Genomic DNA, 55,586 nt, shown 5'->3' on the forward strand with positions numbered 1-55,586 from the left:
ACACGGAAGTTAAGCTCTCTAGCGCCGATGGTAGTTGGGACCTTGTCCCTGTGAGAGTAGGACGTCGCCAAGCAACTAAAAACACGAGTCATTTGATTCGTGTTTTTTTGTGTTTTCTTTTATAATCTATAGTAATAAAAAAAATGTGTTTAAATAATTATTATTTTGATTAAATACAAGGGACTGTGGCTAGGATAGTGAATAAGCAAAAGAGTTGCAAATTTTATTAATACGTATATAATTAAAGTCAAAGATAGTCAAAGTCAATAAAGGTGGCGGATAAATGAGAAATATATCTGATATCATTGAGCAATATCTAAAGCAAGTTATTGACTTAAGTAATAATAATGTGATTGAAATCAAAAGAAATGAGATTGCGGATCGATTCGAGTGCGTACCATCTCAAATCAATTATGTAATCAATACCCGCTTTACGTTAGAAAGAGGATTTGTAGTAGAAAGTAAACGTGGTGGGGGAGGTTACATTCGCATTATAAAAGTCAAACTGCATGACGATATAGACATTATTGATCAAATGCTTCATATGATTGATCATAGTGTTGCGCAAGGGAATGCAGAGAGTATGATTATACGTTTAATAGAAGAGGGAATCATAACAAATCGTGAAGCTAAACTTATGTTAAGTGTACTAGATCGTTCTGTGTTATCAATGGATGTTCCTTCTCGAGATGAACTTAGGGCTCGAATATTATGCGCAATGTTAAGAACACTGAAATATAAATAAATACGGCTTTTGTAAAAAAATAACTAAGAGATAATGCAGTTAAATATTGTAGAGGTTTTGAAAAAAGAACACGCACTTTTATTTAAACGAATAAAGGAAAGTGAACAATCTAGTAATGTATGAAAGTACTATGAGATAGATCGTTCCTGTTGTAAAGGTGGGATAGTGATGACTTGTCAAAACTGTAATATAAGACCAGCAACTTTACATTATACAAAAGTAATCAATGAAAAGAAGACGGAAGTTCATCTTTGTGAGCAATGTGCAGAACAAAGTGGCTATACGTCTTTCTTTCAATCAACGCAGTCTAACTTTTCATTCCATGATTTATTTGCTGGATTATTACACGGTGAATCAACAATGTTTGAAGAAGGACAAAAGGGGCTTTCGAATACAAGTATATTAAGGTGTCCAGATTGTAAGATGACATATGAGCAATTTACAAAGGTGGGACGCTTTGGATGTGCTTCTTGTTACGATACATTTAAGGAACATTTAAAGCCGTTATTAAAACGTCTTCACGGCGGACATACAGATCATTGTGGAAAAATTCCGGAACGTATAGAAGGAAATATTCACTTAAAGAAAGAATTAGATGAACTAAAACTCATTCTGAAACAATACGTACAGAAAGAGGAGTTTGAGAAAGCTGCTGAAGTAAGGGATAAAGTTCGAGGTCTTGAAAATCAGCTTAGTGAGCATAGAGAGGGGGAATAGTTCTATGTCACTGGACAAAATTATGAATGAAGCGATTAGTCCATGGATGAAGGGGGATGGCCCTGATTCTGATATTGTTTTAAGTAGTCGAATACGTTTGGCTCGTAATTTTAAAAAATATCAATTCTCTACTATGCAAAACGAAGAAGAAGCTAAACAGATTCATGAATTATTTAAAAAGGAATTTATAAATAAAACGGTAGAACCTTTTGGAGAGTTTGAACTATTAAAAATGAATGAATTAACGCCTCTTCAAAGGAGAGTATTAGTTGAAAAGCATTTAATTAGTCCTAACCTTGCAGGAACAGAATATGGAGCATGCCTATTGTCAGAAAGCGAACATATTAGTGTTATGCTTAATGAGGAAGACCATATTAGGATTCAGTGCTTATTTTCAGGGTTGCAGTTATCAGAGGCCCTTCAAAGTGCCAATCAAATAGATAATTGGATAGAGGAAGAGGTTGAATATGCTTTTGATGAATCACTTGGATATATAACGAGCTGCCCTACTAACGTTGGTACCGGATTGAGGGCGTCTGTAATGATTCACTTACCGGGACTCGTTTTAACGAAAAGAATTAGCCGTATTATACAAGTAATTCAAAAATTAGGGTTAGTAGTAAGAGGAATATACGGTGAAGGTAGCGAAGCGTTAGGTAATATATTTCAAGTGTCAAATCAAATGACGTTAGGAAAATCTGAAGGAGATATTATTGCAGATTTAAAGAGTGTCATTCAACAGATCATACAGCAAGAAAAAATGGCTAGAGAATTAATTGTACAAAATTCAAGTATTGAGCTTGAAGATAAAGTTTATCGCTCTTATGGCATACTAGCAAACAGTCGGTTAATTCAATCTGCAGAAGCTGCTACTTGCTTATCAGATGTACGACTGGGTATTGATTTAGGATATATAAAAGGTGTATCGAGAAATATTTTGACTGAGCTAATGGTTCTTACACAACCAGGCATTTTACAACAATATGCAGGAGGACCTTTAGGACCAGAAGAAAGAGATTATCGAAGAGCAACCTTAATCCGTGAGCGATTACGTATTGAAAAAAACTAAGCGCAAGTAGGAGGCGATTTCTATGATGTTTGGAAGATTTACAGAAAGAGCACAGAAAGTATTAGCTTTATCTCAAGAGGAAGCAATTCGTATCGGGCATAATAATATTGGAACAGAACATATTTTACTTGGGCTTGTACGCGAAGGGGAAGGAATTGCAGCAAAAGCGTTAATTGCTCTTGGATTAAGTCCAGAGAAAGTTCAAAAAGAGGTAGAAGCGTTAATTGGACGCGGAACAGAAGCTTCTCAAACTGTACATTATACACCGCGTGCTAAAAAGGTTATTGAATTGTCCATGGATGAAGCTCGTAAATTAGGTCATTCTTACGTTGGAACAGAACATATCTTACTTGGTTTAATCCGTGAAGGTGAAGGTGTAGCAGCACGTGTTTTAAATAACTTAGGTGTTAGTCTAAATAAGGCAAGACAACAAGTATTGCAACTTCTTGGAAGTAATGAAGCAAGTTCAGGTCACCAAGGTGGTTCTTCAACAAATGCAAATACACCGACACTGGATAGCTTAGCGCGTGATTTAACAGTTGTTGCACGTGAAAATCGTCTGGATCCTGTTATCGGGCGTGGTAAAGAAATTCAACGTGTAATTGAAGTTTTAAGCCGTAGAACAAAAAACAATCCTGTATTAATTGGAGAGCCTGGTGTGGGTAAAACGGCAATTGCAGAAGGATTAGCACAACAAATTGTAAATAATGAAGTTCCTGAAACATTAAGAGATAAGCGTGTTATGACACTAGATATGGGTACAGTTGTAGCTGGAACGAAATATCGTGGTGAATTTGAAGATCGTTTAAAGAAAGTTATGGATGAAATCCGTCAAGCTGGAAACATTATTCTATTTATTGATGAACTTCATACATTAATTGGTGCAGGTGGAGCAGAAGGTGCAATTGATGCATCGAACATTTTAAAACCATCTTTAGCACGCGGAGAGTTACAATGTATTGGGGCGACAACTTTAGATGAATATCGTAAATATATTGAAAAAGACGCGGCTTTAGAGAGACGTTTCCAACCAATTCACGTTGATGAGCCAAGTCTAGACGAATCAATTCAAATCTTGAAAGGTTTACGTGATCGTTACGAGGCACATCACCGTGTATCTATTACAGATGATGCGATTGATGCAGCTGTAAAGCTTTCAGACCGTTATATTACAGATCGTTTCTTACCAGATAAAGCAATTGATTTAATTGATGAAGCTGCTTCAAAGGTTCGCTTGCGCTCTTATACAACACCACCAAATTTAAAAGAGCTTGAAGTAAAGCTTGAGGAAATTAGAAAAGAAAAAGATGCAGCTGTACAAAGCCAAGAATTTGAAAAAGCTGCTTCCTTACGTGATATGGAACAACGTTTACGTGAAAAGTTAGAAGATACAAAGCGTCAGTGGAAAGAGAAACAAGGACAAGAAAATTCAGAAGTAACAGTAGAAGATATTGCAAATGTCGTTTCCACATGGACGCGTATTCCGGTTTCTAAACTTGCACAAACAGAGACAGATAAATTATTAAACTTGGAATCAATTTTACATGATCGTTTAATTGGGCAGGATGAAGCAGTTGTAGCTGTAGCGAAAGCTGTTCGTCGTGCTAGAGCGGGATTGAAAGATCCGAAACGTCCGATTGGTTCATTTATTTTCTTAGGACCAACAGGTGTAGGTAAAACGGAGCTAGCAAGAGCATTAGCAGAATCTATGTTCGGTGACGAGGATGCAATGATTCGCATCGACATGTCTGAGTACATGGAGAAGCATTCTACCTCTCGCTTAGTTGGATCTCCTCCAGGATATGTTGGATATGAAGAAGGTGGACAATTAACAGAAAAGGTTCGCCGTAAGCCATATTCAGTTGTTCTATTAGATGAAGTAGAGAAAGCTCATCCTGATGTGTTTAACATTTTACTACAAGTATTAGAAGATGGTCGCTTAACGGATTCTAAAGGGCGTACAGTTGATTTCCGTAATACAATTGTTATTATGACATCTAACGTTGGTGCCGATGCGTTAAAACGTAATAAACATCTTGGATTTAACGTACAAGATGAGAGCCGCGATTATTCAGATATGAAAGGTAAAGTAATGGATGAACTGAAAAAGGCATTTCGTCCAGAATTCTTAAACCGTATTGATGAAATTATCGTGTTCCATATGCTTGAGAAAAAACATATTCAAGAGATTGTAACACTTATGGTGAATCAGTTAGTGAAGCGCTTAAAAGAGCAAGAAATTGAATTGCAATTAACAGAAGGAGCGATTTCAGCCATTGCTGATAAGGGATTTGACCGAGAATACGGTGCTCGTCCGCTTCGTAGAGCAATTCAGAAACATGTAGAAGATAGACTATCGGAAGAACTTTTAAAAGGTGCTATTGAGAAAGGACAAAAAGTTATCTTTGATGTTGAAGGGGAATCATTTGTCATTCATAGTGCTGAAAAGGTAAAATAAGTATAGACAAACTAAGAGGGCTACGAGATAGCCCTCTTTCTTATACGAGAAGGATAAACTGTTTATAGATGAAAGTGAAGTGAAATATAAAACGATATGGCTAAAAAGAAAACAAAATTCACATGTCAAGAGTGTGGTTATCAGTCACCAAAATATATGGGGAAATGCCCTGGTTGTGGTCAATGGAATACGCTTGTTGAAGAGATGGAACCGGTTGTATCATCAAGACGCCTTAATTATGCCAATGCAATTCAATCGGAAGTAACAAAACCAAGACGCCTAACAGAAGTAGAAACAAAATCTGAGGCACGTATTGAAACGAAATTCCAAGAGTTTAACCGTGTACTTGGTGGTGGGATTGTAGATGGATCCTTAGTACTGATTGGTGGAGACCCTGGGATTGGGAAATCAACATTGTTATTACAAATTTCATCGCAATTAGCAGATTCTTCATATGATGTACTATACATATCAGGTGAGGAGTCAGCAAAGCAGATTAAACTTCGTGCAGATCGTTTGCATGTAAAGGGTAGTAATCTATTTGTTGTAGCAGAAACTGATCTACAGCGAATTGCAGCGCACATTGAAGAGATGAATCCAGCTTTTGTTGTTATTGACTCTATTCAAACGATACATTTACCTGAAGTGACGTCAGCACCAGGAAGTGTAGCGCAAGTACGTGAATGTACAGCGGAATTAATGAAACTTGCAAAAACGAAAGGAATTCCTATTTTTATCGTCGGACATGTGACAAAAGAAGGGGCAATTGCAGGGCCTCGTATGTTAGAACATATGGTCGATGCAGTTCTTTACTTTGAAGGAGATCGTCATCATACATATCGTATCTTGCGAGCTGTGAAGAATCGTTTTGGTTCCACGAATGAAATGGGTATTTTTGAAATGAAAGAGCTTGGTCTTGCGGAAGTCTTAAATCCTTCTGAAATTTTTCTTGAGGAAAGACCCGTTGGAGTCGCAGGATCAACAGTAGTTGCCTCAATGGAAGGAACAAGACCGGTTTTAGTAGAAATACAAGCATTAATCTCCCCTACTAGTTTTGGAAACCCTCGAAGGATGGCGACGGGAATTGATCATAACCGTGTATCGCTTATTATGGCAGTGCTAGAAAAAAGAACAGGTTTATTATTGCAAAACCAAGACGCATATTTAAAAGTAGCAGGTGGTTTGAAATTAGATGAACCAGCAATTGATTTAGCTGTGGCTTTAAGTATTGCTTCAAGTTTTAGAGATAAACCTACGACACCAACTGATGCAGTAATAGGAGAAGTAGGATTAACTGGAGAAATAAGAAGAGTATCAAGAATTGAACAACGTGTACAAGAAGCAGCTAAATTAGGATTTCAACGTGCTATTATTCCTAGAAAAAATTTGGGGGGATGGACAATTCCGGATGGGATTGAGGTAGTAGGTGTATCTAATTTAGGGGAAGCGCTTCGTTTGACATTAGGAGGCTAGGCTATGGAAGAAAACAAGCAACGTGTCAAAAGTATGATTAATATTTTACAGCTCGTGGCCCCAGGAACACCACTGCGCGAAGGGATAGATAATGTGCTTCGCGCACAAACAGGGGGACTAATTGTTCTTGGATATAATGAACAAATTAAAAGTATTGTTGATGGGGGATTTCACATTAATTGTGCATTCTCTCCTGCTAGTTTATACGAATTAGCAAAAATGGATGGGGCACTTATTTTAAATGAAACTGGAAGTAAAATTTTAATTGCAAATGCACAGTTAGTTCCAGAGGCATCTATTGATTCTATTGAAACAGGTATGCGCCACCGGACGGCAGAGCGTGTAGCAAAGCAGACAGGTAGTCTTGTTGTGGCTATTTCACAAAGACGTAACGTAATTACACTATATCAAGGAAATTTACGTTATACACTAAAGGATATAGGTGTTATTTTAACAAAGGCAAACCAAGCTATTCAAACGTTAGAAAAATATAAGGCTGTATGGAATGATGGCATTACGAATTTGGGCATTCTAGAATTTGAAGAAGTCGTTACAATGTCCGAGGTGGTTCATGTGTTACATAGTGTTGAAATGGTACTGCGGATTAAAAATGAAATATTGAGCTATATTCATGAGCTAGGAACAGAAGGTAGGTTAATCCGTTTACAACTTACAGAACTACTAGCTGATTTAGAGGCAGAGGCAGCGTTATTAATTAAAGATTATTATCAAGAAAAAACACAAGACCATCATCAAATTTTGAAAAAGTTACAAGATCTTGCGAATACACAACTTCTAGAGGATAGCGATTTAGTTAAATTGCTTGGCTATCCAGGACAAATGAGTTTAGAAGAAAGTGTGACGCCGAGAGGATACCGAATCACAAGCAAAATTTCGCGCGTTCCGCCACTTATCATTGAAAATTTAATTAATCGATTTAAGACTTTGCAAGGTGTTTGTCGAGCAACTATTAATGAATTGGATGATGTGGAAGGAATTGGAGAAGTCAGGGCGAAGAAAATACGAGAAGGCCTAAAAAGAATCCAAGAGCATCTCTATATGAGTAGACACAATTAAGAATATTACATTGATTCTATAATATAACGACACTAGAACATTTTTGGTATATGATATGGTATATTGGTAAATAAAACTATTTATAAAAAAACACGTCCGCTTTTGCATTCGGCGTTTTGATTAGCGAAACAATGGTTAATAATGAGTAGGAGGTGGTTGGATGTTAAAACGAATTGTACAGCTCTTCTTTCTAGTAATTGGCGGAGCGTTAGGGATTTACTTAATCCCAAAAGTTATTAATGTATTGGACATGGGTGCTGTTCCTTTATTGGAAGGATCATATGTTCGAGCAATTATTGGTGCAATTATTTTATTTTTAACAACATTTTGGCTTGTAGATTATATTGTTCAACTTATTAAGCATATTGAAGAGGCTCTTGTAAAGGCGCCTGTAGCGGATGTTTTATTTGGTACATTAGGGTTAATCTCGGGTCTTATTGTTGCATATTTAATTTTAATACCAATTCGTGAATTTACAATTCCAGTTATTAGTACAGTATTGCAAGTGTTCTTTACTCTTTTGCTTGGATATTTAGGATTCCAAGTAGGGTTTAAAAAGAGGAATGAATTGCTAGGATTATTTACATTACCACAACGTGGGAAGAAGAAAAATAATAATAGTGAGAATGAAGAAACTGAGGTAGAAGAATCTACAGCTCATTGGAAAATTCTCGATACGAGTGTAATTATCGATGGGCGTATTGCTGATATTTGCCAAACAAAGTTTTTAGAAGGAACAATTGTGATTCCACAATTCGTGTTAGAAGAACTTCAGCACATTGCCGATTCTTCTGATGCTTTAAAGCGTAATCGTGGTCGCAGAGGATTAGATATTTTAAATCGTATTCAAAAAGAGATGCCGATTCCGGTAGAAATTTATGAAGGCGATTTCGATGATATTCAAGAAGTGGATAGCAAACTTGTAAAGTTGGCGAAAATCACTGGTGGAACCGTAGTAACGAATGATTTCAACTTAAACAAAGTTTCTGAATTACAAGGGGTAACGGTGTTAAATATTAACGATTTAGCTAATGCAATTAAACCTGTTGTACTCCCAGGTGAAGAACTGAGTGTTTATGTTGTCAAAGATGGAAAAGAACAAAATCAAGGTGTTGCATATTTAGATGATGGCACGATGATTGTAGTAGAAGATGGTAGAGAGTATGTAGGTTCACAACTCAATGTGCTTGTTACTAGTGTATTACAAACATCGGCTGGGCGTATGATTTTCGCTAAACGTAAATTATTAGAAAAAGCATTATAAGTAGAGGATTATTAATATGTATACATTAATTATTCCAGCAGCTGGTCAAGGTAAGCGGATGGGTGCAGGTAAAAACAAGTTGTTCTTACTTATTAATGAAGTACCGATTATTGTGCATACGTTACGTGCTTTTGAAAAGGATAAAGCGTGCAAAAGTATTATTATGGCAATTAACGAAGAAGAACGTCCGTATTTTGAAGAATTAATGCAGAAGTATCCAATTGAAAAGCCAGTACAATTTATTCAGGGCGGGGCCGAAAGACAAGATAGTGTATATAACGCCATTCAGCATACTAGTGATGTTGAGTATGTTCTTGTACATGACGGCGCGCGTCCATTTGTAACGAATAAAGTGATTCAAGATGTATTAACTGCAACGGAAAAATATGGAGCGTCCATTTGTGCGGTACCAGTGAAAGATACAGTTAAGAAAGTAGAGCAGGGTATCGTTGTCGAAACGGTAGAAAGATCTCAGCTCAAAGCTGTACAAACACCACAAGGGTTCGCTGTTTCTCTTTTGTTAGAAGCTCATAGAAGTGCAAAACAGGGTTGTTTCCTTGGTACAGATGATGCAAGCCTCGTAGAACGTATCGGGAAGCAAGTAGGTGTAGTAGAGGGGAGTTACTATAATATTAAAGTGACGACTCCAGAGGATTTATTAATTGCTGAAAGTTTCCTTCATGTTCAAAAGAAATGACAGTGATGATTATAGCGAAGAAAAGCTCGGCAACAGCCGGGCTTTTCTTTATAAGGATAGCGATATAATATAGAATCATAAAGCTCTGTAGTTTAGCTTGAGGAGGATGTAAAAAATGTTTCGAATTGGACAAGGTTTTGATGTGCATGAGTTTGCGGAAGGTAGACCGTTAATTATTGGTGGAATTACAATTCCTCATGAGAAAGGATTAATTGGTCATTCAGATGCAGACGTATTGTTACATACGATTGCGGATGCATGTTTAGGTGCAATTGCAGCTGGGGATATTGGAAAGCATTTCCCTGATACAGATCCTGCTTTTAAAGATGCTGATTCAGCTGTATTGCTGCAAAAGGTTTGGGAATTTGTACGTGAACAAGGTTACGAGTTAGGGAATCTAGATTGTACAATTATTGCTCAAAAGCCAAAAATGGCACCACATATTGAAAGTATGCGTAAACGTATTAGTGAACTATTAGAAACGTCTATTGACAATATCAATGTAAAAGCAACAACAACAGAAAAATTAGGATTTACAGGTAGAGAAGAAGGAATTGCTTCTCAAGCAGTTGTTTTATTACAGAAAAAATAATGGTTTTTAATTCGTAAGATGGATAATCACATTTTTTTGGTGTACAATTATAGAATGTGTTGACATTAAGAATGGAAGGTGTACCAATTATGGAAAAGCAAGTGAGAGTGCGCTATGCGCCAAGTCCAACAGGACACTTACATATCGGAAATGCGCGTACGGCATTATTTAATTATTTATTTGCTCGTCATCAAGATGGTAAGTTTATTATTCGTATTGAAGATACTGATGTGAAACGTAATGTTGCTGGTGGAGAAGAAAGCCAATTAAAATACTTGAAATGGCTCGGTATGGACTGGGATGAAGGTGTTGATGTTGGTGGTGAATTTGGACCATATCGTCAAACAGAGCGTTTAGATATTTATAAAAAATTATATGAAGATTTATTAGAGCGTGGTTTAGCTTACAAATGTTATATGACAGAAGAAGAGCTAGAAGCAGAGCGTGAAGGTCAAATCGCTCGTGGTGAAACACCGCGTTATGCTGGAAACCACCGTGATTTAACTGAGGAGCAAATGAAAGGATTTGAGGCTGAAGGCCGCATTCCGAGTATTCGTTTCCGTGTACCAGTTGATCGCGATTACACGTTTAAAGATATCGTAAAAGATGAAGTTGCATTTCATTCAAATGATTTCGGTGATTTCGTTATCGTGAAAAAAGATGGAATTCCAACTTATAACTTTGCGGTAGCAGTGGATGATCACTTAATGGAGATTACACATGTACTTCGTGGTGATGATCATATTTCAAATACGCCAAAACAAATGATGATTTACGAAGCTTTCGGTTGGGATATTCCGCAATTTGGTCATATGACTTTAATTGTAAACGAAAGCCGTAAAAAGTTAAGTAAGCGTGATGAATCTATTATTCAATTTATTGAGCAATATAAAGAGCTTGGATATCTTCCAGAAGCAATTTTCAACTTTATTGCACTATTAGGTTGGTCGCCAGTAGGAGAAGAGGAAATCTTCTCTCAAGATGAGTTTATCAAAATGTTCGATGCAGCTCGTTTATCAAAATCGCCTGCATTATTTGATTCTCAAAAACTAAAATGGATGAACAACCAATATATGAAAAAGCAAGACTTAGATACGGTGGTAGAGTTAAGTTTACCGCATCTAGTGAAAGCTGGACGTATAGGTGAAACTTTAAGTGAACAAGAACAAGCTTGGATTCGTGATGTAATTGCGTTATATCATGAACAAATGAGTTTTGGAGCTGAAATTGTAGAGCTTTCTGAAATGTTCTTCAAAGATCATGTTGATTATGAAGAAGAAGGACAAGAAGTATTAAAAGGTGAACAAGTACCAGAAGTACTTCGTGCATTTGCTGGTCAAGTAGAAGCACTAGAAGCGATGGAACCTGCAGCAATTAAGGCGGCTATTAAAGCAGTCCAAAAGGAAACGGGTCATAAAGGTAAAAACTTATTTATGCCAATCCGTGTTGCAACTACTGGTCAAACACATGGCCCAGAGCTTCCTAATGCTATTGCACTTCTTGGAAAAGAAAAAGTTTTAAATCGTCTTCAAAAAGTAATTGGTTAACATTTTCTAGGTTTAGAAATATAATAAGTATACTTAAAACCTAATAAGGAAAAGCGACGAGAAGGAGAAGTAGAAAATCAGGCTTTTTACAGAGAGAACCACCTTTAGGCTGGAAGTGGTTTATAAGCGGATTTTTGAAATGCCCCTTCGAGTCTTCTGCTGAACGGCGAATTATTTTGTGAAACGTCTTAGGGCGTTAAAGTAAGCAGAAGCGGTGTACACCGTTATCAGAGATGAGTTTGAGGCTTTTTTAGCCTAAACAGAGTGGAACCGCGCTTAAAAGGCGTCTCTGTCAATATGACAGAGGCGTCTTTTTTTATACCGTAAAACTGGGTGTGAGTATAAGTTTTATCTACGTGTATAAAGATTTAGGGAGATAAGTAGGGAGTTAGTTCGCTCGAAAAAGCAGCCCATAAAGGGGAGGGAACATCGATGTTTAAGAGGCTTCGGGAAGATATTGAAGTCGTTTTTGAACAGGATCCAGCGGCAAGAAGTTATTTCGAAGTCATTTTGACTTACTCTGGATTACATGCAGTTTGGGCCCATCGGATTGCACATGCTTTTTATAAAAAGAATTTCTTCTTTATTGCACGTTGGATCTCACAAGTTAGTCGTTTCTTTACTGGCATCGAGATTCATCCAGGAGCAACAATTGGTCGTCGTTTTTTCATAGACCATGGAATGGGGGTTGTAATTGGAGAAACGTGCGAAATTGGTGATAATGTAACGATCTATCAAGGGGTTACATTAGGTGGTACGGGTAAAGAAAAGGGAAAGAGGCATCCTACAATTCAGGATAATGTATTAATTGCAACAGGTGCTAAAGTACTAGGTTCTATTACAGTTGGAGAGAATTCTAAAATTGGAGCAGGTTCTGTCGTATTAAAAGAAGTCCCTGCACATTCTACAGTTGTAGGTATACCTGGCCGAGTAGTTATTCAAAATGGAGTAAAGATCGGTCAAGAATTAAATCATTCTGATCTTCCAGACCCGATTTTTGATAAATTAAAGGTTATGGAAGTAGAACTTGATAAATTGAAAAAACAACTTGAAGTAAAGGTAGAAAGGAAGGATAAAAATGACTATTCACATTTATAATACGTTAACGCGTCAAAAGGAAGAGTTTACTCCATTAGAAGAAAATAAGGTAAAGATGTATGTATGTGGACCTACAGTTTATAACTACATCCACATTGGGAATGCAAGACCACCTATGGTATTTGATACGGTACGCCGTTATTTAGAATATAAAGGGTATGATGTGCAGTATGTATCCAACTTTACTGACGTAGATGATAAATTAATTAAAGCAGCAAATGAATTAGGTGAAGATGTGCCGACAATTGCGGACCGTTTCGTTGAAGCGTACTTTGAGGATGTAACGGCACTAGGTTGCAAACATGCAACAGTACATCCGCGTGTAACGGAAAATATGGATATCATTATTGAATTTATTCAAGAACTTGTGAATAAAGGATATGCATATGAATCAGAAGGTGATGTGTACTTTAGAACGAAGGAATTCGAAGGGTACGGTAAATTATCGCATCAACCAATCGCAGACTTACGTCACGGTGCGCGTATTGAAGTAGGAGAAAAGAAACAAGACCTGCTTGATTTTGCTTTATGGAAAGCTGCGAAAGAAGGAGAAATCTTCTGGGAAAGCCCTTGGGGGAAAGGTCGTCCAGGCTGGCATATTGAATGCTCGGCAATGGCGCGTAAATACTTAGGAGATACAATCGATATTCATGCTGGTGGTCAAGACTTGGCATTTCCTCATCATGAGAATGAAATTGCGCAGTCTGAGGCGTTAACAGGAAAAACATTTGCACGTTATTGGATGCACAATGGATATATTAATATTAATAATGAGAAGATGTCTAAGTCACTGGGGAACTTTATTTTAGTTCACGATATCATTAAGCAATATGATCCACAGTTAATCAGATTCTTTATGCTATCGGTGCATTACCGTCACCCAATTAATTTCAGTGAAGAGTTATTACAAAGTACAAATAACGGACTGGAAAGAATTAAAACGGCTTACGGTAACTTAAAACACCGTATGGAAAGCAGTACCGATTTAACAGATCATAATGAAAATTGGTTAGCAGAACTGGAAAAATTCCAGACTGCATTTGAAGAAGCGATGAATGATGACTTCAACACGGCTAATGCAATCACTGAGTTATATAATGTAGCGAATCATGCGAATCAATATTTACTGGAAGAACATACGTCTAAAGTGGTTATTGAAGCATACGTAAAACAACTTGAAACGTTATTTGATATTTTGGGGTTAGAATTAGCGCAAGACGAGTTACTTGATGAAGAAATTGAGGCACTTATTCAAAAACGTATTGAAGCTCGTAAAAATCGTGATTTTGCATTGTCAGATCAAATTCGCGATGATTTAAAAGACCGTAACATTATTTTAGAAGATACCGCTCAAGGTACAAGATGGAAAAGAGGATAAGAATGATTGATGCAAAGCAATTGAACAGCTTAGCGTTAGCATACATGGGTGATGCGGTATATGAACAATATATCCGCTATCACCTACTCCAAAAAGGGAAAGTTCGTCCTAACCAATTACATCGATTAGGGACAAGCTTTGTTTCGGCAAAAGCACAGGCGAAAGTTGTTTATCATTTATTAGAGACAGCATTTTTAACTGAAGAAGAAGAAGCGGTACTAAGAAGAGGGCGTAATGCAAATTCAGGTACTGTTCCGAAAAATACGGATGTACAAACATATCGACATAGCACAGCTTTTGAAGCGCTAATTGGCTATCATCACTTATTAAATAATCGCGAAAGATTAGACGAAATTGTATATAAGGCAATTGCTGTTTTAGAAGAAAAGGAAGGGGGCACATCATCATGAGTAGTGAATATATTATCGGACGTAACCCTGTAATTGAAGCGTTACGATCAGGAAGAGATATTAATAAAATTTGGATCGCAGAAGGTGCTGCCAAAGGACAAGTACAAATTGTACTAGCACTAGCGAAAGAAAATAAGGTTATTTTACAACATGCACCAAAGAAGAAGTTAGATCAATTAGTTGAGGGGAACCATCAAGGTGTAATTGCTCAAGTGGCTGCGTATCAATATGCTGAGCTAGAAGATCTATTTAAAGTAGCAGAGAAGCGTAATGAAGATCCGTTCTTCTTAATTTTAGATGAAATTGAAGACCCGCATAACCTAGGTTCTATTATGCGTACTGCGGATGCAACAGGAGCTCATGGAATTATTATTCCTAAGAGAAGAGCTGTGGGACTTACAGCGTCAGTTGCAAAAGCGTCTACTGGAGCAATTGAATACATTCCTGTTGCGCGCGTAACGAATTTATCTCGTACAATCGATGAATTAAAAGAACGTGGGCTTTGGATTGCTGGTACAGATGCAAAAGGGAAAACGGATTACCGTAATTTAGATGGTAAAATGCCAATTGGATTAGTAATTGGAAGTGAAGGAAAAGGTATGAGTCGTATTATTGGTGAAAAATGTGATTTCCTAATTACTTTACCGATGGTGGGTAAAGTTACATCCTTAAATGCTTCAGTAGCCGCAAGTTTGTTAATGTATGAGGTATATCGTAAGCGTCACGAAATTGGTAAATAAAAAATGAACGATATTTTAATCGTTGACGGTTACAACATTATCGGAGCTTGGGGAGACTTGAAGAAACTACGGGATGTAGATTTGCAATCATCAAGGGATGCACTGATTGATAAGATGGCGGATTACCAAGGATACACTGGTACAAAGGTAATGATAGTCTTTGATGCTTATACAGTACAAGGCATTGAAAAAAAGATGAAACAATCGCGTGTGGAAGTCATATTCACGAGAAAGAATCAAACTGCAGATGAAAAGATAGAGCAACTAGCGATTGAGCTTAGAAATATAAATACGCAAATATATGTTGCGACTTCTGATTATACGGAACAATGGGTTATATTTGCGCAAGGTGCTCTTCGGAAATCTGCACGTGAATTAGAGTTGGAAGTACAAGCGATGGAGCAACAAGTAAGAAGGCGTACGCAAGACACGAAAGAAAAGCAACCCGCCATGCGAAAGATATTTAGTAAAGATATTACAGAAAAATTAGAAAAATTAAGAAGAGGAGAGCGTTGAAGCATTGACGCTCTTTATCTTTTTACTGTATAATATTGCTAAATAAATAGCGGTCGGAGGGATCAAGGTGGAAGCAGGCTTCGTAAGTGTAGGCGACGTTACATTTCGTGATTTAGAGGATGAGGCAATCGTTGAGTTAGTTCGAAAAGGTAATACTGACGCTCTAGAATATTTGATTCACAAATACAAGAACTTTGTTCGCGCGAAATCAAGATCTTATTTCTTAGTGGGTGCCGATCGAGAAGATATTGTTCAAGAAGGTATGATTGGATTGTTTAAAGCGATTCGTGATTATAAAGAGGACAAGCTGTCTTCATTCAAAGCATTTGCTGAACTGTGTATCACTCGACAAATTATTACCGCTATTAAAACAGCAACAAGGCAAAAACATATTCCGTTAAATTCATATGTGTCTTTAGATAAGCCGATTTATGATGAGGAATCTGATCGGACATTATTAGATGTTATTTCGGAAGCAAAGGTAACGGATCCTGAAGAAATGATTATAAGTCAGGAAGAATATACAGACATAGAATCTAAAATATCTGAATTATTAAGCGATTTAGAAAGAAAAGTGCTTTCTTTATATCTAGATGGTCGTTCTTATCAAGAGATTTCGGAACAGTTAAATAGACATGTGAAATCTATTGATAACGCTTTACAGAGGGTGAAGCGGAAATTGGAACGATATATGGAAATGAGAGAGAGTACCACTTTAAATTCATAACAAATGCTACAGGTGTAAAAAATCACCTGTTTTCTTTTTGTAGAGAGTGCAAAAGGCATGTCATTGACATTGTCTTTTGTTGTATGATACATTTTTAGGGACATAATGTTACAAGGTTGGTGTAACTAATGAGGAAAAAAGTTGTACTCTCATGTGAAGAGTGTAAAAATCGAAACTACTCTACGATGAAAGATACGAGCTCAGTAGAGCGACTTGAAATAAAGAAGTTTTGTAAAACATGCAATCAGCATACAGTTCACAAGGAAACAAAATAAATAATTGAAATAATACACTGGAGGTCCCGTAGATGCGTTTAACGAACTTTTTCGGCGATGTAGGTCGCGAAATGAAAAAAGTAAGTTGGCCTAAAAAAGATGAATTACTCCGTTCAACAGCGACTGTTATCGCTACAGTTGTCTTCTTTGCGATTTTCTTCGCAGTGGTTGATATGGGCATTTCTTCTTTAATTCGGTTAATTCTTGGTTAATTCTTGAATAAGAAGCACTTATCCATGATATAATGTTATTTATAAGAACTGTGTAAAAGCCCGGTGAACGGGTTTTTTCATTTGCGCAAAAAAATGTACGTCAGGGAGGGAAGGACGCTCGTCCTAAATGAATGGAAAAAAGTTGGTATGTTGTCCATACTTATTCTGGATATGAAAATAAAGTAAAAGCAAACCTAGAGAAACGTGTAGAATCAATGGGTATGCAAGATAAAATTTTCCGTGTTGTTGTCCCGGAAGAAGTAGAAGTAGAAATGAAAAACGGTAAAGAAAAATTAATGAAAAGAAAAGTGTTCCCAGGTTATGTATTAGTAGAATTAATCATGACTGATGACTCTTGGTATGTTGTACGTAACACGCCAGGTGTAACTGGGTTCGTTGGTTCTTCTGGTTCTGGATCTAAACCATCACCTCTATTAGAAGAGGAAGTTGTTACCATTATGAAGCATATGGGAATGGACAATGAAGTGGTTGATTTCGACTTTGAACTTCATGAAACAGTGCGTGTAAATGAGGGACCATTCGCAGATTATACAGGTGCTATTGAAGAAATTGATGTGGAGAAGAAAAAGGTTAGCGTGCTTGTGGACATGTTTGGTCGCGAGACTCCAGTTGAGCTTGACTTCCATCAAATTGAAAAATTATAAAATGAAACTTGAAATGAATTGTAAAAAGTGATAATATCTTTTAAGTCAGTACGTCTTCGTTATCGGAGACGTTTTTTGAAAGATTTTATCCTTACAGATAAAATATGACGTGGGAGGGCAAATCACTGTCCAATTGACCACATCACGGACTTAAGGAGGTGTGTCTCGTGGCTAAAAAGGTAATTAAAATGGTAAAGCTTCAAATTCCTGCAGGTAAAGCTAACCCAGCTCCACCAGTTGGTCCAGCATTAGGACAAGCAGGTGTTAACATCATGGGCTTCTGTAAAGAGTTTAACGCTCGTACAGCTGATCAAGCTGGTCTTATCATCCCTGTTGAAATTACGGTATTTGAGGACCGTTCATTCACTTTCATTACTAAAACTCCTCCTGCTGCTGTTCTTCTTAAGAAAGTAGCTGGTATTGAGTCTGGTTCTGGTGAACCAAACCGTAATAAAGTGGCAACTGTTAAGCGTGATAAAGTACGCGAAATCGCTGAAACTAAAATGCCTGACCTAAACGCTGCTAGTGTAGAAGCTGCAATGCGTATGGTTGAAGGTACTGCACGCAGTATGGGCATCGTTATCGAAGACTAATTCGATTTGTTTTTTTAAAAAGGTTGCGGGTCTGGAATTCCAATTCGCAACCTTTATTATCGTAAATGATTATCGTTTTTAAATAAATGGATGGCGCGCATCCTCAGGTTATACCTGAAAATAAGCGTAAACGTGGGAGGTTATTCCGCTAAAACCACATTCGAGGAGGAAATAAAAATGGCTAAAAGAGGTAAAAAGTACGTAGAAGCTGCAAAGCTTGTTGATCGTGCAACTGCTTACTCTGCAACAGAAGCAGTAGAATTAGTAAAGAAAACAAACACAGCTAAATTTGATGCGACTGTAGAAGTTGCATTCCGTTTAGGTGTTGACCCTAAGAAAGCTGACCAACAAATCCGTGGTGCAGTTGTTCTTCCACACGGTACTGGTAAAGTACAACGTGTATTAGTATTCGCTAAAGGTGAAAAGGCTAAAGAAGCTGAAGCTGCTGGAGCTGACTTCGTAGGCGATGCTGATTACATCGGTAAAATCCAACAAGGTTGGTTCGATTTCGATGTAGTAGTAGCAACTCCTGACATGATGGGTGAAGTTGGTAAACTTGGTCGCGTATTAGGACCTAAAGGTTTAATGCCAAACCCTAAAACTGGAACAGTTACTTTCGATGTAACTAAAGCTGTTAACGAAATCAAAGCTGGTAAAGTTGAATACCGCGTTGATAAAGCTGGTAACATCCACGTTCCAATCGGTAAAGTATCTTTCGAAGATGCTAAATTAGTAGAAAACTTCGGAACAATTGCTGACACTTTACAAAAAGTTAAGCCAGCTGCTGCAAAAGGTACTTACATGAAGAACGTAACAGTTGCTTCTACAATGGGACCTGGCGTACGTGTAGACGTTTCTACATTAGCGTAAATTTTGGAAGTTGACTTCATAAAGAAGTTTTTATATAATCATTTATGTTGTGAATTTAATTAGTGTACCGTAGACAGTAGGTGTCAATAGACTTAATTTCCTACCTAGGTGTTAATATACGAAACGGAATTTTTTTCTGTGACTATATGCCTCCATGTCTACAAGTTGGGCATGGAGGTTTTTAGTGCACTTTCGGTACATCTTCTATATAATCTACAGGAGGTGTAATAACATGAGCAAAGTAATCGAAACTAAACAACAAGTTGTAACTGAAATCGCGGACAAACTTCGCGAAAGTAAATCTACAATCGTTGTTGACTACCGTGGTTTAACAGTTTCTGAAGTAACAGAATTACGTAAAAACTTACGTGAAGCTGGCGTTGAGTTCAAAGTTTACAAAAACTCTTTAACTCGTCGTGCTGCAGAGTCTGCTGAAATGGCTGAGTTAAACGAATTCTTAACAGGACCAAACGCAATCGCGTTCAGTAACGAGGATGTAGTTGCTCCTGCGAAAGTATTAAACGACTTCGCTACAAAACATGAAGCTTTAGAAATTAAAGCTGGTGTAATCGAAGGTAAACTTGTAACACTTGATGAGGTTAAAGCTATCGCTACTCTTCCATCACGTGAAGGCTTACTTTCTATGCTTCTTAGCGTTCTTCAAGCTCCAATCCGTAACCTTGCACTTGCTACTAAAGCAGTTGCAGAACAAAAGGAAGAGCAAGGCGCTTAATTTTTTAAAAGATAATTACTTGTTATCTATAAAACAATACAAACCTATTTAAGGGAGGATATTTACAATGACTAAAGAACAAATCATTGAAGCAGTTAAATCTATGACTGTATTAGAACTTAACGACTTAGTAAAAGCTATCGAGGAAGAATTCGGCGTAACTGCTGCTGCTCCTGTAGCTGTAGCTGGTGGCGCTGGTGAAGCTGCTGCTGAGAAAACTGAATTTGACGTAGTACTTGCAAGTGCTGGCGCTCAAAAAATCAAAGTTATCAAAGCTGTACGTGAAATCACTGGTCTTGGCTTAAAAGAAGCTAAAGAATTAGTTGACAACACTCCAAAAGCAATCAAAGAAGGCGTTTCTAAAGAGGAAGCTGAAGAAATGAAAGCTAAACTTGAAGAAGTTGGCGCTGCTGTAGAAGTTAAGTAATTAACTTTTGATGCTTTAAAAAAAGCTCGCTCTCATGCGAGCTTTTTTTTTAACTGTAAAGAAAAGAGGTGGCCATATGGCAGACCATTATTTTTCTAACGACCCTTCTAGTAAAAGTGATCGTAAGCGATGGGAATTTACACTTCGTGGATCTCAATTTACTTTCTTATCTGACCGTGGGGTGTTCTCGAAAAACGAAGTGGACTTTGGTTCTCGTCTTTTAATTGAAGCGTTTCAAGTGCCAGATATTAAAGGTGATATATTAGACGTAGGTTGTGGATATGGACCGATTGGTTTATCGTTGGCGAAAGAGTTTCAAGACCGTAAAGTTCACATGGTGGATGTGAATGAAAGGGCGCTTGAGCTTGCGAAAGAAAATGCCGCTAACAATAGAATTGGAAATGTACACATTTTTCAAAGTAGCGTCTATGAAAATGTAGATGGTATGTATGCTGCTATTCTATCTAATCCTCCAATTCGTGCAGGTAAAGATATCGTGCATGAGATTTTAGAAAAGGCTGTAGAGTATTTAGTTCCAGGTGGAGAGTTGTGGATTGTTATTCAAAAGAAGCAAGGTGCACCATCTGCACTGAAGAAACTAGAGGAAGTATTTTCTGAAGTCGAAGTTGTAGAAAAGAAAAAAGGATATTATATCATAAAATCAAAAAAACGTTGACGGTTATTTTTGGCTATGTTAACATTATACAATGCCAATATATGATTTTCTGCGTTGAGAAAGATGTATATTTTTGTTTCTCTTGGAAAAGATAGTAAAATCAGCAGATTATGAAACAGAATGATGGTTTTCTTATAGAAGCCATTTTTCTTTTTTGAGCAGGTAGAAAGACTCAACGTATTTATCTTTAAGAGAAAAAAACTACGCTAATAGCAGTAGTTGTATTTATTTGTGATTTTGCACAAATTTTTTTGTGCATTTATAATACTCATGATTTGAGGGGTGAAGCAGTTGACAGGTCAACTAGTTCAATACGGACGCCACCGCCAACGAAGAAGTTATGCCCGTATTAGTGAAGTATTAGAGTTACCAAATCTTATCGAAATTCAAACCTCTTCTTATCAGTGGTTTCTTGATGAGGGTTTGCGAGAAATGTTCCAAGACATTTCTCCGATCGAAGACTTTACGGGAAATCTATCGCTTGAATTTATCGACTACAGCTTAGGTGAACCTAAATACTCTGTAGACGAATGCAAAGAGCGTGATGTGACGTATGCAGCACCACTTCGTGTAAAAGTGCGTCTAATCAACAAGGAAACTGGTGAAGTAAAAGAACAAGATGTGTTCATGGGAGATTTCCCACTCATGACAGAGACTGGAACATTCGTAATTAACGGTGCAGAACGTGTTATCGTTTCCCAGTTAGTTCGCTCTCCAAGCGTATACTATAGTGGCAAAGTGGATAAAAACGGAAAACGTGGTTTTACTGCTACTGTAATTCCAAACCGCGGAGCTTGGTTAGAGTATGAGACAGATGCTAAGGATGTTGTATATGTGCGTATTGACCGTACGCGTAAACTTCCTGTAACTGTTTTGTTACGCGCATTAGGGTTTGGCTCTGATCAAGAAATCACCGAGCTTTTAGGTGATAACGAATACTTAAGCAACACATTAGAAAAAGACAACACAGATAGCACAGAAAAAGCATTGCTTGAAATTTATGAGCGTCTACGTCCTGGTGAACCACCAACAGTAGAAAATGCTAAGAGCTTACTTGTGTCTCGTTTCTTCGATCCAAAGCGCTACGATTTAGCAAATGTAGGTCGCTATAAGATCAACAAGAAGTTACACATTAAAAACAGATTGTTTAATCAACGTTTAGCTGAAACATTAGTGGATCCAGAAACTGGTGAAATTTTAGCGGCGGAAGGAACAATCTTAGATCGTCGTACACTTGATCGCATTTTACCTTACTTAGAGAAAAACATTGGATTCAAAACAGCGAAACCAATGGGTGGAGTGGTAGAAGGCGATGTTGAGCTGCAATCTATTAAGATTTATGCTCCTGAGTCAGAAGGCGAACGCGTAATTAATGTAATTGGTAATGCAAATATTACTCGTGATGTAAAACACATCACACCAGGTGATATCCTTGCTTCTATCAGTTACTTCTTCAACCTACTATACAAAGTGGGGGATACAGATGATATCGACCATTTAGGAAACCGTCGTCTGCGTTCTGTTGGAGAACTATTACAAAATCAATTCCGTATCGGTCTTTCTCGTATGGAACGTGTTGTTCGTGAGAGAATGTCGATTCAAGATACAAATGCAATTACACCACAAGCGTTAATTAACATTCGCCCGGTTATTGCATCTATTAAAGAGTTCTTCGGAAGTTCTCAGTTATCTCAGTTCATGGATCAAACAAACCCATTAGCAGAGTTAACTCACAAACGAAGACTATCTGCATTAGGACCCGGTGGTTTAACGCGTGAGCGCGCAGGCTTTGAAGTGCGTGACGTTCACTACTCTCACTATGGTCGTATGTGTCCGATTGAAACACCAGAGGGACCAAACATCGGTTTGATTAACTCATTATCATCGTTCGCGAAAGTAAATGAGTTTGGTTTCATTGAAACACCATACCGTCGTGTTGATCCAGAATCTGGTCTTGTAACAGGGCAGGTTGATTACTTAACGGCAGATGAAGAAGATAATTATGTTGTAGCCCAAGCGAATATGAAATTATCTGAAGAAGGAGAATTCCTTAGCGAAGATATCGTAGCTCGTTTCCGTGGTGAAAACATTGTCACAAATAAAGAACGCATCGACTACATGGATGTATCTCCAAAACAAGTAGTGTCGGCAGCGACAGCTTGTATTCCGTTCTTAGAAAACGATGACTCTAACCGCGCACTTATGGGAGCGAACATGCAACGTCAGGCGGTTCCGTTAATGAATCCGGAATCTCCGATTGTAGGTACAGGTATGGAGTACGTATCAGCAAAAGACTCAGGTGCTGCAGTAATCTGTAAACATCCTGGTGTTGTTGAACGCGTAGAAGCACGTGAAGTTTGGGTACGTCGCTATGTAGAAGTTGACGGTCAAACAGTAAAAGGCGACTTAGATCGCTATAAAATGCAAAAATTCATTCGTTCTAACCAAGGAACTTGCTACAACCAACGTCCAATCGTAAGTGTTGGAAATGAAGTTGTAAAAGGTGAGATTCTTGCGGATGGTCCTTCTATGGAATTAGGTGAACTAGCACTTGGACGTAACGTGCTAGTTGGCTTCATGACTTGGGACGGTTATAACTACGAGGATGCGATCATTATGAGTGAGCGCCTTGTAAAAGACGATGTGTACACTTCTATTCATATTGAAGAATATGAGTCAGAAGCTCGTGATACGAAGCTTGGACCAGAAGAAATTACACGTGACATTCCAAACGTTGGGGAAGATGCATTACGCAACCTTGACGAGCGCGGTATCATTCGCGTTGGTGCGGAAGTAAAAGATGGAGATTTACTTGTTGGTAAAGTAACACCTAAAGGTGTAACAGAATTAACAGCTGAAGAACGTCTATTACATGCTATCTTTGGAGAAAAAGCACGTGAAGTACGTGATACATCACTACGTGTACCACACGGTGGTGGCGGTATTATCTTAGACGTAAAAGTATTCAACCGTGAAGATGGCGATGAATTGCCACCAGGCGTGAATCAACTTGTACGTGCATATATCGTTCAAAAACGTAAAATCTCTGAAGGTGACAAGATGGCCGGACGTCACGGTAACAAAGGTGTTATCTCTCGTATTTTACCAGAAGAAGATATGCCTTACTTACCAGACGGTACGCCAATCGATATCATGTTAAACCCATTAGGGGTACCATCTCGTATGAATATCGGTCAGGTATTAGAGCTTCATCTTGGTATGGCAGCAAGATACCTTGGTATTCACATTGCAACACCAGTATTCGATGGTGCTCGTGAGGAAGATGTTTGGGGCACGATTGAAGAAGCTGGTATGGCAAATGACGCGAAAACAATCCTGTATGACGGACGTACTGGTGAACCATTCGATAACCGCGTATCTGTTGGTGTCATGTATATGATCAAACTTGCGCACATGGTTGACGATAAACTTCATGCTCGTTCTACTGGACCATACTCACTTGTAACGCAGCAGCCTCTTGGAGGTAAAGCTCAGTTCGGTGGACAGCGTTTCGGTGAGATGGAGGTTTGGGCACTTGAAGCTTACGGTGCTGCTTATACTCTTCAAGAAATCTTAACAGTGAAGTCTGATGATGTTGTTGGACGTGTTAAGACGTATGAAGCAATTGTTAAAGGCGAAAATGTTCCAGAACCAGGCGTTCCTGAATCATTCAAAGTATTGATTAAAGAGCTGCAAAGTTTAGGTATGGACGTTAAAATGATGTCTAGCGACGATAAAGAAATCGAAATGCGTGATACAGAAGATGACGACGATCATCAATCAGCAGATAAATTGAATGTCGAAGTTGAGACAACTAAGGAATAATTGGGATAACCTGTAGACTAAAAGGGAGGTAGGCCCCTTGATAGATGTAAATAACTTTGAATATATGAAGATTGGACTTGCTTCACCTGACAAGATTCGTTCTTGGTCATACGGTGAAGTTAAGAAACCAGAAACAATTAACTATCGTACGTTAAAGCCTGAGAAAGATGGCTTGTTCTGTGAGCGTATTTTCGGACCACAAAAGGACTGGGAATGTCATTGCGGAAAATACAAACGTGTACGTTATAAAGGTGTAGTTTGTGATCGATGTGGCGTTGAAGTAACGCGTGCAAAAGTTCGTCGTGAACGTATGGGTCATATCGAATTAGCTGCTCCTGTATCTCATATTTGGTATTTCAAAGGTATCCCGAGCCGCATGGGACTTGTCTTAGACATGTCCCCTCGCGCGCTTGAAGAAGTAATTTATTTCGCTTCTTATGTTGTAACAGAAAGTGGAGATACACCACTTGATAAGAAGCAATTACTTTCTGAAAAAGAATACCGTGCATATCGTGATCGATATGGTAGCACATTCCAAGCTGCTATGGGTGCAGAAGCGATTAAAAAGCTACTACAAGACATTGATTTAGATAAAGAAGTAGACTTCTTAAAAGAAGAATTAAAAACAGCGCAAGGACAACGCCGTACTCGTGCTATTAAACGTCTAGAAGTATTAGAAGCATTCCGTAACTCTGGAAATCACCCATCTTGGATGATCCTAGATGTTCTTCCAGTTATCCCACCAGAACTACGCCCAATGGTACAGTTGGATGGTGGACGTTTTGCTACTTCTGACTTAAACGACTTATACCGTCGTGTAATTAACCGTAATAATCGTTTAAAACGTCTATTGGACTTAGGTGCACCAAGCATCATCGTTCAAAACGAAAAACGTATGTTACAAGAAGCTGTAGACGCATTAATCGATAATGGTCGCCGTGGCCGTCCAGTTACTGGACCAGGTAACCGTCCATTAAAATCACTATCTCACATGCTTAAAGGTAAACAAGGACGTTTCCGCCAAAACCTATTAGGTAAACGTGTTGACTACTCTGGCCGTTCTGTAATCGTTGTAGGACCGAACTTAAAGATGTACCAATGTGGATTACCGAAAGAAATGGCGCTGGAATTGTTTAAGCCTTTCGTTATGAAAGAGTTAGTTGGAAAAGGTTTAGCACACAACATTAAGAGTGCTAAACGTAAAATCGAGCGTGTACAACCTGAAGTTTGGGACGTTTTAGAATCTGTGATCAAAGAGCATCCAGTACTTCTAAACCGCGCACCAACACTTCACCGTCTTGGTATCCAGGCGTTTGAACCTACATTAGTAGAAGGTCGCGCAATTCGTCTTCACCCACTTGTATGTACTGCATACAACGCGGACTTTGACGGTGACCAAATGGCGGTTCACGTACCGTTATCATCAGAGGCACAAGCAGAAGCTCGTATTCTTATGTTAGCGGCACAAAACATCTTGAATCCAAAAGACGGAAAACCAGTTGTTACTCCATCTCAGGATATGGTATTAGGTAACTACTACTTAACACTTGAGCGTGAAGGCGCAATCGGTGAAGGTATGGTCTTCAAAGATGCAAACGAAGCAATACTTGCATACCAAAATGGATATGTACATCTGCACACACGTGTTGCAGTTGCTGCAAGTTCAGTGAATAACGTAACATTTACTGAAGAGCAAAAAGGTAAGCTTCTATTAACAACAGTTGGTAAATTAATATTTAACGAAATCTTACCAGAGTCGTTCCCTTATATTAATGAACCGACAAACTCAAACCTTGAAAAAGAAACACCAGCGGAGTATTTCGTTGAAAAAGGTGCGAACATTAAAGAAATTATTGCTAGTCGCGAAGAAGTGGCGCCATTTAGCAAGAAGATCCTTGGTAACATCATTGCGGAAGTATTTAAACGTTTCCAAATTACGGAAACATCTCGCATGCTTGACCGCATGAAAAACTTAGGATTTAAGTACTCTACAAAAGCTGGTATTACAGTTGGGGTATCTGACATTCTTGTATTAGGTGAAAAAGATGAAATTCTCCATGAAGCACAAGCAAAAGTAGATAATGTAATTAAACAATTCCGTCGCGGTTTAATCACGGAAGAAGAACGTTACGATCGCGTTATCTCTATTTGGAGTAATGCAAAAGATGTTATCCAAGGAAAACTGATGAAATCCTTGAATAAACGCAATCCAATCTTCATGATGAGTGATTCCGGTGCCCGTGGTAACGCATCGAACTTTACTCAGCTTGCTGGTATGCGTGGTCTGATGGCCAATCCATCTGGTCGTATTATCGAACTTCCAATTAAATCAAGTTTCCGTGAAGGTTTAACAGTACTTGAGTACTTCATCTCTACGCATGGTGCGCGTAAAGGTCTTGCCGATACAGCACTTAAAACTGCCGATTCTGGTTACTTAACACGTCGTCTTGTAGACGTTGCACAAGATGTAATTGTCCGTGAAGATGATTGTGGAACAGATCGTGGTCTATTAATTGGTGCGATTAAAGAGGGTAATGAAGTAATTGAGTCATTATATGATCGTCTTGTTGGACGTTTTGCAAGAAAAACTGTAAAACATCCTGAAACAGGTGAAGTATTAGTTAGTGAAAACCAACTAATTACTGAAGATATCGCTCATATCGTTGAAAATTCGGGTGTTGAAACTGTAAACATTCGTTCAGCGTTCACGTGTAACACTCGCCACGGTGTATGTAAGAAGTGTTACGGTCGTAACTTAGCAACTGGTACAGACGTAGAAGTAGGAGAAGCGGTAGGTATTATCGCAGCTCAATCTATCGGTGAGCCAGGTACACAGTTAACGATGCGTACGTTCCATACAGGTGGGGTTGCCGGAGATGATATCACTCAAGGTTTACCTCGTATCCAAGAGATCTTCGAAGCTCGTAACCCGAAAGGTCAGGCAGTTATCAGTGAAATCGATGGTGTTATCGCAGCGATCAACGATGTTAAAGATCGTCAAGAAGTAGTTGTACAGGGTGAAGTTGAAGCTCGTACGTATGCTATTCCTTACGGTGCGCGTCTGAAAGTAACTTTAGGACAGCCAATTAGCCACGGTAAAGAGTTAACAGAAGGTTCTATTGATCCGAAAGAATTACTAAAAGTAACGGACATTACGGCAGTTCAAGAATACTTATTACGTGAAGTTCAAAAAGTATACCGTATGCAAGGGGTAGAAATTGGTGACAAACACGTAGAAGTAATGGTACGTCAAATGTTACGTAAAGTTCGTGTAAGTGATGCGGGTGAAACAGATGTATTACCAGGAACATTACTAGATATCCATCAGTTTACTGATGCGAATGCGAAGGTGTTACTGAAAGGTAAACAACCAGCAACGGCTAGACCTGTTCTACTTGGTATTACAAAAGCTTCACTTGAAACTGATTCATTCTTATCTGCAGCATCGTTCCAAGAAACGACACGTGTCTTAACTGATGCAGCGATTAAGGGTAAACGCGATGAACTTCTAGGATTGAAAGAAAATGTTATTATCGGTAAGCTTGTTCCTGCTGGAACAGGTATGAATCGTTATCGCAAAGTGGATCTTGTAAAAACAACACAAGGTGACATGAATGTAGAAAACGATGAAGTTTATGTGGAACAGTAAAATTTTCCGTCGTAAATTTTGTATAAAAACAGTTAATCCTAGTTGACATTGTATGAGTCAAAATGTTACTATAATCAAGGTTGCTCCTGAACGATGCTTTGGAGGATATTTATATGTCTTATCAAAAAGTATCAAATGCTGAAAATGTAGTCGTTGGTCATAAACGTACATTGGAGGCAATCAAAAATGGTATAGTTAAAGAAGTTGTTATTGCAGAAGATGCTGATATGCGGTTAACCCATACAATCATTTGTACTGCCTTGCAACATAACGTACCCATAACAAAAGTTGAATCAGTTCGTAAGCTTGGAAAAGTTTCGGGGATTCAAGTAGGAGCTTCAGCAATAGGAATAATAAGTTAAAACTGTTTTTGTGAGGAGAGAGCATTTGCTCTCCCTTGCAAAAACTTTGTTTTCAACTAATAATGAACCACCTGGATATGTGGTCATACAAACATGCGAAGGGAGGATAATCAAATGCCTACTATTAACCAATTAGTGAGAAATGGTCGTACTGATAAAGTATGGAAATCTAAATCACCTGCGTTAAACAAAGGGTTCAACTCTTTAAAGAAAAAATCAACTGATATCTCTGCACCTCAAAAACGTGGTGTATGTACTCGTGTTGGTACAATGACTCCAAAGAAACCTAACTCAGCGTTACGTAAATACGCTCGTGTACGTTTAACAAACGGTATCGAGGTTACAGCTTACATCCCAGGTATCGGTCATAACCTACAAGAGCATAGCGTAGTATTAATTCGCGGTGGTCGTGTAAAGGATTTACCGGGAGTACGTTACCACATCGTTCGTGGTGCGCTTGACACAGCTGGTGTTGACAAACGTATGCAAGGACGTTCTAAATATGGTACTAAGCGACCAAAACCTGCTAAAAAATAATAACTTTAAAATGAAAGGAGGAACTCAATATGCCTCGTAAAGGACCTGTTGCGAAACGTGACGTGTTACCAGATCCAATGTACAATTCTAAGCTAGTAACACGCCTTATCAACAAAATGATGGTTGACGGTAAAAAAGGTAAATCTCAAACAATTCTTTATAACGCTTTCGATATCGTTCGTGAACGTTCAGAGAAAGACCCTATGGAAGTATTCGAGCAAGCTCTTAAGAACATCATGCCTGTTCTTGAAGTACGTGCTCGTCGTGTTGGTGGTGCTAACTACCAAGTTCCAGTTGAGGTTCGTCCAGAACGCCGTACAACTTTAGGTCTTCGCTGGTTAGTAAACTATGCTCGTCTTCGTGGTGAAAAAACTATGGAAGAGCGTCTAGCTTACGAAATCTTAGATGCAGCTAACAACGCTGGTGCATCTGTTAAGAAACGTGAAGACACTCATAAAATGGCAGAAGCTAACAAAGCATTTGCTCATTACCGTTGGTAGGATTCAACGTAAAATAAATGTAAGCATAAACCGCTTTATTTGTCGCTTATGGAAGTGTGGAGAGGGAGAATGCCTCTCCCTTTCGTTGGGCGCTCGTTTTACATAATGAGGGTACTGGACATACTGACATGTGTAACAATATAAAGTGGCTTTTTTGCTACTTAAAATAAAAAAATCCAATCCATATATGGAAGGAGCAAGACACCAAATGACAAGAGAGTTCTCTTTAGAAAACACTCGTAATATTGGTATCATGGCTCACATCGATGCTGGTAAAACAACAGCAACTGAGCGTATTCTGTATTACACAGGACGTATTCATAAAATCGGTGAAACTCATGAAGGTGCATCTCAGATGGACTGGATGGAGCAAGAGCAAGAGCGTGGTATCACAATTACTTCTGCTGCAACTACAGCTCAATGGAAAGGTCACCGTGTAAACATCATTGACACTCCAGGACACGTAGACTTCACAGTAGAAGTAGAACGTTCTTTACGCGTACTTGATGGTGCGGTAGCAGTACTTGATGCACAATCTGGTGTAGAACCACAAACAGAAACTGTTTGGCGTCAGGCTACTACTTACGGTGTACCTCGTATCGTATTCGTTAACAAAATGGATAAGATTGGTGCAGATTTCTTATACTCTGTAGGAACAATCCACGATCGTTTACAAGCAAACGCACACCCAATTCAGTTACCAATCGGTGCTGAAGATGAGTTCAATGGTATCATTGACCTTGTTGAAGAATGTGCTTACATGTACGGAAACGATTTAGGAACAGACATCGAGCGTGTTGAAATTCCTGAAGAGCACAAAGAATTAGCTGCAGAATACCGTGGAAAACTTATTGAAGCGGTAGCTGAGCTTGATGAAGAAATGATGATGAAGTACCTAGAAGGTGAAGAAATCACTGTAGAAGAGCTTAAAGCTGGTATCCGTAAGGCTACAACTTCTGTAGAATTCTTCCCAGTAATCTGTGGTTCTGCATTCAAAAATAAAGGTGTTCAAATTCTGTTAGACGCAGTTATCGATTACCTACCATCTCCATTAGATGTACCAGCTATTAAAGGTACTCTTCCGGATACAGATGAAGAAATCGAACGTAAGTCTAGCGATGAAGAACCATTCGCAGCTTTAGCATTCAAAATCATGACTGACCCTTATGTTGGTAAGTTAACGTTCTTCCGTGTGTATTCTGGTGTGTTAAACTCTGGATCATACGTGAAAAACTCAACTAAAGGTAAGCGTGAGCGTGTAGGTCGTATCCTACAAATGCACGCTAACAGCCGTGAAGAGATTTCAACAGTTTACGCTGGTGATATCGCTGCTGCTGTAGGTTTAAAAGATACTACTACTGGTGATACTCTTTGTGATGAGAAGAGTCTTGTTATCCTTGAGTCTATGGAATTCCCAGAGCCAGTTATCTCTGTAGCTATCGAACCAAAATCTAAAGCTGACCAAGATAAAATGGGTACAGCATTATCTAAGCTTTCTGAAGAAGATCCAACATTCCGTGCTCACACTGACCAAGAAACTGGCCAAACAATCATCGCTGGTATGGGTGAACTTCACCTTGATATCATCGTTGACCGTATGCGTCGTGAATTCAAAGTGGAAGCAAACGTTGGTGCTCCTCAGGTAGCATACCGTGAGACTTTCCGCGCTGCTGCGAAAGTTGAAGGTAAGTTCGCTCGTCAATCTGGTGGTCGTGGACAATTCGGTCACGTTTGGATTGAGTTTGAACCTAATGAAGAAGGTAAAGGTTTTGAATTCCAAAACAAAATCGTCGGTGGTGTAGTTCCACGTGAATACATCCCAGCTGTTGGAGCGGGTCTTGAAGACTCACTTAAAAATGGTGTACTAGCTGGTTATCCACTAGTTGACATTAAAGCTGCGTTAGTTGACGGTTCTTACCATGATGTCGATTCATCTGAGATGGCGTTCAAAATCGCTGCATCTATGGCACTTAAAGCTGCGGTTTCTAAATGTAGCCCAGTAATTCTTGAGCCAATGATGAAAGTTGAAGTTGTAATTCCTGAAGAGTACATGGGTGATATTATGGGCGACGTAACATCTCGTCGTGGACGTGTAGAAGGTATGGAAGCTCGCGGTAACGCACAAGTTGTTCGCGCTATGGTTCCACTTTCTGAAATGTTCGGTTATGCAACAGCATTACGTTCTAACACTCAAGGACGCGGAACATTCTCAATGACATTTGATCATTATGAAGAAGTACCGAAGTCTGTTTCTGAAGAAATTATTAAAAAAAATAAAGGTGAATAATTGATTTTTATCGATTGTTCAAGTATAACTACTTATGTAAGCTTAGAAAGTGGGACGTAAGTTTCACTTTCTAGTCTAAATATAAAATAACCTATATAAACTAAGGAGGAATTTAGAATGGCTAAAGCTAAATTCGAACGTTCTAAACCCCATGTTAACATCGGTACAATCGGCCACGTTGACCATGGTAAAACTACATTAACTGCTGCGATCACTACAGTTCTTGCAAAAGCTGGTGGTGCTGAAGCACGCGGATACGATCAAATCGACGCTGCTCCAGAAGAAAGAGAGCGCGGAATCACAATCTCAACTGCACACGTTGAGTACGAAACTGAAACTCGTCACTATGCACACGTTGACTGCCCAGGTCACGCTGACTATGTTAAAAACATGATCACTGGTGCTGCTCAAATGGACGGCGGTATCTTAGTAGTATCTGCTGCTGATGGCCCAATGCCTCAAACACGTGAGCACATCCTTCTTTCTCGTCAAGTAGGTGTTCCTTACATCGTTGTATTCTTAAACAAATGCGACATGGTAGACGACGAAGAATTATTAGAATTAGTAGAAATGGAAGTTCGCGACCTATTATCTGAATACGGATTCCCAGGCGACGACATTCCTGTAATCAAAGGTTCTGCTCTTAAAGCTCTTCAAGGAGAAGCTGATTGGGAAGCAAAAATCATTGAATTAATGACTGAAGTTGATGCTTACATCCCAACTCCAGAACGTGAAACTGACAAACCATTCTTAATGCCTATCGAGGATGTATTCTCTATCACAGGTCGTGGTACAGTTGCAACTGGTCGTGTAGAGCGCGGAATCGTTAAAGTTGGTGACGTAGTAGAAATCATCGGTCTTGCTGAAGAAAATGCTTCTACAACTGTAACTGGTGTAGAGATGTTCCGTAAACTTCTTGACCAAGCTCAAGCTGGAGACAACATCGGTGCTTTACTTCGTGGGGTTGCTCGTGAAGACATCCAACGTGGACAAGTTCTTGCTAAAACTGGCTCTGTAAAAGCTCACGCTAAATTCAAAGCTGAAGTTTTCGTATTATCTAAAGAAGAAGGTGGACGTCACACTCCATTCTTCGCTAACTACCGTCCTCAGTTCTACTTCCGTACAACTGACGTAACTGGTATCATCCAATTACCAGAAGGTACTGAAATGGTAATGCCTGGTGACAACATCGAAATGACTATCGAACTTATCGCTCCAATCGCTATCGAAGAGGGAACTAAATTCTCTATTCGTGAAGGTGGACGTACAGTAGGTTACGGCGTAGTTGCTACTATCGTTGAGTAATCTTAACTGATATAAAAAACCCCAAGGGATTTTCCCTTGGGGTTTTTGTTTGTCTTTATCAAGTATTAACGAGCAGGCTGAATGGTTCAATTAATAATCATTGGGGGATGAACAAAAAAACCGATGATCAAAGTTTTACTTTATATAATGAATGGATTATATTTTTATATTTTGACGAGTTTCTTCTATAGTATATAAAAAAGTAATAAAACAATAAAACAAACCCAGAAACTGTAAAATGAATTCTGGTAGATGAAAACTTGAAATTCTTTAAAGTGCCATGTATAATAGCAAAAGTAGAGAAAAGCAGATGCAAACAAAAAGATGCTTGCATCTAGACGAATAACATTGTATAATAGACAATGTTGGTCTTTGACTGCGATGAAGTGGAAGGTTGCTGACACACCCGGCCGCTTTGCCATGGCATGGTGTGGGGAAATTTCCATGGAGAAGGTCTATTTTAGAAATAGGCGAACGAAGGAGGGAAAATAATGGCAAAAGAAAAAATTCGTATCCGTTTAAAAGCTTATGATCACCGTATTCTTGATCAATCAGCTGAGAAAATTGTAGAAACAGCTAAGCGTTCTGGGGCAACAGTTTCTGGTCCGATCCCATTACCAACTGAGAAGACTATTTACACAATTCTTCGTGCTGTTCATAAGTACAAAGATTCTCGTGAGCAATTCGAAATGCGCACACACAAACGTTTAATCGATATCGTGAGTCCTACTCCACAAACAGTAGATTCATTAATGCGTTTAGACTTACCGTCTGGTGTAGATATCGAAATCAAACTATAATTCATATAACTTAAAAATGTAGGAGGTGTAACTCATGACCAAAGGAATCTTAGGAAGAAAGATCGGTATGACTCAAGTATTTGCTGAGAACGGTGAGTTAATCCCAGTAACAGTTATCGCTGCTAATCCAAACGTTGTTCTTCAAAAGAAAACAACTGAAACTGATGGCTACAATGCAATCCAGTTAGGATTTGAAGATAAACGTGAAAAGTTAACTAACAAACCTGAACAAGGCCACACTGCTAAAGCATCTACAACTCCTAAGCGCTTCATTCGCGAAATCCGCGATGCAGACGTGGACGGATTAGAGGTTGGTCAAGAGGTAAAAGTTGAAGTTTTCGCTGCAGGTGAAATCGTTGACGTAACAGGAATTTCTAAAGGTAAAGGTTTCCAAGGTGTTATCAAACGCCACGGACAATCTCGCGGACCTATGTCTCATGGTTCTCGCTATCACCGTCGTCCAGGTTCAATGGGCCCAGTTGCTCCGAACCGTGTATTCAAAGGCAAAAAACTTGCTGGACGTATGGGTGGAGACCAAGTTACTATCCAAAACTTAGAAATCGTTCAAGTTGACACTGAGCGCAACTTATTACTAGTAAAAGGTAACGTTCCAGGTGCTAAGAAATCTCTTGTAGTTGTTCAAGGCGCTGTGAAGGTTAGCAAATAATTCACAATAGGAAGGAGGAATTCCAATGCCAAAAGTTACTGTATATAACCAAACTGGTTCACAGGTTGGTGAAATCGAATTAGCTGAAGCTATTTTCGGTATCGAACCAAATGAAGCTGTACTTTTCGAAGCTGTAATGATGCAACGTGCATCTTTACGTCAAGGTACACACAAAGTAAAAACTCGTTCTGAAGTTCGTGGTGGTGGTCGTAAACCATGGCGTCAAAAAGGAACTGGACGTGCTCGTCAAGGGTCTATCCGCTCTCCTCAATGGCGTGGTGGTGGTACGGTATTCGGACCTACACCAAGAAGCTATGCGTACAAACTTCCTAAGAAGGTTCGTCGTTTAGCAATCAAATCTGCATTAGCTACTAAAGTAGTTGAGAACAACATTGTAGTTCTTGAAGACCTAGTGTTAAATGCACCAAAAACAAAAGACATGCTAGCAGTACTTAAAGGATTAACTGTTGAGAAGAAAGCTCTTATCGTAACTGCTGATGCAAACGAATCTGTAGAGTTATCTGCTCGCAATATCCCTGGAGTAACAGTAATCACTGCTGATGGCGTAAACGTTTTAGACGTGCTTCATCATGATAAGCTAATCATGACAAAAGCGGCAGTGGAAAAAGTAGAGGAGGTGCTTGCATAATGAGAGATCCTCGTGATATCATTAAGCGCCCAGTTATCACTGAACGTTCTATGGAAATGATGGCTGAAAAAAAATACACGTTCGATGTGGACGTTAAATCTAATAAAACAGAAGTTAAAGATGCTCTTGAAGCGATCTTTGGTGTTAAAGTAGAAAAAGTGAACATCATGAACTACAAGCCGAAAGCAAAACGCGTTGGTCGTCACGCTGGTTTTACTAGCCGTCGTCGTAAAGCAATCGTTAAGCTAACTGCTGACAGCAAAGAAATCGAAATCTTCCAAGGCGTTTAATTCTTACTAAAGAAGGAGGGAAATTGAGATGGGAATTAAAAAGTATAATCCAACTACTAACGGTCGTCGTAATATGACTACGAATGATTTCGCTGAAATCACGACTGACAGACCAGAAAAGTCATTACTTGCTCCTTTAAGCAAGAAGGCTGGTCGTAATAACCAAGGTAAAATTACTGTACGTCATCAAGGTGGCGGACATAAGCGTCAATACCGTATCATCGACTTTAAGCGTAACAAAGATGGAATTCCAGGACGCGTTGCTACGATCGAATACGATCCAAACCGCTCTGCGAATATCGCATTAATTAACTACGTTGACGGTGAAAAACGTTACATTCTTGCTCCTAAATCTTTAGAAGTAGGTATGGAAGTTATGTCTGGCCCAGAAGCTGACATCAAAATCGGTAACGCATTACCATTAATCAACATTCCAGTAGGTACTGTTGTTCATAATATCGAGCTTAAGCCTGGTCGTGGCGGACAATTAGTTCGTTCTGCTGGTACATCTGCTCAAGTACTTGGTAAAGAAGGTAAATACGTACTTGTACGTTTAACTTCTGGTGAAGTACGTCTTGTATTATCTGCTTGTCGCGCTTCAATCGGTCAAGTAGGTAACGAACAGCACGAACTTATCAAAATCGGTAAAGCAGGTCGCTCTCGCTGGTTAGGTAAACGCCCAACAGTTCGTGGTTCTGTAATGAACCCGGTTGATCACCCACACGGTGGTGGTGAAGGACGTTCTCCAATCGGACGTAAGTCTCCAATGTCTCCATGGGGTAAACCAACTCTTGGATTCAAGACTCGTAAGAAAAACAAAGCGTCTGACAAATTCATCGTTCGTCGTCGTAAAAAATAATGGGATTGTAGTACGGTTCATTTCTAGAACCGTACGCCAATCACGAAGGGAGGCACCAAAATGGCTCGTAGCTTAAAAAAAGGACCATTTGTCGATGATCACTTAATGAGCAAAATGGAAAAATTAGTTGCATCTGAGCAAAAACAAGTTGTTAAAACTTGGTCTCGCCGTTCAACAATCTTCCCTCAGTTCATCGGACACACAATCGCTGTATATGATGGTCGTAAACACGTACCTGTGTACATCACTGAGGATATGGTTGGCCATAAGTTAGGTGAATTCGCACCAACTCGTACGTATAAAGGTCACCTTGCTGACGATAAGAAAACTAGAAGATAATGAGAGGAGGCACTTCAATGCAAGCTAAAGCAGTAGCGAGAACAGTTCGTATTGCTCCTCGTAAAGTTCGTTTAGTAGTAGACTTAATCCGAGGTAAGCAAGTGGGTGAAGCGATTGCTATCCTTAACCACACACCAAAAACTGCTTCTCCAGTTGTAGAGAAAGTTTTAAAATCTGCAATCGCAAATGCAGAGCACAATTATGAGATGGACATTAACAACCTAGTTGTTGAAAAAGTTTTCGTTGACGAAGGTCCAACGTTGAAACGTTTCCGTCCACGTGCAATGGGTCGTGCAAGCCAAATTAACAAACGCACAAGCCACATTACAGTTGTGGTATCAGAAAAGAAGGAGGGATAATCGATGGGTCAAAAGGTTAATCCAATTGGTCTTCGTGTCGGCGTTATCCGTGACTGGGAATCTCGTTGGTTCGCAGAGAAAGATTATGCTACATTATTACATGAAGACATCAAAATCCGTGAGTACATTACTGTACGCTTAAAAGATTCTGCTGTTGCTAAAGTAGAAATCGAACGTGCAGCAAATCGTGTAAATGTTACAATTCACACTGCAAAACCTGGTATGGTAATTGGTAAAGGTGGTACTGAAGTTGAAGCACTTCGTAAAGCACTTAACCAATTAACAGGCAAGCGTGTACACATCAACATTTTAGAAGTTAAGAGAGCTGATCTTAACGCTAAATTAGTAGGCGAAAACATTGCTCGTCAATTAGAAAACCGTGTATCATTCCGTCGTGCACAAAAGCAAGTTATTCAACGTGCTATGCGTGCAGGTGCTAAAGGTATTAAAACACAGGTTTCTGGTCGTCTTGGCGGAGCTGATATCGCTCGTGCAGAATCTTACAGTGAAGGAACTGTTCCACTTCATACACTTCGCGCTGATATTGACTATGCAGCAGTTGAAGCTGATACAACATACGGTAAATTAGGCGTAAAAGTATGGATCTACCGTGGAGAAGTCCTTCCTACAAAAAAGAAAGCTTCTGAGGAAGGAGGAAAATAATATGTTAATGCCAAAACGCGTAAAATATCGTAGAGAGCATCGTGGTAAAATGCGTGGTCGTGCAAAAGGTGGAACTGAAATTGCTTTCGGTGAATTCGGTTTACAAGCACAAGCTGCTTCATGGATTACAAACCGTCAAATCGAAGCTGCTCGTCGTGCAATGACTCGTTACATGAAACGTGGCGGTAAAGTATGGATTAAAATTTTCCCTTCTAAACCTTACACTGCAAAACCTCTAGAAGTACGTATGGGTTCCGGTAAAGGGGCACCAGAAGGCTGGGTAGCAGTAGTAAAACCTGGGAAAATTATGTTCGAAATCGCGGGTGTATCTGAAGAGGTAGCACGCGAAGCATTACGTCTTGCAGCTCACAAGTTACCTGTGAAATGTAAATTCGTAAAACGTGAAGAAAATGGTGGTGAATCTAATGAAAACTAATGATATTCGTGAATTAACCACTGCCGAAATCGAAACAAAAGTTAAAGCTTTAAAGGAAGAATTGTTCAATCTTCGCTTCCAACTTGCTACAGGACAATTAGAGAATCCAACTCGCATTCGTGAAGTGCGTAAAGCAATCGCTCGTATGAAAACTGTAGTTCGTGAAAGAGAGATCGGAATTAATCGATAAATTGAGGGGAGGTTTGCATAGTGAGCGAACGTAACCAACGCAAAGTTTATACTGGTCGTGTTGTGTCTGACAAAATGGACAAAACGATTACAGTTTTAGTTGAAACTTACAAAACTCATTCCTTGTACGGAAAACGTGTTAAGTATTCTAAGAAGTACAAAGCCCATGATGAGCAAAACCAAGCGAAACTTGGCGATATCGTTAAAATCATGGAAACTCGCCCGCTTTCTGCTACTAAGCGTTTCCGTTTAGTTGAAATCGTTGAAGAAGCGGTTATTATCTAAATAGACGAATCGGAATTTTTAGTCCGAAGGGAGGTTTCATAACATGATCCAACAAGAATCTCGTTTGAAAGTTGCTGACAACTCTGGTGCACGTGAACTTTTAACAATTAAAGTATTAGGCGGCTCTGGTCGTAAATATGCTAACATTGGTGACATTATCGTTGCTACGGTAAAACAAGCAACACCAGGTGGCGTTGTTAAAAAAGGTGACGTTGTTAAAGCAGTAGTAGTACGTACGAAGAGCGGAGCTCGTCGTCCGGACGGTTCTTATATCAAATTTGATGAAAACGCAGCGGTTATCATCAAAGACGATAAGAGCCCACGTGGTACTCGTATCTTCGGACCAGTAGCTCGTGAATTACGTGATAGCAACTTCATGAAGATCGTTTCTTTAGCTCCAGAAGTTCTATAATTTAAGGTATTGCCTTGCTAAGGAGGTGCAGAATTAAGATGCATGTAAAAAAAGGTGATAAAGTACAGGTAATCACTGGAAAAGACAAAGGAAAACAAGGCGTTATCCTTGTGGCTTTCCCAAAGCAAAACCGTGTTATCGTTGAGGGTGTTAACATCGTTAAAAAACACTCTAAGCCATCTCAATTAAATCCACAAGGTGGAATTATTACTAAAGAAGCACCTATTCACGTTTCTAACGTTATGGTTTTAGATCCGAAAACAGGTGAACCTACTCGCGTAGGCTTCAAAGTAGAAGATGGTAAAAAAGTTCGTATTGCAAAAAAATCTGGTGAATTATTAGATAAATAATTTTCTTAAGAAAGGAGGTCACTTCATTGAATCGCCTTAAAGAGAAGTTCCAAAAGGAAATTACTCCTGCTCTAGTGAGCAAGTTTAACTATAAATCTGTGATGGAAGTACCGAAAATCGAAAAGATCGTAATCAACACTGGTGTTGGTGACGCGGTATCTAACTCAAAAGCTTTAGACAATGCAGTAGAAGAATTAACACAAATCGCAGGTCAAAAACCTGTTGTAACTCGTGCTAAAAAATCAATCGCTGGTTTCCGTCTTCGTGAAGGTATGCCAATCGGTGCGAAAGTAACTTTACGCGGCGAGCAAATGTATGAGTTCTTCGACAAATTAGTATCAGTTTCTTTACCACGTGTACGTGATTTCCGTGGTGTTTCTAAGAAATCATTCGATGGTCGTGGGAACTACACATTAGGTGTTAAAGAGCAACTTATCTTCCCTGAGATCGATTATGATAAAGTAAGCAAAGTCCGCGGTATGGACATCGTAATCGTTACTACAGCGAAAACTGATGAAGAAGCTCGTGAACTTTTAACACAATTCGGTATGCCATTCCAAAAATAATGGAAGCCAACGCTAAGTAGAGGAGGCGAAAACGTGGCTAAAAAATCTATGATAGCGAAACAAAAGCGTACTCCTAAGTTTAAAGTACAAGAGTATACACGTTGCGAACGCTGCGGTCGTCCGCATTCTGTATACCGCAAATTTAAGCTTTGCCGTATTTGTTTCCGTGAACTTGCATATAAAGGTCAAATTCCTGGTGTTAAAAAAGCTAGTTGGTAAAACCCACAAATGGGAAGGAGGTAAAACACATGGTGATGACAGATCCAATTGCAGACATGCTTACTCGCATCCGTAATGCGAACATGGTACGTCATGAGAAATTAGAGGTTCCTGCTTCTAAAATCAAAAAAGAGATCGCTGAACTTTTAAAACGTGAAGGTTTCATTCGTGATGTAGAATACATCGAGGATAACAAACAAGGTATCCTTCGTATTTTCCTGAAATATGGTGCAAACAATGAACGTGTAATCACTGGATTAAAACGTATCAGTAAACCTGGCTTACGCGTTTACGCTAAAGCTGATGAAGTACCACGTGTACTTAACGGATTAGGTATCGCTCTTGTTTCTACATCTAAGGGAGTAATGACAGACAAAGACGCTCGTCAATTACAAACTGGTGGAGAAGTAGTAGCATACGTTTGGTAATATATATTTAAAACGAACGGAGGTGTGACCACATGTCTCGTATTGGTAAAAAGATTCTTGAAATCCCTGCAGGTGTTACTATTACAATTGCAGAAGACAATACTGTAACAGTAAAAGGCCCTAAAGGTGAATTAACTCGTAAATTCAATGCTGATATGTCTATCAAAATTGAAGAAAATACACTAACAGTTGAGCGTCCATCTGAACAGAAGGAACACCGTGCATTACACGGTACAACTCGTGCTTTAATCGGAAACATGGTTGAAGGTGTAACTGCAGGTTTCGCACGCGGACTTGAATTAGTCGGTGTTGGTTACCGTGCTCAAAAACAAGGAGATAAACTTGTTTTAAGCGTAGGTTATTCTCATCCAGTAGAAATGACTCCGGAATCAGGTCTTGAAGTTGAAGTACCTGTACCAACTAAAATCGTAATCAAAGGTATCGACAAGCAACGTGTTGGCGAATTTGCTGCTAACATCCGTGCTGTACGTGCTCCTGAGCCTTACAAAGGTAAAGGTATTCGTTACGAAGGCGAAGTTGTTCGTCGTAAAGAAGGTAAAACTGCTAAGTAAACCCGTTAGGTGAGAGAAAGGAGTGACAAGAATGATCACTAAAGCTGATAAAAATGCGACTCGTAAGAAAAGACATGCACGTGTACGTGCTAAACTTACTGGTACTGCAGAACGTCCACGTTTAAACGTGTTCCGTTCTAATCAACATATTTACGCTCAAGTTATTGATGATGTGAATGGTGTAACGTTAGTAAGTGCATCTACTCTTGATAAAGACCTTGCTCTTAACGGTACTAGCAATACTGAAGCTGCTACGAAAGTAGGAGAATCAGTTGCTAAGCGTGCTGTAGAGAAAGGCGTTAAAGAAGTAGTATTTGATCGCGGTGGTTACTTATACCATGGCCGTGTTAAAGCTCTAGCTGAAGCTGCTCGTGAGGCTGGATTACAATTTTAATGGTCAAAGGAGGGAAAATTGATGCATCGCATTGACCCAAGTAAATTAGAACTTGAAGAACGTGTAGTTACGATAAATCGTGTCGCGAAAGTTGTTAAGGGTGGTCGTCGTTTCCGCTTTGCTGCACTAGTTGTAGTTGGCGATAAAAACGGTCATGTTGGATTCGGTACTGGTAAAGCACAAGAGGTACCAGACGCAATCCGCAAAGCTATCGAAGACGCTAAGAAAAACTTAATCGCTGTACCATTAGTTGGTACAACAATTCCACACACAATCAACGGTCACTTTGGAGCTGGTGAAGTATTCTTAAAACCTGCTGCAGAAGGTACTGGTGTTATTGCTGGTGGACCTGTTCGTGCGGTACTTGAATTAGCTGGTGTACAAGATATTCTTTCGAAATCTCTTGGTTCTAACACACCAATCAACATGATTCGCGCTACTGTGAACGGATTAAGCGAACTTAAGCGCGCTGAAGATGTTGCAAAATTACGCGGTAAATCTGTAGAAGAGCTACTAGGTTAAGGAGGGAAAACAAATGGCGAAAAAGTTAGAAATTACCCTCACTCGTAGTGTAATTGGTCGTCCACAAGATCAACGTGCGACGGTAGAAGCTTTAGGTCTTAAAAAGTTGAATTCAACTGTAGTTAAGGAAGAAACTCCTGCTATTCTTGGTATGATCAACAAAGTTTCTCACCTTATAACTGTAAAAGAAGCTTAAGGATAACTCATTAATATAAGGAGGTGCCTGGGAATGAAACTTCATGAATTAAAACCTGCAGAAGGTTCTCGTAAAGTACGTAACCGTGTCGGTCGTGGTATCGGTTCTGGTAACGGTAAAACTGCTGGTAAAGGTCATAAAGGACAAAACGCACGTTCTGGTGGCGGTGTTCGTCTTGGCTTCGAAGGTGGTCAAACTCCATTATTCCGTCGTTTACCAAAACGCGGCTTCACAAACATTAACCGTAAAGAGTTTACTATTGTAAACTTATCAACGTTAAATCGTTTTGAAGATGGTACAGAAGTAACACCTGAATTATTGCTGGAAACTGGCGTTATCAGCAAGTTAAACGACGGTGTTAAAATTCTTGCAAGCGGCGCAGTAGAGAAAAAATTAACTGTTAAAGCGCACAAGTTCTCTTCAAGTGCTAAAGAAGCAATTGAAGCAGCTGGCGGATCAGTTGAGGTGATCTAATGTTTCGTACAATCTCCAACTTTATGCGCGTTGCTGAGATAAGACGTAAAATATTATTCACTTTAGCGATGTTAATCGTATTCAGGATTGGCACGTTTATCCCAGTGCCATTTACAAATGGAGACGTACTGAAAGCACAAGATCAATTAAATGCCTTAGGTATCCTAAATACATTTGGCGGTGGCGCCTTGAAAAACTTCTCCATCTTCGCGATGGGAATCATGCCGTATATTACAGCATCCATCATCGTGCAATTATTGCAGATGGATGTTGTTCCTAAATTTTCGGAATGGTCGAAGCAAGGTGAAATGGGCCGTCGTAAACTAACGCAATTCACGCGTTACTTTACAATTGTTCTTGCGTTTATTCAGGGGTTTGGTATGTCAATCGGTTTTAACGGTATGGTAGGTGGACAATTAATTTTGAATCCTGGTTGGAGCACTTATTTATACATTGCTACGGTACTGACTGCTGGTACTGCATTTTTAATGTGGTTAGGTGAACAGATTACAGCTAAAGGTGTAGGTAATGGTATTTCCATCCTTATCTTTGGCGGTATTGCCGCAGCGATCCCAAGTGTTATATCTCAAGTGTATCAACAACAGTTTCAAAATATCGGAGATCAATTGTTCATGAGTATCGTTAAAGTTGCATTGATCTTACTAGCTGTGCTAGCGGTTATTGTTGGTGTTATTTTCATTCAACAGGCTGTTAGAAAGATCCCAATTCAATATGCGAAGCGTGTAACAGGAGGGAATGGGAATCATGCTGGAGCACAAAACACACATTTACCGCTTAAGGTAAATAGTGCGGGTGTTATTCCAGTCATTTTTGCTGTTTCATTCTTAATTACGCCTCCAACTATTGCACAGTTCTTCCCGAAGCATGATGTATCGCAGTGGATCATTGCAAACTTTAACTATTCTCACCCAGTGGGAATGATCATATATGTTGCGCTCATTGTAGCCTTCACATATTTCTATGCGTTTGTTCAGGTTAATCCAGAGCAAATGTCAGAGAATCTAAACAAACAAGGTGGATATGTTCCAGGTATTCGTCCGGGTAAGAATACGGAACAATATCTAACAAAAATCTTGTATCGTTTGACCTTTGTAGGATCAATTTTCCTAGCAGCGATTGCAATCTTACCAGTTATCTTTACGAAATTGGGAAATCTTCCTCCATCTGCACAGATTGGTGGAACGAGTATGTTAATCGTTGTCGGCGTTGCTTTAGAAACAATGAAGCAGCTAGAAAGCCAACTGGTAAAACGCCATTACAAAGGGTTTATCAAGCAGTGAGTAAGTGGGAAGAATCGTCTTCCCTACATGCTCATGTACTCTGAGGGGGAACAAGGATGAACTTAATTTTAATGGGGCTTCCTGGTGCTGGTAAAGGTACACAAGCCGAACAGATTGTTGCCAAGTATAACATCCCTCACATTTCAACAGGAGATATGTTCCGTGCAGCTATGAAGGCTGAAACTGAAATGGGTTTACAAGCAAAATCTTTTATTGATAAAGGTGCACTTGTTCCAGATGAAGTTACAATCGGAATCGTTCGTGAACGTTTAAGTCAAGAAGACTGCGTAAGAGGTTTCTTACTAGATGGTTTCCCACGAACTGTTGCACAAGCATCAGCTCTTGAAGAGATTATGAAAGATCTTGGTAAAAAAATCGACTATGTTTTAAACATTAATGTGGATTCAGGGTTGTTATTAAAACGCCTTACAGGCCGTCGCATTTGTAAAGAGTGCGGTGCGACTTACCACTTAGAATTCAATCCGCCAGCAAAAGCTGATGTGTGCGATAAATGTGGTGGCGAATTATATCAACGCTCTGATGACAATGAAGAAACTGTAGCAAATCGTTTAGATGTAAATATTAAGCAAACAAAACCTTTGCTTGATTTCTACGAGGAGCTTGGCTACTTACAAAGCATTAATGGTGAGCAAGATATCAATAAAGTATTTGCTGATATCGATGTTCTCATCGGAGGCTTAGCGTAATGATCATCTGCAAAACTCCTCGCGAGATAGAAATCATGCGAGAAGCTGGCAGGATCGTTGCTTTAACTCATCAAGAGTTGAAACAGCACATTACTCCAGGAATTACAACGAAAGAGCTCGATCAAATAGCGGAAAAGACGATTCAAAAATATGGTGCTACGCCATCTTTTAAAGGATACAACGGATTTCCGGGGAGCATTTGTGCTTCTGTAAATGAAGAGCTTGTACACGGAATTCCAGGGAAGCGCAAGCTCGAAGAGGGCGATATCATCAGTATCGATATTGGTGCGAAATACAATGGGTACCATGGCGATTCTGCATGGACGTATCCAGTTGGAAACATTTCTGAATCTGTTCAAAAGCTACTTGATGTCACAGAAAAATCGTTGTATCTTGGTCTAGAACAAGTAAAACCAGGCGAAAGATTATCAAATATCTCACATGCGGTTCAAACCCATGCTGAAGAGAATGGGTTCTCGATCGTTAGGGAGTATGTTGGTCACGGAATCGGGCAAGACTTACATGAGGACCCTCAAATCCCGCACTATGGTCCACCAAATAGAGGCCCTAGATTAAAGCCGGGAATGGTCATCTGTGTTGAGCCGATGGTGAATCAAGGAAGACGATATGTAAAAACACTATCTGATGACTGGACAGTGGTAACGGTAGATGGTAAATGGTGTGCCCACTTTGAGCACACGATTGCTCTTACAGAAGCAGGATACGAAATCCTTACCACTTTATAAGTAGCTGGCTCTCCGGGATTTCAGAGCAGTGTAAAATGTTACTGATTTGAAGAAGGGAGAACTATTGAATGGCTAAAGATGATGTAATTGAAGTCGAAGGTACCGTTCTTGAAACGTTGCCAAATGCTATGTTCAAAGTAGAATTAGAGAATGGGCATGTCGTATTGGCTCACGTTTCTGGTAAAATCCGTATGAACTTCATTCGTATTTTACCAGGAGACAAAGTTACGGTAGAATTATCTCCGTACGATTTAAATCGTGGTCGTATTACGTACCGTTTTAAATAATATAGCACTCCGTAATCTTTAAGGAGGTTCGAGACATGAAAGTAAGACCGTCAGTTAAACCAATCTGCGAAAAATGTAAAGTTATTCGTAGACGTGGAAAAGTAATGGTTATTTGTGAAAACCCTAAACATAAACAAAAACAAGGTTAATCAGAAGGAGGTGCATTCAGAATGGCACGTATCGCAGGTGTAGATATTCCTCGAGACAAACGCGTTGTTATTTCTTTAACTTACGTATTCGGCATTGGTCGCACAACTGCTGAAAAAATTCTTACTGAAGCTGGTATTTCTTCAGAAACACGAGTTCGTGATTTAACGGAAGACGAACTAGGACGTATCCGTGATATCATCGATCGTATTAAAGTTGAGGGAGACCTTCGTCGTGAAGTATCTCTTAACATTAAACGTCTAATGGAGATCGGTTCTTACCGTGGTCTTCGTCACCGTCGTGGTTTACCAGTTCGTGGTCAAAACTCTAAAAACAATGCTCGTACACGTAAAGGTCCACGTCGTACAGTAGCAAATAAAAAGAAATAATAAGTAAAGGAGGTTGAACTAACAATGGCACGTAAAACAAACACTCGTAAAAAACGTGTGAAAAAGAATATTGAAGCTGGTATAGCTCATATTCGTTCTACTTTCAACAACACAATCGTAACACTTACAGATACTCATGGTAACGCACTTTCTTGGTCTAGTGCTGGTGCACTTGGTTTCCGTGGATCTCGTAAGTCTACTCCATTCGCTGCGCAAATGGCTGCTGAAGCTGCTGCTAAAGTTGCAATGGAACACGGTTTAAAAACTTTAGAGGTTACTGTTAAAGGTCCTGGTGCTGGTCGTGAAGCTGCAATTCGTGCTCTTCAAGCTGCAGGTCTAGAAGTAACAGCAATTAGAGATGTTACTCCAGTTCCTCATAATGGATGTCGTCCACCAAAACGTCGTCGTGTGTAATTTTTCTGTATAGAATTTTCCCTTTTGTCTATAATGGATATGATGCATTATCGAGAAATTTCGTACAGAAACATCGCTTGTTGTGCACAATCGGGAACTGCCTAAGGGGGACTTTCGGTTAGACAGGGGGTATCCCTTTGTTTAACCGGGGTTTCGACGTTTTGAAGGAGGGTTTAGTTAATGATTGAAATCGAAAAGCCGAAAATCGAAACGGTTGAACTTAACGAAGATGCTAAATATGGTAAATTCGTAATTGAACCGCTTGAGCGTGGATATGGTACTACTTTGGGTAACTCCTTACGTCGTATTCTTTTATCCTCACTCCCTGGTGCCGCTGTTACTGCTATCCAAATCGATGGCGTATTACATGAATTTTCAACAGTTGAGGGCGTAGTAGAAGACGTTACGACGATCATCTTAAACTTGAAAAAGTTAGCTCTTAAAATCTACTCTGAAGAAGAGAAGACGTTGGAAATTGATGTGCAGGGCGAAGGTATTGTCACAGCTGCTGATATTACTCACGATAGTGATGTAGAAATCTTAAATCCAGATTTACACATTGCAACGTTAGCAAAAAATGCGCATTTCCGCATGCGTTTAACTGCAAAGCGTGGCCGTGGGTATACGCCAGCTGATGCAAATAAAAGCGAAGATCAACCAATAGGAGTAATTCCTATTGATTCTATTTATACTCCAGTATCACGTGTGACTTACCAAGTGGAAAAGACACGTGTCGGACAAGTGGCTAATTATGATAAGCTTACGCTTGATGTATGGACGGATGGAAGCATCGGGCCAAAAGAAGCTATCTCTTTAGGTGCCAAAATCTTAACTGAGCATTTAAATATCTTTGTTGGTTTAACTGATGAAGCACAAAATGCTGAGATTATGGTCGAGAAGGAAGAAGATCAAAAAGAGAAAGTTCTTGAGATGACTATCGAAGAACTAGATCTTTCTGTTCGTTCTTATAATTGCCTAAAACGTGCAGGAATTAATACTGTACAAGAGCTTGCGAACAAAACAGAAGAAGATATGATGAAAGTTCGTAACTTAGGACGTAAATCCTTAGAAGAAGTTAAACATAAACTTGAGGAATTAGGTTTAGGTTTACGTAAAGACGACTGAGGATTTAAACCCATCAACAAAGGAGGGAACTACGAATGGCATACAGAAAATTAGGCCGTACAAGTGCGCAACGTAAAGCTATGTTACGTGATTTAGCTACTGATTTAATTATCAACGAGCGCATCCAAACGACAGAAACTCGTGCAAAAGAACTTCGTTCTGTAGTGGAAAAAATGATCACTTTAGGTAAACGCGGAGATCTTCATGCTCGCCGTCAAGCAGCAGCTTTCATTCGCAATGAAGTAGCTAACGCTGAGACTGGTCAAGATGCACTTCAAAAATTATTCGCTGATGTAGCTCCACGCTATGCTGAGCGCCAAGGCGGATACACTCGTATTGCAAAAATTGGTCCACGTCGCGGAGACGCAGCACCAATGGTAATTATCGAGTTAGTATAATGATAATTAAAAGGGCAGGACAGTTCTTTTCAAGAAACTGGTCATGGCCCTTTTTTTTAAATATAAAAATAGGCTAACTTGGCGAAGGAAAGGGTGCCTTGTATTGAAAAAAGAGAAACTTCGGACAGAAAATATATCATTTCAATATCCTGGGGCAGCCACTTATGCATTAAAAGATGTTTCATTTTCTTTGTATGAGGGAGAATGGGTATCTGTTATTGGACAAAACGGTTCAGGGAAGTCTACACTTGCAAAATTATTGAATGGTTTGTTTTTGCCGGAAACAGGGACTATTACAGTAAATGATACAATGGTTTTATCCGAGGAAACGGTATGGGATGTTCGAAAACAAATTGGGATGGTATTTCAAAATCCAGACAATCAATTTGTTGGAACGACAGTGCAAGACGACGTTGTTTTTGGCTTAGAGAATATCGGAATGCCAAGAGAGCAAATGGTAGAAAGATTAGATCAGGCCCTCAAACTTGTCCGTATGGAAGATTTTCTTAATGATGAACCTCATTCGTTATCTGGTGGGCAAAAACAGCGAGTGGCAATAGCAGGCGTTTTAGCACTTCAGCCATCTATTTTGATATTAGATGAAGCAACGTCAATGTTAGATCCTCAAGGGAGACGTGAAGTAGTAGAAACGGTTAGACAACTTGTTAATCAAAAAGGTATTACCGTGTTATCAATTACGCACGATTTAGAAGAAGCGGCACAATCAGACCGTATCATTATTTTAAATAAGGGAGAAATATTAGAGGAAGGGACTCCAAAACAAATCTTCAAGTCCTCTCATATGCTCCAAGAAATTGGATTAGATGTACCATTTTCAGTGAAAATAGCAGAATTATTAAAAAGAAATGAAATTATCTTGCAAAATACGCATCTTACAATGGAAAGCTTGGTGAACGAACTTTGGAGATTACATTCCAAAAAGTAGAACATCGTTATCAATATAAAACTCCATTTGAAAGACGCGCACTTTATGATGTAGACGTGTCGTTTCCAAGTGGGGGCTATTATGCCATTATCGGTCATACTGGTTCAGGTAAGTCGACGATGATTCAACATTTAAATGGTTTATTGCAGCCGACGAATGGCACAGTTCAAATTGGTGAACACTTCATTTCGGCAGGAAAGAAAGAAAAAAAGCTAAAGCCACTACGTAAAAAGGTAGGGGTTGTCTTTCAATTCCCAGAACATCAGTTGTTTGAAGAGACTGTGGAGAAAGATATTTGTTTCGGCCCTACTAATTTTGGGGTATCTGTAGAAGAAGCGAAGCAAAAGGCAAGAGAGGCAATTGAACTTGTAGGGTTAGAGCCAGCACTGTTAACACGTTCACCGTTCGAGTTAAGTGGTGGGCAAATGAGGCGTGTTGCGATAGCGGGCGTATTGGCAATGGAACCCGAAGTGCTTGTATTAGATGAACCTACAGCAGGGCTAGATCCAAAAGGGCAGAATGAACTTATGGGGATGTTTTATAAGCTCCATAAGGAAAAAGGTCTTACAGTTATCCTAGTAACACATAATATGGAGGATGCTGCTAAGTATGCGGAGCAGGTTGTAGTCATGCATAAAGGAACGGTCTTTTTGCAAGGAAGTGCAGAGGAAGTATTTTCACATGCTGATGAACTAGAGAAAATTGGCGTGGATCTTCCTATGTCTTTAAAGTATAAACGTGCAATTGAAGAGAAGTTTGGCATTTCAATCCCAAAGGCTACCTTATCTTTAGAGGATCTTACTCATGAAGTTGTGCAGGTGTTACGAAAAGGTGGTCATGAATCATGCAGCAGTTGATTATTGGAAGGTATATTCCAGGGAATTCTCTTATTCATCAACTTGATCCACGTACGAAGCTGCTGATTGTCTTTTTATATGTATTTGTTGTTTTCTTAGCAAATAATGCGATTTCATATGGATTTTTATTTTTATATGCACTCATTGCTTTATTTTTTGCAAAAGTGCCGATTCGTTATGTACTTTCGGGCTTAAAACCAATTCTATGGATTTTTCTTTTTACATTTTTCCTGCATATTTTTACAAATAAAGAAGGGGAAGTACTATTCCAGCTTGGTTGGTTTTCAATACATGAAAAAGGATTAGAGCAAGGGATATACATTTCTATACGATTCTTCGTTATTATTTTAATGACAACATTATTAACGTTAACGACGACACCTATTGAGATTACAGATGGTTTGGAGACGTTATTAAAGCCGTTGAAGCGTATAAAAGTTCCTGTTCATGAAATCGCATTAATGATGTCAATTTCTCTTCGTTTTATTCCGACATTAATGGATGAAACGAGTAAAATAATGAAGGCACAATCGTCACGTGGTATTGATTTCGCAGGAGGACCGATAAAAGATAGGATGAAAGCTATTATCTCACTACTGGTTCCTCTATTTATCAGTGCTTTTAAGCGTGCTGAGGACTTAGCAATTGCTATGGAGGCTCGTGGATATCAAAGTGGCGAAGGACGTACTAAATTTAGGCAACTACGCTGGAAAACAAGCGATACAGTAACGATTATAAGCTTACTTTGTTTAGCTTGTATTTTGGCATGGGTGCGATCGTAATGGAGAATAGAGAAATGGATAGAATAAAATGTACGGTTGCATATGATGGCATGCATTTTTGTGGTTATCAAATTCAGCCGCAGCATCGTACTGTTCAACAAGAGATTGAAAAAGCTTTGCAGAAATTGCATAAAGGAGAACTTGTTCGTGTTCAGGCATCGGGTAGAACTGATTCTACCGTTCACGCCAAAGGACAAGTCATACACTTTGATACACCTTTGTCTCTTGAAGAGTGGCAATGGGGTAATGCATTAAACACAATGTTGCCAGATGATATTGTTATCAGACAGGTAGAGAAAAAAACAGAAGAGTTTCATGCGCGTTACGGTGTTGCGAGAAAAGAATATCGTTATCGTGTGTTATTATCAAAGACTGCGGATGTATTCCGTAGAAATTACGTATATCAATATCCATATCCGCTCGAAATAAACTCTATACGAAAAGCGATTCCTTATTTTATTGGAACGCATGACTTCACTTCTTTTTGTTCGGCAAAAACTGACAAAAAAGATAAAGTGAGAACAATTTATGAAATTGAGCTAATCGAGCAAGACGATGAATTAATTTTTCGTTTTGTAGGTAATGGATTTTTATATAATATGGTCAGAATTATTGTTGGTACGTTACTGAGCGTAGGGCAAGGAAAGCTTGATCCAGATAGCATTCCAGAGATTCTAGCGAAACAAAATCGTCAGTTTGCTGGAAAGATGGCTCCTGGTCATGGGCTTTACTTATGGCAGGTAAACTATAACAACTAATCCTGGTGTAACATTTGCTTGACATTAGAAACTCAAAAGTATATCATAACATATGGTATTGTTTCTAAAACCACGATTAGCCCCGGAAGGAAATCGTGTTTAAGATAAACAATAGATTTTTTCTATGGAAAAGATAACGAGGAGGGAAACACATGCGTACGACTTTTATGGCAAAAGCTAACGAAGTTGAGCGTAAATGGTATGTGGTTGATGCTGAAGGTCAAACTTTAGGTCGCCTATCTACGGAAGTAGCATCTATTTTACGCGGTAAAAACAAACCTACATTTACACCACACGTTGACACGGGTGATCATGTAATTATTATTAACGCTGAGAAAATTCATTTAACAGGTAATAAATTAAACGATAAAATTTACTACCGTCACACTAACCACCCAGGTGGACTTAAACAAAGAACAGCTCTAGAAATGCGTACAAACTACCCTGTACAAATGTTAGAGCTTGCAATTAAAGGCATGCTTCCAAAAGGACGCTTAGGCCGTCAAGTTTCTAAGAAACTAAACGTGTATGCTGGAGCAGAGCATCCACACCAAGCACAAAAACCAGAAGTTTACGAACTTCGCGGATAATTAATTAAAGGAGGGCTTACTTTGGCACAGGTTCAATACTATGGCACTGGACGTCGTAAGAGTTCAGTAGCGCGCGTACGCCTAGTTCCAGGCGAAGGACGCGTTATCATTAACGGTCGTGATTTTGAAAACTATATCCCATTTGCTGCATTACGTGAAGTAGTGAAACAACCTCTAGTTGCAACAGAAACTTTAGGTAACTACGATGTACTTGTAAACGTAAATGGTGGTGGATACACTGGTCAAGCTGGTGCTATTCGTCACGGTATTTCTCGCGCTTTATTAAAAGCTGATCCAGAATACCGTCTAACACTAAAACGTGCAGGTCTATTAACTCGTGACGCACGTATGAAAGAGCGTAAAAAATACGGTCTTAAAGGCGCACGTCGTGCACCTCAGTTCTCAAAACGTTAATTTTTGCGAACTACAAACCCCAACCATTTTGGTTGGGGTTTTTTTATGTTTCATTCCTCTTTTGGAATTTTTGTAGTTTGGAATATTTTAGTGCTATCCTCTCACGTATGCTTCTTCTTTAGAAGTTTAGACTAATACGTATTAGGGAGGTTTATAAGTACTATGAATGTCATTGTCAGCTTACAAGAAAAACAAAAAGAAAAGCAGCTGAAATATGAACGGAAGATGCTGCGAGAATTATCATTAAAAACATTACGTTCAAATATTAGAGATGCCTTTCAGATGCAGGAACTTCATCGTCAGTATGAAGATTACTGTATTGAATTAGGGATAGAATCGTATTTATTAGGAGCGAGATACAGTAAGTTTGGTTATTATGGCGAATCATTCTTTGATGTGAAATATAGAGCCTTAGAAGAAGAGCAACAATTAACGGAAACACTATTTCAATTTTTAACGAGCATGACTATGAGAGAAATTAAGTTACAAGATGAGGAATTACTTTTTGAATCTTGTCAGCAGTTTATCGGCTTATGGTGGCAGGAAGGGTATGAAAAAGGTGAAAGAAGATATCGATTAAAGCTTCATTAAGACAAGCATAAACTTTCCTCTTGTCCCATATAAGTAATTAGAGGGACTAGCTGGAGGAGGAAAGGTATGAAGAGAATTCGAATTATCTCTTTTGCACTCGCTGCGGTTGTTTTGTTTTTTTTAGTCAAACAAGAATTTCAAATTACAAAATCGTGGCGAGCTTGGAATTTACCCTTATCAGGGAAAGTGATTGTATTAGATGCTGGGCATGGTGGACCAGACGGAGGGGCTGTTGGTGGAAAAGATATTATAGAAAAAGATATTACGCTTGAGATTACAAAGAAGGTACAAGATTATTTACAAGAACAAGGTGCACTAGTTATTTTAACACGTGAGGGAGATTATGATTTAGCTCAGAAAGATACAAAATCATATAGTAGGCGTAAAGCAGAAGATTTAAAAAAGCGTGTAGAGATTATTAATAAACCTGATGTAGACTTTTTTGCGAGTATTCATTTAAATGCTTTAACTAGTAGTGGATCGAAGGGCGCACAAACGTTCTATTACCGTTCTTCTATTGAAAATGAACGTGCTGCGAAATTTATACAAGCTGAATTGAGAACGAGTTTAGAGAATACGAATCGTTCTGCTAAAACAATTTCTCATGTATATTTATTAAAGTATGCGAAAACACCAGGTGCTTTAATTGAAGCTGGCTTTTTATCGAATGTAAACGAAAGGTATATGTTAAATTCGGAGAAATATCAGCAAAAGGTAGCGGCTGCAGTATATCGTGGTATATTACGCTATTTCACGGAAAAAGGAAATCCTCCAGAATAAGGAGGATTTTTTGAGTTTCTCTCGTTAACGAAGTTTTCCGAAAATATGTTATACTGGAAATGTAAACGCATTTATTTAAAAAAAAAAGAGAGATGCATTTAATTAACATTACGTTATTTTTCATACAGGGGGCTGGGCTAACTATGGTAACGAAAGAGCAAGTAGTGGAAGCGTTAGAAGGGATTGTAGATCCATTTTTACATAAAACGTTAAAAGAAACAGGGGCAATTAAAGAGGTAACAGTTAAGCCTGAGAAGGAACATGTAAGTGTTAAAATTGCAATCGTAAAAACCGGTACAGCAGAACAAATGCAATTGCAATCTGGAATTGTAAAGTTAGTAAAAGAACTAGGAGCGGCAACAGTAGGGCTTCGCTTTGCAGAATTCACAGAAGAGGAATTAACTCAGTTTGCACCAGAACAGGAAGAAGAGCAAATTGAATCTTTATTGTCACCAAATTCAAAAACAACATTTTTAGCAGTGGCGAGTGGAAAAGGTGGGGTAGGGAAATCAACAGTTTCTGTTAACCTTGCTATTGCTCTAGCTCGTCTAGGGAAAAAGGTTGGTATCATTGATGCTGATATTTACGGTTTTAGCGTACCGGATATGATGGGGATAGAAAAACGTCCTGTTGTAAGAGGGGATAAAATTATTCCAGTGGAGCGTCTAGGTGTAAAGGTAATCTCAATGGGGTTCTTTGTAGAAGATAATGCACCGGTTATTTGGAGAGGGCCTATGCTTGGGAAAATGTTAAATCACTTCTTTACAGAAGTAGAATGGGGCGATTTAGACTATTTAGTTTTAGATTTACCACCGGGTACAGGTGATGTTGCGCTAGACTTACATTCGATGTTGCCGGCTTGTAAAGAGATTATTGTAACAACGCCGCATCCAACAGCAGCATTTGTAGCAGCGCGCGCTGGAGCCATGGCTTTACGTACAGAACATAGTATTCTTGGTGTTGTTGAAAATATGGCGTATTTTGAAAGTAAAACAACTGGTGAAAAAGAATATGTGTTTGGAAGAGGTGGCGGAGATAAATTAGCTACAGAACTTCAAACAGAAGTACTTGGCAGAATCCCGCTTCAACAACCTGATTGGAATAAAGAAGACTTTGCGCCGTCAGTATATGAAGATACACATACGACGGGTCTTATTTATCGCACGATAGCTGAGACGGTAATTGATAAAATAGCTGTCGCGCAAAAATAAAATAATAATGAGTGGACGATACATATATTGTCCACTCATTATAATTATTA

The 55,586-nt window shown here is 39.1% G+C and carries 70 protein-coding genes and 2 other annotated features; all 70 genes read left to right on the forward strand.

What is annotated here, in order from left to right; translation table 11 throughout:
* The first annotated feature begins 283 nt into the window (after positions 1-283).
* The 70 genes from ctsR (at position 284) to KVT31_RS27245 (ending at position 55,536) form a co-directional block, all read left to right on the forward strand.
* Positions 284-745: a transcriptional regulator CtsR gene (gene ctsR, locus KVT31_RS26900; protein WP_001244563.1), complete on the forward strand. Its 462-nt coding sequence runs from the start codon at positions 284-286 to the stop codon at positions 743-745.
* Positions 746-913: 168 nt separating this feature from the next.
* Positions 914-1,462, forward strand: a complete 549-nt coding sequence (gene mcsA / locus KVT31_RS26905; protein WP_088094800.1) for a protein-arginine kinase activator protein McsA — start codon at positions 914-916, stop codon at positions 1,460-1,462.
* Between the two features lie 4 nt (positions 1,463-1,466).
* Entirely contained in the window at positions 1,467-2,531 is a 1,065-nt protein-coding gene (mcsB, locus tag KVT31_RS26910) for a protein-arginine kinase McsB (RefSeq protein ID WP_088094801.1), read from the forward strand.
* Positions 2,532-2,553: 22 nt separating this feature from the next.
* On the forward strand, positions 2,554-4,989 hold the full coding sequence (gene clpC / locus KVT31_RS26915) for an ATP-dependent protease ATP-binding subunit ClpC (RefSeq protein ID WP_088094802.1): 2,436 nt from the start codon (positions 2,554-2,556) through the stop codon (positions 4,987-4,989).
* Positions 4,990-5,085: 96 nt separating this feature from the next.
* Positions 5,086-6,462 (forward strand): DNA repair protein RadA, encoded by a 1,377-nt coding sequence (gene radA, locus KVT31_RS26920; RefSeq protein ID WP_001085204.1) that lies wholly within the window; start codon positions 5,086-5,088, stop codon positions 6,460-6,462.
* Between the two features lie 3 nt (positions 6,463-6,465).
* Complete coding sequence (disA, locus tag KVT31_RS26925; protein ID WP_000392165.1) at positions 6,466-7,539, forward strand: DNA integrity scanning diadenylate cyclase DisA; 1,074 nt, start codon at positions 6,466-6,468, stop codon at positions 7,537-7,539.
* Positions 7,540-7,699: 160 nt separating this feature from the next.
* The gene (locus tag KVT31_RS26930) at positions 7,700-8,803 is read left to right on the forward strand and encodes a PIN/TRAM domain-containing protein (RefSeq protein WP_088094803.1); all 1,104 of its coding nucleotides are present in this window, start codon (positions 7,700-7,702) and stop codon (positions 8,801-8,803) included.
* Positions 8,804-8,819: 16 nt separating this feature from the next.
* Positions 8,820-9,500 (forward strand): 2-C-methyl-D-erythritol 4-phosphate cytidylyltransferase, encoded by a 681-nt coding sequence (gene ispD / locus KVT31_RS26935; RefSeq protein WP_088094804.1) that lies wholly within the window; start codon positions 8,820-8,822, stop codon positions 9,498-9,500.
* A gap of 115 nt (positions 9,501-9,615) precedes the next feature.
* Positions 9,616-10,092, forward strand: a complete 477-nt coding sequence (gene ispF / locus KVT31_RS26940) for a 2-C-methyl-D-erythritol 2,4-cyclodiphosphate synthase (RefSeq protein WP_000488386.1) — start codon at positions 9,616-9,618, stop codon at positions 10,090-10,092.
* Between the two features lie 89 nt (positions 10,093-10,181).
* A complete protein-coding gene (gltX, locus tag KVT31_RS26945) occupies positions 10,182-11,639 on the forward strand; it encodes a glutamate--tRNA ligase (RefSeq protein WP_088094805.1) in 1,458 nt (485 codons plus the stop codon).
* Positions 11,640-11,686: 47 nt separating this feature from the next.
* Positions 11,687-11,933: a binding site (T-box leader), on the forward strand.
* A 138-nt stretch (positions 11,934-12,071) separates the two neighbouring features.
* Positions 12,072-12,737: a serine O-acetyltransferase gene (gene cysE, locus KVT31_RS26950; protein ID WP_000476500.1), complete on the forward strand. Its 666-nt coding sequence runs from the start codon at positions 12,072-12,074 to the stop codon at positions 12,735-12,737.
* Positions 12,718-14,115: a cysteine--tRNA ligase gene (gene cysS, locus KVT31_RS26955; RefSeq protein WP_088094806.1), complete on the forward strand. Its 1,398-nt coding sequence runs from the start codon at positions 12,718-12,720 to the stop codon at positions 14,113-14,115. Before cysE ends, cysS begins: the two co-directional genes overlap by 20 nt.
* A 2-nt stretch (positions 14,116-14,117) precedes the next feature.
* Positions 14,118-14,525 (forward strand): Mini-ribonuclease 3, encoded by a 408-nt coding sequence (locus tag KVT31_RS26960; RefSeq protein ID WP_000564261.1) that lies wholly within the window; start codon positions 14,118-14,120, stop codon positions 14,523-14,525.
* Positions 14,522-15,265 carry a 23S rRNA (guanosine(2251)-2'-O)-methyltransferase RlmB gene (gene rlmB / locus KVT31_RS26965; protein ID WP_000093762.1) on the forward strand — a complete coding sequence of 248 codons (744 nt, stop codon included), beginning with the start codon at positions 14,522-14,524 and terminating at the stop codon, positions 15,263-15,265. Before KVT31_RS26960 ends, rlmB begins: the two co-directional genes overlap by 4 nt.
* A gap of 3 nt (positions 15,266-15,268) precedes the next feature.
* A complete protein-coding gene (locus tag KVT31_RS26970) occupies positions 15,269-15,781 on the forward strand; it encodes an NYN domain-containing protein (RefSeq protein WP_000997888.1) in 513 nt (170 codons plus the stop codon).
* Between the two features lie 67 nt (positions 15,782-15,848).
* On the forward strand, positions 15,849-16,508 hold the full coding sequence (locus KVT31_RS26975; protein ID WP_000387198.1) for an RNA polymerase factor sigma-70: 660 nt from the start codon (positions 15,849-15,851) through the stop codon (positions 16,506-16,508).
* 128 nt (positions 16,509-16,636) lie between these two features.
* Positions 16,637-16,783 carry a 50S ribosomal protein L33 gene (gene rpmG / locus KVT31_RS26980; RefSeq protein WP_002070160.1) on the forward strand — a complete coding sequence of 49 codons (147 nt, stop codon included), beginning with the start codon at positions 16,637-16,639 and terminating at the stop codon, positions 16,781-16,783.
* A 32-nt stretch (positions 16,784-16,815) separates the two neighbouring features.
* Complete coding sequence (secE, locus tag KVT31_RS26985; protein ID WP_001241321.1) at positions 16,816-16,995, forward strand: preprotein translocase subunit SecE; 180 nt, start codon at positions 16,816-16,818, stop codon at positions 16,993-16,995.
* Between the two features lie 131 nt (positions 16,996-17,126).
* Positions 17,127-17,660 (forward strand): transcription termination/antitermination protein NusG, encoded by a 534-nt coding sequence (gene nusG, locus KVT31_RS26990; RefSeq protein ID WP_000415794.1) that lies wholly within the window; start codon positions 17,127-17,129, stop codon positions 17,658-17,660.
* A gap of 167 nt (positions 17,661-17,827) precedes the next feature.
* Positions 17,828-18,253 (forward strand): 50S ribosomal protein L11, encoded by a 426-nt coding sequence (gene rplK, locus KVT31_RS26995; RefSeq protein ID WP_001085872.1) that lies wholly within the window; start codon positions 17,828-17,830, stop codon positions 18,251-18,253.
* A gap of 177 nt (positions 18,254-18,430) precedes the next feature.
* Positions 18,431-19,123, forward strand: a complete 693-nt coding sequence (rplA, locus tag KVT31_RS27000; RefSeq protein ID WP_002096939.1) for a 50S ribosomal protein L1 — start codon at positions 18,431-18,433, stop codon at positions 19,121-19,123.
* A gap of 49 nt (positions 19,124-19,172) precedes the next feature.
* Positions 19,173-19,316: a sequence feature (ribosomal protein L10 leader region), on the forward strand.
* 39 nt (positions 19,317-19,355) lie between these two features.
* Entirely contained in the window at positions 19,356-19,856 is a 501-nt protein-coding gene (rplJ, locus tag KVT31_RS27005) for a 50S ribosomal protein L10 (protein ID WP_000048721.1), read from the forward strand.
* A 67-nt stretch (positions 19,857-19,923) separates the two neighbouring features.
* Positions 19,924-20,283, forward strand: a complete 360-nt coding sequence (gene rplL, locus KVT31_RS27010; protein ID WP_000159737.1) for a 50S ribosomal protein L7/L12 — start codon at positions 19,924-19,926, stop codon at positions 20,281-20,283.
* Between the two features lie 76 nt (positions 20,284-20,359).
* On the forward strand, positions 20,360-20,959 hold the full coding sequence (locus KVT31_RS27015; RefSeq protein ID WP_000763283.1) for a class I SAM-dependent methyltransferase: 600 nt from the start codon (positions 20,360-20,362) through the stop codon (positions 20,957-20,959).
* A gap of 291 nt (positions 20,960-21,250) precedes the next feature.
* Complete coding sequence (gene rpoB, locus KVT31_RS27020) at positions 21,251-24,784, forward strand: DNA-directed RNA polymerase subunit beta (RefSeq protein WP_000147550.1); 3,534 nt, start codon at positions 21,251-21,253, stop codon at positions 24,782-24,784.
* Between the two features lie 37 nt (positions 24,785-24,821).
* Complete coding sequence (rpoC, locus tag KVT31_RS27025) at positions 24,822-28,433, forward strand: DNA-directed RNA polymerase subunit beta' (protein WP_000567948.1); 3,612 nt, start codon at positions 24,822-24,824, stop codon at positions 28,431-28,433.
* Between the two features lie 113 nt (positions 28,434-28,546).
* Complete coding sequence (locus KVT31_RS27030; protein ID WP_088094807.1) at positions 28,547-28,795, forward strand: ribosomal L7Ae/L30e/S12e/Gadd45 family protein; 249 nt, start codon at positions 28,547-28,549, stop codon at positions 28,793-28,795.
* A gap of 114 nt (positions 28,796-28,909) precedes the next feature.
* Positions 28,910-29,332 carry a 30S ribosomal protein S12 gene (gene rpsL, locus KVT31_RS27035; RefSeq protein WP_001142341.1) on the forward strand — a complete coding sequence of 141 codons (423 nt, stop codon included), beginning with the start codon at positions 28,910-28,912 and terminating at the stop codon, positions 29,330-29,332.
* Between the two features lie 29 nt (positions 29,333-29,361).
* Positions 29,362-29,832, forward strand: a complete 471-nt coding sequence (gene rpsG, locus KVT31_RS27040) for a 30S ribosomal protein S7 (protein WP_088094808.1) — start codon at positions 29,362-29,364, stop codon at positions 29,830-29,832.
* A 208-nt stretch (positions 29,833-30,040) separates the two neighbouring features.
* Positions 30,041-32,119: an elongation factor G gene (fusA, locus tag KVT31_RS27045; protein WP_000196381.1), complete on the forward strand. Its 2,079-nt coding sequence runs from the start codon at positions 30,041-30,043 to the stop codon at positions 32,117-32,119.
* A 117-nt stretch (positions 32,120-32,236) separates the two neighbouring features.
* Positions 32,237-33,424 carry an elongation factor Tu gene (gene tuf, locus KVT31_RS27050; protein ID WP_001029617.1) on the forward strand — a complete coding sequence of 396 codons (1,188 nt, stop codon included), beginning with the start codon at positions 32,237-32,239 and terminating at the stop codon, positions 33,422-33,424.
* A gap of 491 nt (positions 33,425-33,915) precedes the next feature.
* On the forward strand, positions 33,916-34,224 hold the full coding sequence (gene rpsJ / locus KVT31_RS27055; RefSeq protein ID WP_001040595.1) for a 30S ribosomal protein S10: 309 nt from the start codon (positions 33,916-33,918) through the stop codon (positions 34,222-34,224).
* Positions 34,225-34,258: 34 nt separating this feature from the next.
* A complete protein-coding gene (rplC, locus tag KVT31_RS27060; RefSeq protein WP_000160209.1) occupies positions 34,259-34,891 on the forward strand; it encodes a 50S ribosomal protein L3 in 633 nt (210 codons plus the stop codon).
* A gap of 25 nt (positions 34,892-34,916) precedes the next feature.
* The gene (rplD, locus tag KVT31_RS27065) at positions 34,917-35,540 is read left to right on the forward strand and encodes a 50S ribosomal protein L4 (protein WP_001127258.1); all 624 of its coding nucleotides are present in this window, start codon (positions 34,917-34,919) and stop codon (positions 35,538-35,540) included.
* The gene (gene rplW, locus KVT31_RS27070; RefSeq protein WP_001205558.1) at positions 35,540-35,830 is read left to right on the forward strand and encodes a 50S ribosomal protein L23; all 291 of its coding nucleotides are present in this window, start codon (positions 35,540-35,542) and stop codon (positions 35,828-35,830) included. The genes rplD and rplW overlap by 1 nt, the downstream gene beginning before the upstream one ends.
* 28 nt (positions 35,831-35,858) lie before the next feature.
* Positions 35,859-36,689 carry a 50S ribosomal protein L2 gene (gene rplB / locus KVT31_RS27075; protein WP_000511583.1) on the forward strand — a complete coding sequence of 277 codons (831 nt, stop codon included), beginning with the start codon at positions 35,859-35,861 and terminating at the stop codon, positions 36,687-36,689.
* 60 nt (positions 36,690-36,749) lie between these two features.
* Positions 36,750-37,028: a 30S ribosomal protein S19 gene (gene rpsS / locus KVT31_RS27080; RefSeq protein ID WP_000124454.1), complete on the forward strand. Its 279-nt coding sequence runs from the start codon at positions 36,750-36,752 to the stop codon at positions 37,026-37,028.
* A 17-nt stretch (positions 37,029-37,045) separates the two neighbouring features.
* Entirely contained in the window at positions 37,046-37,387 is a 342-nt protein-coding gene (gene rplV / locus KVT31_RS27085) for a 50S ribosomal protein L22 (protein ID WP_001148024.1), read from the forward strand.
* Between the two features lie 3 nt (positions 37,388-37,390).
* Complete coding sequence (gene rpsC / locus KVT31_RS27090; RefSeq protein WP_000529958.1) at positions 37,391-38,050, forward strand: 30S ribosomal protein S3; 660 nt, start codon at positions 37,391-37,393, stop codon at positions 38,048-38,050.
* Position 38,051: 1 nt separating this feature from the next.
* A complete protein-coding gene (gene rplP / locus KVT31_RS27095) occupies positions 38,052-38,486 on the forward strand; it encodes a 50S ribosomal protein L16 (protein WP_000928969.1) in 435 nt (144 codons plus the stop codon).
* Complete coding sequence (gene rpmC, locus KVT31_RS27100) at positions 38,476-38,676, forward strand: 50S ribosomal protein L29 (RefSeq protein WP_000855718.1); 201 nt, start codon at positions 38,476-38,478, stop codon at positions 38,674-38,676. The genes rplP and rpmC overlap by 11 nt, the downstream gene beginning before the upstream one ends.
* 20 nt (positions 38,677-38,696) lie before the next feature.
* Entirely contained in the window at positions 38,697-38,960 is a 264-nt protein-coding gene (rpsQ, locus tag KVT31_RS27105; protein ID WP_000004106.1) for a 30S ribosomal protein S17, read from the forward strand.
* Positions 38,961-39,003: 43 nt separating this feature from the next.
* On the forward strand, positions 39,004-39,372 hold the full coding sequence (gene rplN, locus KVT31_RS27110; protein WP_000615912.1) for a 50S ribosomal protein L14: 369 nt from the start codon (positions 39,004-39,006) through the stop codon (positions 39,370-39,372).
* Between the two features lie 38 nt (positions 39,373-39,410).
* On the forward strand, positions 39,411-39,722 hold the full coding sequence (rplX, locus tag KVT31_RS27115; RefSeq protein WP_000558201.1) for a 50S ribosomal protein L24: 312 nt from the start codon (positions 39,411-39,413) through the stop codon (positions 39,720-39,722).
* Between the two features lie 26 nt (positions 39,723-39,748).
* Complete coding sequence (gene rplE, locus KVT31_RS27120; RefSeq protein ID WP_001080829.1) at positions 39,749-40,288, forward strand: 50S ribosomal protein L5; 540 nt, start codon at positions 39,749-39,751, stop codon at positions 40,286-40,288.
* Positions 40,289-40,321: 33 nt separating this feature from the next.
* Positions 40,322-40,507, forward strand: a complete 186-nt coding sequence (gene rpsN / locus KVT31_RS27125) for a 30S ribosomal protein S14 (RefSeq protein ID WP_001085700.1) — start codon at positions 40,322-40,324, stop codon at positions 40,505-40,507.
* A 29-nt stretch (positions 40,508-40,536) separates the two neighbouring features.
* The gene (gene rpsH, locus KVT31_RS27130; RefSeq protein ID WP_000245511.1) at positions 40,537-40,935 is read left to right on the forward strand and encodes a 30S ribosomal protein S8; all 399 of its coding nucleotides are present in this window, start codon (positions 40,537-40,539) and stop codon (positions 40,933-40,935) included.
* A 32-nt stretch (positions 40,936-40,967) separates the two neighbouring features.
* Complete coding sequence (rplF, locus tag KVT31_RS27135) at positions 40,968-41,507, forward strand: 50S ribosomal protein L6 (protein ID WP_088094809.1); 540 nt, start codon at positions 40,968-40,970, stop codon at positions 41,505-41,507.
* A 31-nt stretch (positions 41,508-41,538) separates the two neighbouring features.
* Entirely contained in the window at positions 41,539-41,901 is a 363-nt protein-coding gene (gene rplR, locus KVT31_RS27140; RefSeq protein WP_000628818.1) for a 50S ribosomal protein L18, read from the forward strand.
* Between the two features lie 21 nt (positions 41,902-41,922).
* Complete coding sequence (gene rpsE / locus KVT31_RS27145; protein WP_000554646.1) at positions 41,923-42,423, forward strand: 30S ribosomal protein S5; 501 nt, start codon at positions 41,923-41,925, stop codon at positions 42,421-42,423.
* A 13-nt stretch (positions 42,424-42,436) separates the two neighbouring features.
* Entirely contained in the window at positions 42,437-42,619 is a 183-nt protein-coding gene (gene rpmD, locus KVT31_RS27150) for a 50S ribosomal protein L30 (RefSeq protein ID WP_001085231.1), read from the forward strand.
* Positions 42,620-42,652: 33 nt separating this feature from the next.
* On the forward strand, positions 42,653-43,093 hold the full coding sequence (gene rplO, locus KVT31_RS27155) for a 50S ribosomal protein L15 (protein ID WP_000766083.1): 441 nt from the start codon (positions 42,653-42,655) through the stop codon (positions 43,091-43,093).
* Entirely contained in the window at positions 43,093-44,394 is a 1,302-nt protein-coding gene (secY, locus tag KVT31_RS27160) for a preprotein translocase subunit SecY (protein ID WP_000490118.1), read from the forward strand. The genes rplO and secY overlap by 1 nt, the downstream gene beginning before the upstream one ends.
* Positions 44,395-44,450: 56 nt before the next feature.
* Positions 44,451-45,101 (forward strand): adenylate kinase, encoded by a 651-nt coding sequence (locus KVT31_RS27165; RefSeq protein WP_001048996.1) that lies wholly within the window; start codon positions 44,451-44,453, stop codon positions 45,099-45,101.
* Positions 45,101-45,847, forward strand: coding sequence for a type I methionyl aminopeptidase (gene map, locus KVT31_RS27170; protein ID WP_000582534.1), 747 nt, complete (start codon positions 45,101-45,103; stop codon positions 45,845-45,847). Before KVT31_RS27165 ends, map begins: the two co-directional genes overlap by 1 nt.
* A 68-nt stretch (positions 45,848-45,915) precedes the next feature.
* Positions 45,916-46,134, forward strand: coding sequence for a translation initiation factor IF-1 (gene infA / locus KVT31_RS27175; RefSeq protein WP_001029884.1), 219 nt, complete (start codon positions 45,916-45,918; stop codon positions 46,132-46,134).
* A 35-nt stretch (positions 46,135-46,169) separates the two neighbouring features.
* Positions 46,170-46,283 (forward strand): 50S ribosomal protein L36, encoded by a 114-nt coding sequence (gene rpmJ, locus KVT31_RS27180; protein WP_000868344.1) that lies wholly within the window; start codon positions 46,170-46,172, stop codon positions 46,281-46,283.
* A gap of 21 nt (positions 46,284-46,304) precedes the next feature.
* The gene (gene rpsM / locus KVT31_RS27185; RefSeq protein ID WP_000090790.1) at positions 46,305-46,670 is read left to right on the forward strand and encodes a 30S ribosomal protein S13; all 366 of its coding nucleotides are present in this window, start codon (positions 46,305-46,307) and stop codon (positions 46,668-46,670) included.
* A 24-nt stretch (positions 46,671-46,694) separates the two neighbouring features.
* A complete protein-coding gene (rpsK, locus tag KVT31_RS27190) occupies positions 46,695-47,084 on the forward strand; it encodes a 30S ribosomal protein S11 (RefSeq protein WP_000101797.1) in 390 nt (129 codons plus the stop codon).
* Between the two features lie 180 nt (positions 47,085-47,264).
* Entirely contained in the window at positions 47,265-48,209 is a 945-nt protein-coding gene (locus KVT31_RS27195; protein ID WP_000569644.1) for a DNA-directed RNA polymerase subunit alpha, read from the forward strand.
* 35 nt (positions 48,210-48,244) lie between these two features.
* Complete coding sequence (gene rplQ / locus KVT31_RS27200) at positions 48,245-48,607, forward strand: 50S ribosomal protein L17 (RefSeq protein WP_000331490.1); 363 nt, start codon at positions 48,245-48,247, stop codon at positions 48,605-48,607.
* A 103-nt stretch (positions 48,608-48,710) separates the two neighbouring features.
* The gene (locus tag KVT31_RS27205) at positions 48,711-49,553 is read left to right on the forward strand and encodes an energy-coupling factor ABC transporter ATP-binding protein (protein WP_140392306.1); all 843 of its coding nucleotides are present in this window, start codon (positions 48,711-48,713) and stop codon (positions 49,551-49,553) included.
* Positions 49,529-50,410, forward strand: coding sequence for an energy-coupling factor ABC transporter ATP-binding protein (locus KVT31_RS27210; protein ID WP_088094811.1), 882 nt, complete (start codon positions 49,529-49,531; stop codon positions 50,408-50,410). The genes KVT31_RS27205 and KVT31_RS27210 overlap by 25 nt, the downstream gene beginning before the upstream one ends.
* Positions 50,398-51,192, forward strand: a complete 795-nt coding sequence (locus tag KVT31_RS27215) for an energy-coupling factor transporter transmembrane component T family protein (RefSeq protein WP_001186532.1) — start codon at positions 50,398-50,400, stop codon at positions 51,190-51,192. The genes KVT31_RS27210 and KVT31_RS27215 overlap by 13 nt, the downstream gene beginning before the upstream one ends.
* A gap of 14 nt (positions 51,193-51,206) precedes the next feature.
* The gene (gene truA / locus KVT31_RS27220) at positions 51,207-51,950 is read left to right on the forward strand and encodes a tRNA pseudouridine(38-40) synthase TruA (protein WP_088094815.1); all 744 of its coding nucleotides are present in this window, start codon (positions 51,207-51,209) and stop codon (positions 51,948-51,950) included.
* A gap of 152 nt (positions 51,951-52,102) precedes the next feature.
* Positions 52,103-52,540 (forward strand): 50S ribosomal protein L13, encoded by a 438-nt coding sequence (rplM, locus tag KVT31_RS27225; protein ID WP_001260795.1) that lies wholly within the window; start codon positions 52,103-52,105, stop codon positions 52,538-52,540.
* Between the two features lie 21 nt (positions 52,541-52,561).
* The gene (gene rpsI, locus KVT31_RS27230) at positions 52,562-52,954 is read left to right on the forward strand and encodes a 30S ribosomal protein S9 (RefSeq protein WP_000079986.1); all 393 of its coding nucleotides are present in this window, start codon (positions 52,562-52,564) and stop codon (positions 52,952-52,954) included.
* A 162-nt stretch (positions 52,955-53,116) separates the two neighbouring features.
* On the forward strand, positions 53,117-53,545 hold the full coding sequence (locus KVT31_RS27235) for a YbaK family protein (RefSeq protein ID WP_001101006.1): 429 nt from the start codon (positions 53,117-53,119) through the stop codon (positions 53,543-53,545).
* Between the two features lie 66 nt (positions 53,546-53,611).
* Complete coding sequence (cwlD, locus tag KVT31_RS27240) at positions 53,612-54,325, forward strand: N-acetylmuramoyl-L-alanine amidase CwlD (protein WP_000822445.1); 714 nt, start codon at positions 53,612-53,614, stop codon at positions 54,323-54,325.
* Between the two features lie 143 nt (positions 54,326-54,468).
* Positions 54,469-55,536: an Mrp/NBP35 family ATP-binding protein gene (locus KVT31_RS27245; protein WP_088094812.1), complete on the forward strand. Its 1,068-nt coding sequence runs from the start codon at positions 54,469-54,471 to the stop codon at positions 55,534-55,536.
* The last annotated feature ends 50 nt before the right edge of the window (positions 55,537-55,586 follow it).

The sequence above is a fragment of the Bacillus sp. GbtcB14 genome (assembly GCF_019091205.1).
GTDB classification, from domain to species: domain Bacteria; phylum Bacillota; class Bacilli; order Bacillales; family Bacillaceae_G; genus Bacillus_A; species Bacillus_A cereus_AG.

What these genes read in the sequence shown, in the direction of transcription:
- KVT31_RS27195 (WP_000569644.1), top strand. Translation starts at nt 47,265, where the DNA reads ATGATTGAAATCGAAAAGCCGAAAATCGAAACGGTTGAACTTAACGAA.
- rlmB (WP_000093762.1), top strand. Translation starts at nt 14,522, where the DNA reads ATGAGTAGTGAATATATTATCGGACGTAACCCTGTAATTGAAGCGTTA.
- rpmJ (WP_000868344.1), top strand. Translation starts at nt 46,170, where the DNA reads ATGAAAGTAAGACCGTCAGTTAAACCAATCTGCGAAAAATGTAAAGTT.
- infA (WP_001029884.1), top strand. Translation starts at nt 45,916, where the DNA reads ATGGCTAAAGATGATGTAATTGAAGTCGAAGGTACCGTTCTTGAAACG.
- map (WP_000582534.1), top strand. Translation starts at nt 45,101, where the DNA reads ATGATCATCTGCAAAACTCCTCGCGAGATAGAAATCATGCGAGAAGCT.
- KVT31_RS27245 (WP_088094812.1), top strand. Translation starts at nt 54,469, where the DNA reads ATGGTAACGAAAGAGCAAGTAGTGGAAGCGTTAGAAGGGATTGTAGAT.
- mcsA (WP_088094800.1), top strand. Translation starts at nt 914, where the DNA reads ATGACTTGTCAAAACTGTAATATAAGACCAGCAACTTTACATTATACA.
- cwlD (WP_000822445.1), top strand. Translation starts at nt 53,612, where the DNA reads ATGAAGAGAATTCGAATTATCTCTTTTGCACTCGCTGCGGTTGTTTTG.
- rplN (WP_000615912.1), top strand. Translation starts at nt 39,004, where the DNA reads ATGATCCAACAAGAATCTCGTTTGAAAGTTGCTGACAACTCTGGTGCA.
- KVT31_RS26960 (WP_000564261.1), top strand. Translation starts at nt 14,118, where the DNA reads ATGATTGATGCAAAGCAATTGAACAGCTTAGCGTTAGCATACATGGGT.
- rplM (WP_001260795.1), top strand. Translation starts at nt 52,103, where the DNA reads ATGCGTACGACTTTTATGGCAAAAGCTAACGAAGTTGAGCGTAAATGG.
- ispD (WP_088094804.1), top strand. Translation starts at nt 8,820, where the DNA reads ATGTATACATTAATTATTCCAGCAGCTGGTCAAGGTAAGCGGATGGGT.
- ctsR (WP_001244563.1), top strand. Translation starts at nt 284, where the DNA reads ATGAGAAATATATCTGATATCATTGAGCAATATCTAAAGCAAGTTATT.
- rpsE (WP_000554646.1), top strand. Translation starts at nt 41,923, where the DNA reads ATGCATCGCATTGACCCAAGTAAATTAGAACTTGAAGAACGTGTAGTT.
- rplO (WP_000766083.1), top strand. Translation starts at nt 42,653, where the DNA reads ATGAAACTTCATGAATTAAAACCTGCAGAAGGTTCTCGTAAAGTACGT.
- KVT31_RS27015 (WP_000763283.1), top strand. Translation starts at nt 20,360, where the DNA reads ATGGCAGACCATTATTTTTCTAACGACCCTTCTAGTAAAAGTGATCGT.
- rplC (WP_000160209.1), top strand. Translation starts at nt 34,259, where the DNA reads ATGACCAAAGGAATCTTAGGAAGAAAGATCGGTATGACTCAAGTATTT.
- secE (WP_001241321.1), top strand. Translation starts at nt 16,816, where the DNA reads ATGCGTTTAACGAACTTTTTCGGCGATGTAGGTCGCGAAATGAAAAAA.
- rplX (WP_000558201.1), top strand. Translation starts at nt 39,411, where the DNA reads ATGCATGTAAAAAAAGGTGATAAAGTACAGGTAATCACTGGAAAAGAC.
- rpmC (WP_000855718.1), top strand. Translation starts at nt 38,476, where the DNA reads ATGAAAACTAATGATATTCGTGAATTAACCACTGCCGAAATCGAAACA.
- KVT31_RS26970 (WP_000997888.1), top strand. Translation starts at nt 15,269, where the DNA reads ATGAACGATATTTTAATCGTTGACGGTTACAACATTATCGGAGCTTGG.
- cysE (WP_000476500.1), top strand. Translation starts at nt 12,072, where the DNA reads ATGTTTAAGAGGCTTCGGGAAGATATTGAAGTCGTTTTTGAACAGGAT.
- KVT31_RS27030 (WP_088094807.1), top strand. Translation starts at nt 28,547, where the DNA reads ATGTCTTATCAAAAAGTATCAAATGCTGAAAATGTAGTCGTTGGTCAT.
- truA (WP_088094815.1), top strand. Translation starts at nt 51,207, where the DNA reads ATGGATAGAATAAAATGTACGGTTGCATATGATGGCATGCATTTTTGT.
- ispF (WP_000488386.1), top strand. Translation starts at nt 9,616, where the DNA reads ATGTTTCGAATTGGACAAGGTTTTGATGTGCATGAGTTTGCGGAAGGT.
- rpmG (WP_002070160.1), top strand. Translation starts at nt 16,637, where the DNA reads ATGAGGAAAAAAGTTGTACTCTCATGTGAAGAGTGTAAAAATCGAAAC.
- rplF (WP_088094809.1), top strand. Translation starts at nt 40,968, where the DNA reads ATGTCTCGTATTGGTAAAAAGATTCTTGAAATCCCTGCAGGTGTTACT.
- rplL (WP_000159737.1), top strand. Translation starts at nt 19,924, where the DNA reads ATGACTAAAGAACAAATCATTGAAGCAGTTAAATCTATGACTGTATTA.
- rplA (WP_002096939.1), top strand. Translation starts at nt 18,431, where the DNA reads ATGGCTAAAAGAGGTAAAAAGTACGTAGAAGCTGCAAAGCTTGTTGAT.
- secY (WP_000490118.1), top strand. Translation starts at nt 43,093, where the DNA reads ATGTTTCGTACAATCTCCAACTTTATGCGCGTTGCTGAGATAAGACGT.
- rpsL (WP_001142341.1), top strand. Translation starts at nt 28,910, where the DNA reads ATGCCTACTATTAACCAATTAGTGAGAAATGGTCGTACTGATAAAGTA.
- gltX (WP_088094805.1), top strand. Translation starts at nt 10,182, where the DNA reads ATGGAAAAGCAAGTGAGAGTGCGCTATGCGCCAAGTCCAACAGGACAC.
- radA (WP_001085204.1), top strand. Translation starts at nt 5,086, where the DNA reads ATGGCTAAAAAGAAAACAAAATTCACATGTCAAGAGTGTGGTTATCAG.
- KVT31_RS27235 (WP_001101006.1), top strand. Translation starts at nt 53,117, where the DNA reads ATGAATGTCATTGTCAGCTTACAAGAAAAACAAAAAGAAAAGCAGCTG.
- rplQ (WP_000331490.1), top strand. Translation starts at nt 48,245, where the DNA reads ATGGCATACAGAAAATTAGGCCGTACAAGTGCGCAACGTAAAGCTATG.
- rpmD (WP_001085231.1), top strand. Translation starts at nt 42,437, where the DNA reads ATGGCGAAAAAGTTAGAAATTACCCTCACTCGTAGTGTAATTGGTCGT.
- rplD (WP_001127258.1), top strand. Translation starts at nt 34,917, where the DNA reads ATGCCAAAAGTTACTGTATATAACCAAACTGGTTCACAGGTTGGTGAA.
- rplJ (WP_000048721.1), top strand. Translation starts at nt 19,356, where the DNA reads ATGAGCAAAGTAATCGAAACTAAACAACAAGTTGTAACTGAAATCGCG.
- rplW (WP_001205558.1), top strand. Translation starts at nt 35,540, where the DNA reads ATGAGAGATCCTCGTGATATCATTAAGCGCCCAGTTATCACTGAACGT.
- mcsB (WP_088094801.1), top strand. Translation starts at nt 1,467, where the DNA reads ATGTCACTGGACAAAATTATGAATGAAGCGATTAGTCCATGGATGAAG.
- clpC (WP_088094802.1), top strand. Translation starts at nt 2,554, where the DNA reads ATGATGTTTGGAAGATTTACAGAAAGAGCACAGAAAGTATTAGCTTTA.
- fusA (WP_000196381.1), top strand. Translation starts at nt 30,041, where the DNA reads ATGACAAGAGAGTTCTCTTTAGAAAACACTCGTAATATTGGTATCATG.
- rpsK (WP_000101797.1), top strand. Translation starts at nt 46,695, where the DNA reads ATGGCACGTAAAACAAACACTCGTAAAAAACGTGTGAAAAAGAATATT.
- KVT31_RS27165 (WP_001048996.1), top strand. Translation starts at nt 44,451, where the DNA reads ATGAACTTAATTTTAATGGGGCTTCCTGGTGCTGGTAAAGGTACACAA.
- cysS (WP_088094806.1), top strand. Translation starts at nt 12,718, where the DNA reads ATGACTATTCACATTTATAATACGTTAACGCGTCAAAAGGAAGAGTTT.
- KVT31_RS26930 (WP_088094803.1), top strand. Translation starts at nt 7,700, where the DNA reads ATGTTAAAACGAATTGTACAGCTCTTCTTTCTAGTAATTGGCGGAGCG.
- rpsC (WP_000529958.1), top strand. Translation starts at nt 37,391, where the DNA reads ATGGGTCAAAAGGTTAATCCAATTGGTCTTCGTGTCGGCGTTATCCGT.
- rplR (WP_000628818.1), top strand. Translation starts at nt 41,539, where the DNA reads ATGATCACTAAAGCTGATAAAAATGCGACTCGTAAGAAAAGACATGCA.
- disA (WP_000392165.1), top strand. Translation starts at nt 6,466, where the DNA reads ATGGAAGAAAACAAGCAACGTGTCAAAAGTATGATTAATATTTTACAG.
- rpsS (WP_000124454.1), top strand. Translation starts at nt 36,750, where the DNA reads ATGGCTCGTAGCTTAAAAAAAGGACCATTTGTCGATGATCACTTAATG.
- KVT31_RS27215 (WP_001186532.1), top strand. Translation starts at nt 50,398, where the DNA reads ATGCAGCAGTTGATTATTGGAAGGTATATTCCAGGGAATTCTCTTATT.
- tuf (WP_001029617.1), top strand. Translation starts at nt 32,237, where the DNA reads ATGGCTAAAGCTAAATTCGAACGTTCTAAACCCCATGTTAACATCGGT.
- rplB (WP_000511583.1), top strand. Translation starts at nt 35,859, where the DNA reads ATGGGAATTAAAAAGTATAATCCAACTACTAACGGTCGTCGTAATATG.
- rpsM (WP_000090790.1), top strand. Translation starts at nt 46,305, where the DNA reads ATGGCACGTATCGCAGGTGTAGATATTCCTCGAGACAAACGCGTTGTT.
- rpsH (WP_000245511.1), top strand. Translation starts at nt 40,537, where the DNA reads ATGGTGATGACAGATCCAATTGCAGACATGCTTACTCGCATCCGTAAT.
- rpsJ (WP_001040595.1), top strand. Translation starts at nt 33,916, where the DNA reads ATGGCAAAAGAAAAAATTCGTATCCGTTTAAAAGCTTATGATCACCGT.
- rplP (WP_000928969.1), top strand. Translation starts at nt 38,052, where the DNA reads ATGTTAATGCCAAAACGCGTAAAATATCGTAGAGAGCATCGTGGTAAA.
- rplV (WP_001148024.1), top strand. Translation starts at nt 37,046, where the DNA reads ATGCAAGCTAAAGCAGTAGCGAGAACAGTTCGTATTGCTCCTCGTAAA.
- rpsG (WP_088094808.1), top strand. Translation starts at nt 29,362, where the DNA reads ATGCCTCGTAAAGGACCTGTTGCGAAACGTGACGTGTTACCAGATCCA.
- nusG (WP_000415794.1), top strand. Translation starts at nt 17,127, where the DNA reads ATGGAAAAAAGTTGGTATGTTGTCCATACTTATTCTGGATATGAAAAT.